Origin of the sequence: Peribacillus aracenensis (genome assembly GCF_025175645.1) — a bacterium.
GTDB lineage: Bacteria > Bacillota > Bacilli > Bacillales > DSM-1321 > Peribacillus > Peribacillus aracenensis.
This window is the reverse complement of sequence record NZ_JANZMJ010000004.1, coordinates 1-57,671: the sequence shown is the minus strand read 5'-3', so window position 1 is coordinate 57,671 and position 57,671 is coordinate 1. Positions and strand designations below refer to the sequence as shown.

General features: G+C 38.7%; 50 protein-coding genes, 1 other RNA gene and 3 pseudogenes (1 of these 54 running past the window's edge). 8 read left to right on the top strand and 46 right to left on the bottom strand.

Annotated features, from left to right (window positions below):
* The 16 genes from N0M92_RS05990 to N0M92_RS05915 all read right to left on the bottom strand — a co-directional run.
* Window positions 1–609 carry the beginning of a biotin-independent malonate decarboxylase subunit beta gene (locus N0M92_RS05990; protein WP_260285058.1) on the bottom strand. The gene continues 1,026 nt to the left of window position 1, outside the view, so only the first 609 of its 1,635 coding nucleotides appear in the window; it begins with the start codon at window positions 607–609; its stop codon lies beyond the left edge, outside the window.
* Between the two features lie 31 nt (window positions 610–640).
* A complete protein-coding gene (locus N0M92_RS05985) occupies window positions 641–949 on the bottom strand; it encodes a malonate decarboxylase subunit delta (protein ID WP_260284883.1) in 309 nt (102 codons plus the stop codon).
* 12 nt (window positions 950–961) lie between these two features.
* Entirely contained in the window at window positions 962–1,819 is an 858-nt protein-coding gene (locus N0M92_RS05980) for a triphosphoribosyl-dephospho-CoA synthase (protein ID WP_260284882.1), read from the bottom strand.
* 14 nt (window positions 1,820–1,833) lie between these two features.
* Window positions 1,834–3,495 (bottom strand): malonate decarboxylase subunit alpha, encoded by a 1,662-nt coding sequence (gene mdcA, locus N0M92_RS05975; RefSeq protein ID WP_260285057.1) that lies wholly within the window; start codon window positions 3,493–3,495, stop codon window positions 1,834–1,836.
* A gap of 15 nt (window positions 3,496–3,510) precedes the next feature.
* Window positions 3,511–4,446, bottom strand: a complete 936-nt coding sequence (locus N0M92_RS05970; RefSeq protein ID WP_311202518.1) for an ACP S-malonyltransferase — start codon at window positions 4,444–4,446, stop codon at window positions 3,511–3,513.
* Between the two features lie 28 nt (window positions 4,447–4,474).
* Complete coding sequence (locus N0M92_RS05965; RefSeq protein WP_260284881.1) at window positions 4,475–5,122, bottom strand: GntR family transcriptional regulator; 648 nt, start codon at window positions 5,120–5,122, stop codon at window positions 4,475–4,477.
* Window positions 5,123–5,918: 796 nt separating this feature from the next.
* Window positions 5,919–6,749, bottom strand: coding sequence for a class I SAM-dependent methyltransferase (locus N0M92_RS05960; protein ID WP_260284880.1), 831 nt, complete (start codon window positions 6,747–6,749; stop codon window positions 5,919–5,921).
* A 338-nt stretch (window positions 6,750–7,087) separates the two neighbouring features.
* Window positions 7,088–7,909, bottom strand: a complete 822-nt coding sequence (locus N0M92_RS05955; protein WP_260284879.1) for an alpha/beta fold hydrolase — start codon at window positions 7,907–7,909, stop codon at window positions 7,088–7,090.
* Between the two features lie 807 nt (window positions 7,910–8,716).
* Window positions 8,717–9,172, bottom strand: a complete 456-nt coding sequence (locus N0M92_RS05950) for a hypothetical protein (RefSeq protein ID WP_311202517.1) — start codon at window positions 9,170–9,172, stop codon at window positions 8,717–8,719.
* A 42-nt stretch (window positions 9,173–9,214) separates the two neighbouring features.
* Window positions 9,215–9,712 carry a (2Fe-2S)-binding protein gene (locus N0M92_RS05945; protein ID WP_260284878.1) on the bottom strand — a complete coding sequence of 166 codons (498 nt, stop codon included), beginning with the start codon at window positions 9,710–9,712 and terminating at the stop codon, window positions 9,215–9,217.
* On the bottom strand, window positions 9,705–10,547 hold the full coding sequence (locus N0M92_RS05940) for an FAD binding domain-containing protein (RefSeq protein ID WP_260284877.1): 843 nt from the start codon (window positions 10,545–10,547) through the stop codon (window positions 9,705–9,707). Before N0M92_RS05940 ends, N0M92_RS05945 begins: the two co-directional genes overlap by 8 nt.
* Entirely contained in the window at window positions 10,547–12,868 is a 2,322-nt protein-coding gene (locus N0M92_RS05935) for a xanthine dehydrogenase family protein molybdopterin-binding subunit (RefSeq protein ID WP_260284876.1), read from the bottom strand. Before N0M92_RS05935 ends, N0M92_RS05940 begins: the two co-directional genes overlap by 1 nt.
* Window positions 12,869–12,899: 31 nt before the next feature.
* Window positions 12,900–13,502, bottom strand: coding sequence for a nucleotidyltransferase family protein (locus N0M92_RS05930; RefSeq protein WP_260284875.1), 603 nt, complete (start codon window positions 13,500–13,502; stop codon window positions 12,900–12,902).
* Complete coding sequence (locus N0M92_RS05925) at window positions 13,499–14,440, bottom strand: XdhC family protein (protein WP_260285054.1); 942 nt, start codon at window positions 14,438–14,440, stop codon at window positions 13,499–13,501. The genes N0M92_RS05930 and N0M92_RS05925 overlap by 4 nt, the downstream gene beginning before the upstream one ends.
* A gap of 318 nt (window positions 14,441–14,758) precedes the next feature.
* On the bottom strand, window positions 14,759–15,205 hold the full coding sequence (locus tag N0M92_RS05920) for a HEAT repeat domain-containing protein (protein ID WP_260284874.1): 447 nt from the start codon (window positions 15,203–15,205) through the stop codon (window positions 14,759–14,761).
* A 323-nt stretch (window positions 15,206–15,528) separates the two neighbouring features.
* The gene (locus tag N0M92_RS05915) at window positions 15,529–16,356 is read right to left on the bottom strand and encodes a TrmB family transcriptional regulator (RefSeq protein WP_260284873.1); all 828 of its coding nucleotides are present in this window, start codon (window positions 16,354–16,356) and stop codon (window positions 15,529–15,531) included.
* Between the two features lie 138 nt (window positions 16,357–16,494).
* On the opposite strand from N0M92_RS05915, the gene N0M92_RS05910 reads away from it, so the two are divergent.
* Complete coding sequence (locus N0M92_RS05910; protein WP_192204829.1) at window positions 16,495–17,124, top strand: homoserine/threonine efflux transporter; 630 nt, start codon at window positions 16,495–16,497, stop codon at window positions 17,122–17,124.
* A 500-nt stretch (window positions 17,125–17,624) separates the two neighbouring features.
* Here N0M92_RS05910 and N0M92_RS05905 read toward each other — a convergent pair whose 3' ends face one another.
* Both N0M92_RS05905 and N0M92_RS05900 read right to left on the bottom strand, forming a co-directional pair.
* The gene (locus N0M92_RS05905) at window positions 17,625–18,956 is read right to left on the bottom strand and encodes a (Fe-S)-binding protein (protein ID WP_260284872.1); all 1,332 of its coding nucleotides are present in this window, start codon (window positions 18,954–18,956) and stop codon (window positions 17,625–17,627) included.
* Window positions 18,953–20,359, bottom strand: coding sequence for an FAD-binding oxidoreductase (locus tag N0M92_RS05900; protein ID WP_260284871.1), 1,407 nt, complete (start codon window positions 20,357–20,359; stop codon window positions 18,953–18,955). The genes N0M92_RS05905 and N0M92_RS05900 overlap by 4 nt, the downstream gene beginning before the upstream one ends.
* 112 nt (window positions 20,360–20,471) lie before the next feature.
* Here N0M92_RS05900 and N0M92_RS05895 point away from each other — a divergent pair, with 112 nt between their 5' ends.
* Entirely contained in the window at window positions 20,472–21,113 is a 642-nt protein-coding gene (locus tag N0M92_RS05895; RefSeq protein ID WP_192204832.1) for a hypothetical protein, read from the top strand.
* A 62-nt stretch (window positions 21,114–21,175) separates the two neighbouring features.
* Here the strand turns inward: N0M92_RS05895 and N0M92_RS05890 are convergent, their stop codons facing one another.
* The 16 genes and pseudogenes from N0M92_RS05890 to nirB (N0M92_RS05815) all read right to left on the bottom strand — a co-directional run bounded on the left by N0M92_RS05890 (window position 21,176) and on the right by nirB (N0M92_RS05815) (window position 39,811).
* On the bottom strand, window positions 21,176–21,982 hold the full coding sequence (locus tag N0M92_RS05890; protein WP_094246734.1) for an ABC transporter permease: 807 nt from the start codon (window positions 21,980–21,982) through the stop codon (window positions 21,176–21,178).
* Complete coding sequence (locus N0M92_RS05885) at window positions 21,982–22,926, bottom strand: ABC transporter permease (protein WP_260284870.1); 945 nt, start codon at window positions 22,924–22,926, stop codon at window positions 21,982–21,984. Before N0M92_RS05885 ends, N0M92_RS05890 begins: the two co-directional genes overlap by 1 nt.
* Window positions 22,890–24,023 (bottom strand): ABC transporter ATP-binding protein, encoded by a 1,134-nt coding sequence (locus N0M92_RS05880; protein WP_260285053.1) that lies wholly within the window; start codon window positions 24,021–24,023, stop codon window positions 22,890–22,892. Before N0M92_RS05880 ends, N0M92_RS05885 begins: the two co-directional genes overlap by 37 nt.
* 45 nt (window positions 24,024–24,068) lie before the next feature.
* Entirely contained in the window at window positions 24,069–25,169 is a 1,101-nt protein-coding gene (locus tag N0M92_RS05875; RefSeq protein ID WP_260284869.1) for an ABC transporter substrate-binding protein, read from the bottom strand.
* Between the two features lie 19 nt (window positions 25,170–25,188).
* The gene (locus tag N0M92_RS05870) at window positions 25,189–26,196 is read right to left on the bottom strand and encodes a TAXI family TRAP transporter solute-binding subunit (RefSeq protein WP_260284868.1); all 1,008 of its coding nucleotides are present in this window, start codon (window positions 26,194–26,196) and stop codon (window positions 25,189–25,191) included.
* A 162-nt stretch (window positions 26,197–26,358) separates the two neighbouring features.
* A complete protein-coding gene (locus N0M92_RS05865; protein WP_260284867.1) occupies window positions 26,359–27,735 on the bottom strand; it encodes a sigma-54-dependent transcriptional regulator in 1,377 nt (458 codons plus the stop codon).
* Between the two features lie 24 nt (window positions 27,736–27,759).
* Complete coding sequence (locus N0M92_RS05860) at window positions 27,760–29,700, bottom strand: transporter substrate-binding domain-containing protein (RefSeq protein ID WP_260285052.1); 1,941 nt, start codon at window positions 29,698–29,700, stop codon at window positions 27,760–27,762.
* Window positions 29,701–30,322: 622 nt separating this feature from the next.
* On the bottom strand, window positions 30,323–30,916 hold the full coding sequence (locus N0M92_RS05855; RefSeq protein ID WP_260284866.1) for a YdeI/OmpD-associated family protein: 594 nt from the start codon (window positions 30,914–30,916) through the stop codon (window positions 30,323–30,325).
* Between the two features lie 81 nt (window positions 30,917–30,997).
* Window positions 30,998–31,390, bottom strand: coding sequence for an SRPBCC family protein (locus N0M92_RS05850; RefSeq protein ID WP_260285051.1), 393 nt, complete (start codon window positions 31,388–31,390; stop codon window positions 30,998–31,000).
* A 93-nt stretch (window positions 31,391–31,483) separates the two neighbouring features.
* Window positions 31,484–31,723 (bottom strand): annotated as a pseudogene (locus N0M92_RS05845) (ArsR/SmtB family transcription factor); the annotation flags it as partial.
* A gap of 916 nt (window positions 31,724–32,639) precedes the next feature.
* Complete coding sequence (locus N0M92_RS05840) at window positions 32,640–33,101, bottom strand: hypothetical protein (protein WP_260284864.1); 462 nt, start codon at window positions 33,099–33,101, stop codon at window positions 32,640–32,642.
* Between the two features lie 313 nt (window positions 33,102–33,414).
* On the bottom strand, window positions 33,415–33,735 hold the full coding sequence (locus N0M92_RS05835; RefSeq protein ID WP_260284863.1) for a hypothetical protein: 321 nt from the start codon (window positions 33,733–33,735) through the stop codon (window positions 33,415–33,417).
* Between the two features lie 329 nt (window positions 33,736–34,064).
* Window positions 34,065–34,490, bottom strand: a complete 426-nt coding sequence (locus N0M92_RS05830) for an OsmC family protein (RefSeq protein WP_260284862.1) — start codon at window positions 34,488–34,490, stop codon at window positions 34,065–34,067.
* 506 nt (window positions 34,491–34,996) lie between these two features.
* Complete coding sequence (locus N0M92_RS05825) at window positions 34,997–36,616, bottom strand: family 14 glycosylhydrolase (protein ID WP_260284861.1); 1,620 nt, start codon at window positions 36,614–36,616, stop codon at window positions 34,997–34,999.
* Window positions 36,617–37,058: 442 nt separating this feature from the next.
* Window positions 37,059–37,376, bottom strand: coding sequence for a nitrite reductase small subunit NirD (gene nirD, locus N0M92_RS05820; RefSeq protein ID WP_260284860.1), 318 nt, complete (start codon window positions 37,374–37,376; stop codon window positions 37,059–37,061).
* A 17-nt stretch (window positions 37,377–37,393) separates the two neighbouring features.
* Window positions 37,394–39,811, bottom strand: a complete 2,418-nt coding sequence (gene nirB / locus N0M92_RS05815) for a nitrite reductase large subunit NirB (RefSeq protein ID WP_260284859.1) — start codon at window positions 39,809–39,811, stop codon at window positions 37,394–37,396.
* 255 nt (window positions 39,812–40,066) lie between these two features.
* Between nirB (N0M92_RS05815) and N0M92_RS05810 the strand changes: the two genes are divergently transcribed.
* A complete protein-coding gene (locus N0M92_RS05810) occupies window positions 40,067–40,342 on the top strand; it encodes a MerR family transcriptional regulator (RefSeq protein ID WP_311202516.1) in 276 nt (91 codons plus the stop codon).
* Window positions 40,343–40,704: 362 nt separating this feature from the next.
* On the opposite strand, the pseudogene N0M92_RS29415 reads toward N0M92_RS05810, so the two are convergent.
* The 4 genes and pseudogenes from N0M92_RS29415 to N0M92_RS05790 all read right to left on the bottom strand — a co-directional run.
* Window positions 40,705–40,958: pseudogene (locus N0M92_RS29415) on the bottom strand (SAM-dependent methyltransferase); the annotation flags it as partial.
* 116 nt (window positions 40,959–41,074) lie between these two features.
* Complete coding sequence (gene nasC / locus N0M92_RS05800; protein ID WP_260284858.1) at window positions 41,075–43,225, bottom strand: assimilatory nitrate reductase catalytic subunit NasC; 2,151 nt, start codon at window positions 43,223–43,225, stop codon at window positions 41,075–41,077.
* A gap of 111 nt (window positions 43,226–43,336) precedes the next feature.
* A complete protein-coding gene (gene nirB / locus N0M92_RS05795) occupies window positions 43,337–45,646 on the bottom strand; it encodes a nitrite reductase large subunit NirB (RefSeq protein ID WP_260284857.1) in 2,310 nt (769 codons plus the stop codon).
* Between the two features lie 54 nt (window positions 45,647–45,700).
* Entirely contained in the window at window positions 45,701–46,906 is a 1,206-nt protein-coding gene (locus N0M92_RS05790) for a nitrate/nitrite transporter (RefSeq protein WP_260284856.1), read from the bottom strand.
* Window positions 46,907–47,588: 682 nt separating this feature from the next.
* On the opposite strand from N0M92_RS05790, the gene N0M92_RS05785 reads away from it, so the two are divergent.
* On the top strand, window positions 47,589–48,131 hold the full coding sequence (locus N0M92_RS05785; protein WP_192204854.1) for a ribonuclease H-like YkuK family protein: 543 nt from the start codon (window positions 47,589–47,591) through the stop codon (window positions 48,129–48,131).
* A 142-nt stretch (window positions 48,132–48,273) separates the two neighbouring features.
* Here the strand turns inward: N0M92_RS05785 and ssrS are convergent.
* Both ssrS and N0M92_RS05775 read right to left on the bottom strand, forming a co-directional pair.
* Window positions 48,274–48,459, bottom strand: a non-coding RNA gene (gene ssrS, locus N0M92_RS05780) — 6S RNA.
* Window positions 48,460–48,811: 352 nt separating this feature from the next.
* Entirely contained in the window at window positions 48,812–49,012 is a 201-nt protein-coding gene (locus N0M92_RS05775; protein ID WP_397443809.1) for a hypothetical protein, read from the bottom strand.
* A 320-nt stretch (window positions 49,013–49,332) separates the two neighbouring features.
* On the opposite strand from N0M92_RS05775, the gene N0M92_RS29410 reads away from it, so the two are divergent.
* From N0M92_RS29410 to N0M92_RS05765, 3 genes and pseudogenes are all read left to right on the top strand, one after another.
* Complete coding sequence (locus tag N0M92_RS29410; RefSeq protein ID WP_397443808.1) at window positions 49,333–49,422, top strand: IS3 family transposase; 90 nt, start codon at window positions 49,333–49,335, stop codon at window positions 49,420–49,422.
* Window positions 49,423–49,597: 175 nt separating this feature from the next.
* On the top strand, window positions 49,598–49,864 hold the full coding sequence (locus N0M92_RS05770) for a DUF3923 family protein (RefSeq protein WP_260284854.1): 267 nt from the start codon (window positions 49,598–49,600) through the stop codon (window positions 49,862–49,864).
* A 115-nt stretch (window positions 49,865–49,979) separates the two neighbouring features.
* Window positions 49,980–50,057 (top strand): annotated as a pseudogene (locus N0M92_RS05765) (IS3 family transposase); the annotation flags it as partial.
* 163 nt (window positions 50,058–50,220) lie between these two features.
* Here the strand turns inward: N0M92_RS05765 and N0M92_RS05760 are convergent.
* The 3 genes from N0M92_RS05760 to N0M92_RS05750 form a co-directional block, all read right to left on the bottom strand.
* Window positions 50,221–51,474, bottom strand: a complete 1,254-nt coding sequence (locus N0M92_RS05760; protein WP_260284853.1) for an MFS transporter — start codon at window positions 51,472–51,474, stop codon at window positions 50,221–50,223.
* Window positions 51,475–52,105: 631 nt separating this feature from the next.
* Complete coding sequence (locus N0M92_RS05755; protein ID WP_260284852.1) at window positions 52,106–52,987, bottom strand: mechanosensitive ion channel family protein; 882 nt, start codon at window positions 52,985–52,987, stop codon at window positions 52,106–52,108.
* A gap of 21 nt (window positions 52,988–53,008) precedes the next feature.
* Window positions 53,009–53,401 carry a sporulation protein gene (locus tag N0M92_RS05750; RefSeq protein ID WP_228467415.1) on the bottom strand — a complete coding sequence of 131 codons (393 nt, stop codon included), beginning with the start codon at window positions 53,399–53,401 and terminating at the stop codon, window positions 53,009–53,011.
* Window positions 53,402–54,048: 647 nt separating this feature from the next.
* Between N0M92_RS05750 and N0M92_RS05745 the strand changes: the two genes are divergently transcribed.
* Window positions 54,049–54,582, top strand: a complete 534-nt coding sequence (locus N0M92_RS05745) for an IseA DL-endopeptidase inhibitor family protein (RefSeq protein ID WP_260284850.1) — start codon at window positions 54,049–54,051, stop codon at window positions 54,580–54,582.
* 169 nt (window positions 54,583–54,751) lie between these two features.
* Here N0M92_RS05745 and N0M92_RS05740 read toward each other — a convergent pair whose 3' ends face one another.
* From N0M92_RS05740 to N0M92_RS05730, 3 genes are all read right to left on the bottom strand, one after another.
* Window positions 54,752–55,741: an HAAS signaling domain-containing protein gene (locus tag N0M92_RS05740; protein WP_260284849.1), complete on the bottom strand. Its 990-nt coding sequence runs from the start codon at window positions 55,739–55,741 to the stop codon at window positions 54,752–54,754.
* Window positions 55,728–56,075 carry a PadR family transcriptional regulator gene (locus N0M92_RS05735; protein WP_134781698.1) on the bottom strand — a complete coding sequence of 116 codons (348 nt, stop codon included), beginning with the start codon at window positions 56,073–56,075 and terminating at the stop codon, window positions 55,728–55,730. Before N0M92_RS05735 ends, N0M92_RS05740 begins: the two co-directional genes overlap by 14 nt.
* A 353-nt stretch (window positions 56,076–56,428) precedes the next feature.
* The gene (locus N0M92_RS05730) at window positions 56,429–57,412 is read right to left on the bottom strand and encodes an asparaginase (RefSeq protein ID WP_260284848.1); all 984 of its coding nucleotides are present in this window, start codon (window positions 57,410–57,412) and stop codon (window positions 56,429–56,431) included.
* Between the last annotated feature and the right edge of the window lie 259 nt (window positions 57,413–57,671).

Below are 57,671 nucleotides of genomic sequence, written 5' to 3'. Positions count from 1 at the left end.
AATTAATATATCCGCAAAACCGGCCAACCTCCGCTGTTCTCCGCCAAATGTACCCCAAATCAGAGGGCGGTCTTGTGAATCAAACTCGCGAATACCGGCTTCCTGCTCAATAACTTCAGGCCCGTTTAATCCCAATCGGCCTTCTCTCGTCATAATGATGGCACTGCAAAGACCTGCTGTAATCGACATACCGCCAAATGCACCGATTTTCCCTGGAATAACAGCAATGACAGGAACATGGGGGCGAAGCGCCACAATGGCTGATCCAATTTCGGCAATGGACAGTAAACCATAATTGGCTTCCTGCAGCCTCACTCCCCCGGTATCAAACAGTATGATCGGAATCGTCTTTATTCCGGCTTCACTATCCTTTAAGGCCATTTCGAGTGAACCGGCGATTTTTGCACCAGATACTTCGCCGATACCTCCGCCTTGAAAATTCCCCTCTATGGAAATCACGACTGCTCGTTCCCCATTAATCGTACCCTTAGCCACAATGACCCCATCATCACTTTGCGGAACGATTCCTTGAGGCTCCAAGTGAGGCGATTCCAGTCCATCAAATGGACCGAGAAGCTCTTTATATGTTCCGTTATCCAGTAGTTTCATCGCTCTTTCCCGTCCACTGCATTCTACAAAACTACTTTTTGCTTGAATCAAGCAAACTCACCTCCAGCGCTTGTGCGAGTCGGATCGTCACTACACCAGGTGTTGCGCCGAAATCATTGATTTTAACTTTTGCAGCGACATCATGTTGTGTGAAAAATCGTTGAATTATCGCTTCCCATGTATCTTTAAAACCCGTGATTCCCGTCCGAATAGTAACCTCAGTCCGTGATTCTTCGCTCGGCTCTATCAATACTTCCAAATCACCCGATCCAACAACGCCAACATGTGCACGATTGACAATTTTTCTTGTAGCAGGAAATGTGTATTTAAAACTTTCCAAATGAAGACCCCCTTAATGGATAGACTCAACTTCTTTTTGAACTTCATCACCGATTAAATGTCCTTGGATTTTATCTATAAAAAGCGTAGCAGCGAGCATGTCCGCACTGCCTCCTGGAGATATATTAAGTCTCGTAAACTCATCATTAAGTGTTTTTAGCATTTCTAGACTTCCACTCGATAACACCGAGGCTGCTTGCTTTTTAGCAAATATAAGTGCTTCAGGACCCCCTCGATGTAAAATGCATGTATCATCCAAAGAAGCAATTAAGGCTAACAGTGAATTTAGTCGAGCCTCGTTTTCCGACAATCCGTACGCTCTTGATCGTTTAAGCATCGGCATGGAAACCTGCACAATATGAGGAAAACCTTGTTCCGCCTCTGCTCTTGCTCCATTTACACCGTATTTTGCAGAAACAAGCATGCCATTTGTATCGGTAATAGGACAATGCCGATCTGGATAACGGGCCGTTTCACCAGCCAGTGAAACAATTTCTTTTATTGCATAACAGCCTTTTCCCATCGCTGCAGCTGAAACGAGCAGACCAATCGCCCAAATGGCACCTTTATGCGTGTTCACGCCACCAGTAGTTTCGAACATTCTATTTTCTCCATTACGGCCGATTGCCGCAATTTCTTCTCTTAAAGAAAGTGAGGGTCTGTTGCCGTAGCTAATAAATGCGATTTGTTCAAATGTTTCCTTTAATGATAGTGCGGATTTTCGCATGAGTTCGAGCGTCAAATCTTGGTGGGCACCGTTATTGGCCCTATCGACAAGGCCCGGTTTCGGTGTCAGTTCGACTTCTTCTATTAAAGAATGAACTGCTAAATCAGCTGCATAGCGGCTGAATGCCTCTTTTGCATTTCTCATTTTTGACCTCCCGGTTACCAGCTTATAAATTTTTCCGGCGGTTCGTATAGCCCATCCGACCACTGAACGATTTCCTCTATACTTTTAGCTGCCAGCAAAGACCGTTTTGCATCTGACCGGCGAATGTTCAAATCTTCTGGAAGTGCGATCAAACCTTCACGCCGCAGGCTATCTGTTTTCTTCAGATCATGTGTTAGTCCAACAGGCGTAACCCCTGCAACCGCTGCAATCGCTTCCCTGCGTTTTTCCATGCTGTCCGCTTTGTATAAGTAAGCGATGCCTTCTTCGGTCACGACGTGTGTGACATCATCTCCATAAATCATGACGGGTGCTATAGCTAGGCCTGTATCTTCTTTAACGCTTATAGCATCCAATGATTCTACGAAAATAGGTTTATTCCCAGCTTGGAAGGTCTCTACAACTTGGACAACCAACTTCTTTCCACGAGCTAGCGGATCATCGGCCGTCATCATATTTAACCACGCTGGAGTTGAATGTCGCCGTCCCCCAGGGTCATGCCCCATATTTGGCGCACCGCCGTACCCGGCCAACCTTCCTCGGGTTACAGTAGAAGAATTTCCTTCCTTGTCCATTTGCAGGGTCGACCCGATAAATAAATCGACCGCATATTGCCCTGCCATCTGCGATAATGTTCGGTTCGAACGCAAAGTGCCATCGCGTCCGGTAAAAAAAACATCACGACGTGACGCGACATACTTTTCCATTCCGACTTCCCCGCCAAAACAATGAACGCTGTCAATCCATCCACTTTCAATCGCAGGAATGAGTGTCGGGTGCGGATTCAATGCCCAGTGTTTGCATATCTTTCCTCTTAATCCAAGTGATTCTCCATAAGTGGGAAGAAGTAGTTCAATCGCTGCCGTGTTATACCCAATACCATGATTCAACGATATGACTTCATGTTTTTCATAAATACCACGGATCACCATCATCGCCTGTAAAATCTGTATATCGGTAATATGCCGGGGATCACGTGTAAATAAAGGTTCAAGCTCGTATGGTTCATCTGCCACAACGATATAATCGATCCAAGAAGCGGGAATATCGACACGTGGCAGTTCATCAATCAGTTCATTTACCTGAACGATTACAATCCCATCGCGAAATGCAGCTGCTTCAATAATCGTTGGTGTCTCTTCTGTATTGGGTCCTGTGTAAAGATTCCCGTGTCGGTCTGCCTTATCCGCAGCAACAAGTGCAATCGAAGGAATCAGGTCTATGAAAAGGCGTCCATAAAGTTCGATATATGTGTGTATTTCCCCCATGGTTAGTTTGCCATCTTCAAGCATTTGAGCCATGCGAAGACTTTGCGGACCAGCATATGCAAAATCTATTTTCTTTGCAATGCCACTTTCAAATAGATCCAAGTGCTCCGGTCTTGAAATACTGGACATTATCATGTGCAAATCAAACAATTTTTTTGGATTCGTCTGTGCGAGCGCTTTTGAAAGAAAGGAGGCCTGCTTTTGATTATTTCCTTCAAGTACTACGCGATCATAAGGCCTAATAACCTTTTCCATCACGTCCACGATTCGATCTGTAGGGATTATGATCCCGTTTACCAAACCCTTCACACTGTCCATACGCTTTATCTTTTCTTCAAGGCGTTTCGTCCATGTTCGCTTTTGATTCACTACCTGTCCCGTGGATTCCATCATGGCAGTCCTCCTTTATTTTTTTGATTTTTCTCTCTTTACTATAAACAGGCAATCATCATAGCCATTCTCTGTTATTGACATGGCCCTGGCTTCCGGAAACCCTTTTTCTGCTAATCGCGACAATACATTTCCCGGCGGCATTTCAATGAATAATCTCGTACCTTTTTCGTATAAAATGGTAGAAGCATCATGCCACTGGACAGGGGATGAGAGACTTTCAGCTAAATCCAGCCGGATATCATCCGGTTTAAACAGGAGCCGTCCCCCACGATTGCTTACATACGGAATCAAAGGACGATGAAATGGAATATCGTCAAGCGCTACACCTAGCTCTTGTGAAACAGATGAGAGAAGTGGGCAGTGGGAGGGCGTGTTGACATTAAGCAAAGAAGCGCTGCGAGCCCCGTTAACCTTCGCTTCAGTTAATATTATTTTTATACCGGACAAAGCTCCTGAAAGCGTTATTTGATCTGTAGCATTTTTGTTCGACAAAAATACTGGAAATTTTTCATCAAAATATTGGCTTACAAGTGATTGGAGTATATCTGCTGTCATGCCTATTACAACCCCCATGCCATACCCTTGAGGATATGCCCGTTCCATGAGTTCGGCCCGAAGCCTAACGATTTTTAAAGCATCTTTAAATTCAATGACGCCGGCAGCAACTGCAGCACTAAATCCGCCTACTGAATGTCCGGCGACAAAATCCGGCATGATTCCATCTGCTTCAAGTGCTTTAAATCCTGCGATACCAGCAGTCAAAAGGGAAATCTGGACTGACTTGGTCGAGCAAAGTGCTTCTTTTGAGTGATGGTCATATACGTTTTCATTAAGTGTTTCACTTGCTTCTTTCAGTACTTCTTTGACTGCGTTGCCGTCCGGCAATTCATTTAAAAGGCCTGGCTTTTGGGAACCTTGTCCGGGAAACAAAAAAGCAACCTTCAACACTGTACACCTCCGTTCAAAGTATGGACGACTAATTAAGCATTTTTTGAATGCTGGAAATTACATCAAGATTGTGCTTTTGCAAGACTGCAGTTAATTCATTCATGTTTTGGTCAACTAACAACTGGAGAATGATTTCATGCTCAGAAATAGATTTTTCAATGTTGTTCCCGTTTGAAAAAGAGAGGCTTTGAATTCTCAACAAAGGCCAGCCTAGTTGGGAATACATGTTTTTGATGGTTTCACTTTTGCTCATCTTAATAAGACATGTATGAAATAAATGGTTCAATTGGGTATAGGAATGAATATTTTCTATTTCCTTCATTTCTGTAAGTTGCTGTTTCATTTCTCTAAGAAGTATTTGGTCTATTCCATGCTTTTTAATTCGTTCCATGGCCATATTCTCCAACATATTCCGAATTTCAAGCAAATCGTATATTTCATTTTCCGTATATTCCTTTACAATGGCGCCCTTACGTGGAATTCTTTCTACTAATCCCTCTTTAGCAAGCAAATAAATTGCCTCGCGGACGGGTGCTCTGCTCGTTCCGTATTCTTCTGCATAGATAAGTTCCACCAATTTTTCTCCTGGCTTAAGTACACCAGTTATGATTTGTTCTGTGATATGTTCCGCTATTGATTTAGATAATGCGTTATCCATGAAATTAAGTGATCCCATGAAGCTCCCTCACTTTCTGAATACTGTCGACTGTCGGCTTAATTATACAAACAAATTAAAGACAATTCAATATTTTCTGAAAATTTAAAATGAGGTTTATACTTTTTTATATGCTAGGATAATATTTCCTGAAATACAGTCGACTGTATTTTTGTATCCGTTTGATTATCTATTGGATGGGTGAAATTATGGGTTTTTGTTGCAGCGTGAACAATCTTATGGTTGGCTGTCGACTATATGGTGAAAGAAGGCGAATGTCGGTGAAGGGGCTTTTTAAAACGTAGTTCATTTAAAGACATGGTACAAATCCAATAGACCTGTTCAGGAAAGACACATGGGTGTTTTTTGTATTTCACTCAGCAAGCTAAGGGGAAAAGCAAAAAAATATCGGAGAATTCGAGGGGAATCTTTCCATTGGGGGAGGTCATGTCGAAATACCAAAGAAACATGACTTTAGTCAAGCTTCTTCGGTTGCAGCAAAAGTCCGGTAGCGAATTCCATTAGAATGTTTTCTAAAAAAATGTCTTGAAAATGTCTTGGTGCTGACCGCACTCATTACAGGAATATTCTATTTCTAATGCATCTTCAGTTACTGTATGTACGGTCTCTTTTTTACAAGTTTCACAAAATCTCTTTTCGGATATTTCTTTCATGTATCATTCACACTCCGTTTTCCCATCGATGTTTTGTAGCCTTCTTACTATTATTTTGCGAATATCCTTCAGAAAAAATACCTTTTTCCTGAACGACCTTAAAAAAGAAGATAATGAATTCAGGGAAAATGGGACTGGAATAGTTAATTTCTCTGCGGATTCCAATACATCAAAGCTGCATGAAACGGATATTCGTATTCAAAAAATCCTTCTTTTTCCACCACATATTTATTTAGAATCGATTTTACTTCATCATAGGAAAAATGTTCGTCGAGAATTTTAGTCGTATTATCACGAATCATTTCTTCATAAGTGGAATAGATTTTTTTACTTTTCAATTTAACGATCTTACAATCCGCCAGTATTTCAAGTTGATACAAAACATTCAAGATGTGTATGTAATCCCGCTTTCTTAAATTGATCGTATATCCTCTTTGCTTCAATTCCATATAATGAGGTTTTTCTGGTCCGGTTGTCATGCCTACTATCACTAATCGGCCTGCAGTCTCATTCATTTTTAATAAGGTTTGACCGATTTCTGTCATACGGTAATAACAATTAAAACCAAATACTACATCATATCTGTCTCTTTTGGTATCACTTTCCCACTTATCATGAATCAATTCCATATTTTCGAAACCTTTTTCATTCGCTTGGGATGCTAAAAAACTGATAATGCTTTTAGAACTATCTATACAAGTTAGCTTCCTGACTTCTTTTGCAATTTCGAATGTATAATTGCCCCATCCAGGGCCGATTTCCAATACATGATCATCCTGTTTTAATAATGTCAATAACTCTCGCTGCACATGTTTTGCATAAGGATCCGCTTTATGTTGTTTTTTTCCTGCCACTTTGGAGGACCAAAAAGCTTCTTCTGCTGCATCATCTTTTAGTCGATTCGGCATTTTACCATAAGGATTTAGCATGGATTCTCTCCAAAGTTCAATATAATCAAAATTATCAGTCTTCATCTTCGCTCTCCTCAAATTATATAATTTATGTATAATGATTTTTTCTTACACTATTCTTACCCCATAGTTGCAAAAGAAAAAGAGCTGTAAATCAGCTCCCGATAATGAACAAAGCCTTTTTTATATTATAATCTCTTAACAAATTAGCATTGGTCATACTCAACTACTTGCAGCGTTTTGTCCAAAGACTCACTGCTTTAGGGCATTCTATTTCTCTATTTTATAGGTACCCCTTTTAATAATACAATAAGATTATCCATAAAGTATGGTTAACATTATGTTCGAAAAGGGGAATGCTGACGTTTCATCCGCTTCTCCCCTTCTATATATCTAAAGGTTTACACGTTTTTAAAATGCTGTTGGATATAAGAATTCACTTTATCAGGCACTTCGATTTGGATAAAATGCCCGGCATTTTGAATAATGTGAACCCGTGCATGTGGGAAACCTTCTTTCTGGAGCTTATAGGCAAATTCAAAAGGTATATAAGGATCCATCTCTCCCCAAATTATTGTGACAGGTATTTTGATCTGATTTAGTTTTTGATTGTACGATTTTACCTTTTCTATATTTCCTGAACGGTATAGATCTAAGATGACTTTACCAGATTCGGGTGTTCTAAAGACACGAAAGAAGTCTTCCAGAATTTCGTCACCTATGTTCGGAATCGTTTTCTTCATTTCAGTTTGAGCTTGGGGATCATCTGACATGCGCTTCATTATTTTCTCTCCGGCATTTGGTGTTCTCCAAATCTGAGCAAGTGAGTGCCACTTATAATCTACTGATATGGTTGTATTTGAAACAAAGAGACTTAGTATTCTCTCTGGATGATCACATGCCCATTTCAGTCCAATAAGTCCGCCCCAGTCATGTACAATAAGGTGGAATTTATCTAGTTTTAGTTCCGTTGTAAAATCCGATACAAACTGTTCATATCTTTCCCACGTTGAGGATTCATCAAACTGTTCACTTTGGCCGAATCCAGGGAGATCCGGTGCGATGGTTCTAAATCCACAAGACACAATGCATGGAATCATTTCCTTCCACAAAAGGCTGGACTCAGGTACCCCGTGTAATAAAAGTACTGGGGGATCATTAACATTGCCTTTCTCGATATAAGACACCGTCTTTCCATTTATTATCATTTTTTTCTTTTCCACTTTTAGCTACCTCCTGAATAAAGTATTTTGAAACCTTATTAGCATAAAGACAAGTCATAGTTCCTGGCTGGAATGGGGATGTCTTGGAATAGACTATGGATAAAATAACGATATAGACAGTTTAAATGGACTTACTATCAAATCCCTCTCTCATTTCTATGTTAGTTCGTTATTTAATGCTTGTGTTTTTAGATTTTTATTTAAGGCTCTTTTCTTTAAGATTGTAGTTTTTAAAACGTGACTATTTAAGGTTGATTGGAGTGGAAGTGCGAGATTCCCGCGGAAAACGAGCATCTGGAGGGGAAAACGAGCATCTGGAGGGGAAATCAACCACACCGCACTACTTGGTAAATAGCAACAAAGTATGCGAAACAGCCTTTTCTAAAGTTTAGTCAAAAATGGATGTATTAAAGATGTGGATATGGACTCCTTCAATTCTTTGTCCGAAATTTATTCTCTTCCATCTCTCCCCCATATAACATCAAACACAAAAAAAGGTAAAGCTACAAAAAGGCCTCACCTCTGAAATGATTAAAACCTTCATTACTCTAAAGGTATCAAAGTTATTTGATCAATCCACTTAAATTATACTTCCGCTCTTTAATGCATGATCTAATCATTATGGGTGTATTTAAATCTGTAAATGATTCAAAGTTTCTAATCCAATCTTTTCTAGGTTTATTGTAATTTAGACATCTGTGGACTTTTGCTGAGTGAAGAAAAATATGAAGATGATAATGGGAATGGCTATTAGAAAGGCATTGTTTCTCGAACTTTTAATTGTAGGAATATCTGTTAATGACATTTTTACTCATTTCCTTTTAATGTAGTTAATAATTCTGGTGGTACGTTATAATGCTTCTTTACAATCGTATTGAAAAAATTATAATCTTCAATTGGCAATGCCGGAACAACTTCAGGATAACCAAATATAGGACCGGAAACATTAATTGAGAAATCACCAGACGAAATAAATGTTCCTGTCACATGTATGGCATCATTGATTAATAATATTGCAATGATGATGTCCAATATATCGATAAAAAGATTCCCCACTTGCGAGTGGTCCGTCCCTTCTAAACGATGGCCCCCAAAAAGAGGCCCGCCTAATGAGAGACTAAATCTGCCTGGTCTTACAAAAATGCCAATGATTGTGATTTGTCCAGTTAACAATAGGATGGCTGTTGTAATTTCGAGATTACGCTGAAAGGAGTGAATTACTTTTTTTTCTGAATTAACTACACAGGATTCAATCAATATCACCACTCCCCATGTAGGCATTTTATTCATATAAACGGGCAAACGTCACTGATTTGATTGATTTTTTATATTTAAAAGTTCTATTACTGAATATATGGCTTTTTCAATTTCTTTATATCCGGTACATCGACAAATATTCGAAGAAAGCCATGTTTCAATTTTTTCAGGGCTTGGGTTCCTGTCATTAAGGAGTAAAGCCTGGCAAATCATTATAAATCCTGATGTACAATACCCACATTGAAAAGCAAAATGTTCCACGAATGCTCTCTGAATCGGGGTATTCTTGAGGCCTTCAATTGTAAGGATTTCTGAATCAATGGCTTCAATGGCTAACATTAAACAGGATTTCATTGGCTGTTTATTCATTATAACCGTACAAGCGCCGCAATCTCCATTTAAACATCCAGGTTTAGCTCCTGTAAGTCCAATTTTATCCCGGAGAACATCTAGCAATATATCTGATGCCAATATATCCCTCTCATACCGTTCTTTATTTATTTCTAATTGAATGGTAATTTTTCGATCCGCCGAATGGCTATTCATGTTCCTCACCACCTATATATGACAGAATGTATGAAAGGGTATTTTCTAAAACAAATAATCTATATTCATTGGATCCTTCTATATCGTTTAAAACCTGAGCTGGTAAAAACTCAAAAGAGGTTAAAATTCGATCTTTAAAAGATAAACTCTTATCATTTAGTTTGTTTTCCATTTGAATTGACCGAAAAGGAAATGGACATACCCCACTGAATGCAAATCGAATAAATCCTTCTTTTTTTAATGAGGCAACTGTTAAAAGCGGATATCCCGTTTTCCATTGCTGCCTCTTCTTTACACTAATGTGTTTAGCTTTCAGATATTCTTTTTCTGTTACAATTTGTACGAGAAATTCCCCATCGTCAAGTCGTAGCTCTTTATGGAAAACTTCATTAATAAATTCTTTCCTCGTTCCTTTTGGTCCTGCAATAATGACAGTACTATCTGATAATAAAAATGGAAGAACTGCCTCTCGATAAAAAATTTGACCACATATGTTTCCACCTATAGTGATTTTATTTCTTGATGTATAATCAGCAACTCCTTTTGAAGTATCCGCTAATAGCGGAAATAGCCTATTTTCTTCGATTGCGCGTAAACTCAATGTGGAGCCAATGATCAGTTCCTGGTGTTGAAACCCGAATGCATTGCATTCGGGAATCCCTTTTAAATCAATAATTGCATCGGAGTATATAAAATTTAAACGTCCTAATGTTAAAACTTCAGTCCCCCCACCATAATACATAGGTTTTTTTTCTTGTAATTTTAATAGTTGATAAAGTTCAATCGCCTCTTTTATCGATTGAGGTTTATAATAATCAAAATTATAAGGTAACATTACGCTCTACTCCCTCTTTTCCCCCTCCAAATGAGTTCAGGAAGCAATGGCAACTGATTCAAAGGAATCCCAGCGGCCAAAGATAAACTGTTACCTAAGGCAGCTGGCATACCAAGAAGCCCGTGTTCTCCAAGGCCCCTTGCGCCATATGGGGCATCTAAGTGTGGTGTTTCAACAAATTCACAGATATATTCAGGGTTTTCTCCATATCTTAACGGTCTATAGGTTCTGAGTTGAGGGTTCAATACTCTGCCAAGCTGATCGAAATAGAATGTTTCACGCCCACCAAATGCTATGCCCATGCTCATTGCACCCATTATTTGTCCTTCTGCAGTTTTTTGATTCAGAACCTTTCCTGCATCAATGACAGATATTGCCCTTACTATCTTGTAAGTATATTCATTTATGTCATACTCTACTTCTACCCCTTGTGCGCCAACAGTCCATTCAGGACCTGGTCTGCCTGCACCTGTATCGGGATCTAAATTTGTTATATGTGGGATGGTATATTGCCCTCTACCGATAATTTGTCCTCCAATCGTGCTTCCGTCAGGATATGTATACCCATACACTAGCCGTTTGAAAGGAATTTCTATATTCGGTTCCCCTTTCATAAAAACCCTTTCCTGTCCAAGGACGATGTCTTCAATTGGAGCTCGTAATACACAAGAAGCAAGTTTCTTTATTTGTAAAAGAGCATCTTCCGCAGCTTGAATCGCAGCCCTTCCTGCCATTAATGTTCCACGGCTTGCTACCGTTTTCCAATGTTCTGGTGTATTTTGTGTATTTACCTTCAACTGAACGTTTACACGATCAATGGAGACCTTTAATTTATCTGATACAATCTGTGCTAATATCGTTTTCGTTCCTGTACCGATTTCTACTACTCCTGACATAAGGTTTACACTGCCATCAGGATTAAAGGTTAAAATCACACCAGATCCAGCGTTGGTATCAATCGTTGAAGTTTTCCATATACAAGCGATCCCTTTTGCCCTTATAATCTTGTCGTTTATTTTAACTAACTGGCCCTCTTCCCAATTCATCTTTTTCTTAAGCACCTGTATGCATTCAGGAAGATTACCCACCGTGCTCGAATTCAATTTAACTTGTGTCGGGGTGGAGTGCCCTGGTAGTATCGCATTCATTTCACGGAGTTCAAGTGGATCCATTCCAAGCTTTTTTGAAAGAGAATCCATAGTCCGCTCAAAAGCAAACAGAACTTCTGAATGGGCGAAACCTCGATAAGGCGAGGCATATGGATGATTTGTATACATACAGAGAGAGTCACACCAAATATTTTCTATATTGTAAGGTCCGGTGCAATCCACAGCTCCAGCACGGCTTAGATCTGTAGCTTTGTCGGCATATGCTCCCCCGTCCCATAAATACGTCAGCTCTGCGACCTTTAGCAAACCAGATTTTGTACAACCTAATTTAATGGTAGCATCTAATCCAATATGACAAGGTGATGTCAAAATATCCTCTTCACGACTATTTTCAACTTTTACAAGCCTGCCATTAACGGCCTTTGAGGCGATATAAGCTAATAGTTCAAGTTGGACCGAGGCTTTACCACCGAATGCCCCTCCAACAAGTGGAGTGTTTACAATGACATTTCCAATTTCAACATCAAAGTAATCACTTATCAAACGCTTGATCATGAAGGGAGCTTGAGAAGAAGAAGTGATAATGATCTTATCATTTGAGTGAATTTCTGCTAAAGAACATCTTGTTTCCATGGCTGCATGGTCGGAGGGGGAAAAAGAAAACTTTTCCTCAATAATGATTTCGCTCTCTTGCCACCCTGTTTTTCTGTCGCCTTTTCTGATTTTGGTTCGATTTGCTATATTTGTGCCTGGCTCGGGAAATACCGCGGATATTTTTTTATAAGTATCTAAATCTGGGTGGAGTAGAGGGGAATTGGGATTTAAGGCTTCCGTTGGCGAATTGACAACGGCTAAAGGTTCATAGATAACTTGAATATTGACAGCAGCAATCTCTGCTTGTTTCATTGTATCAGCAACAACAAGTGCTACTACTTCTCCATGATAGCGGACTTTATCTAGAGCTATGGGGTACCGATCCCTGATTTCTTCTCCCGTTAGTGGTAAATCCCCACCTGTTATGATTGCACGAACACCTGGAACTTTTTCAGCTTTAGTTAGATTAATATGTTTAATAAGGGCATGTGCATAAGGACTAATTACCTTTTTAACATGGAGAGTTCTTACTTCTTCTCGGTCTCCTGTGTAAATCGCCTGCCCTGTCACCTTTTCCCAAGCATCTTTTCGAATTACCCCTTTTCCGATAATATCCATATAGTCTCCTCATTTTCATTATTATTCTTATTTAATTGTTATCAATTTTGTTTTTCCAAAAAAGATATTCTTCCATATTATCAATATCAACAAACCATTTTTTTACATAAAAAGGAACAAGTATCCCCTGTTCTCTCTTCGCCATTAGAATCTGTTTTGCGCCTCGGTCTCCTTGTAAAAGATGAATGTCGGAAAAGAGATCTTTGTCAATAAGTATGGGAGGTCGTATACAACCATGAAAACTAGAGGCAACAAAGGAGTAATTAGGGTTTCGTTTGTATATTTCGATGAGTTTGTTTATCATATTTGTTGTTATAAAGGGCTGATCAGCAAGTAAAATTACTACGGCGTCCGAATGTATGTTGTTTGCTGATCGTATACCTGTTTGGAGTGAATGGGATTGACCTGCTTCAGGTTCTTTAATTTCGGCCGTAATTATCTTTTTAGAACTAAAACCTGATAAATCCAGGTGGTTTAAATGATTCGAAACAATGATAATATCGTTAAGTTCAGATAGAACCGCTTTTTCTAATCCCCATCTTCCCATTTCTTTATTTCCTAATGGCAATGCTAATTTATTTATACCCATTCGATTACTATTTCCAGCGGCCAGGTATACCCCAGTTATTTTCATTCGGGATGTCCCTTCATTCTTTCATGCTGAATTAATTCGGCTATAATGCTAACTGCAATCTCGAAAGGGCCCTTAGCTCCAATTGATAAACCGATAGGTGAGTGTATATTATTAGGGATTTTCGTGTCAAATAAATTGGCTGTACGTTTTTTGGAACCTAAAATGCCTATATAGGATAATGGCTGATTCATTATTAGTGAAAGTATTTCTTTATCTCTCTGAAAGTTATGAGTCATGATGATAACATAATCATCTTTTTTAAAAGATAATTGTTCCATAATTTCAGATGGGAATCCTATAATATGGCTAACTGCGTCGGGTATATTATTTTCGTTACAAAGCTCGGACCTCCAATCGCAAACAGTAACTAAAAACCCTATTGAGGTAGCCATAGTGACAACTGGATATACATCACATCCAGCTCCAAAAATGATTAAACGCGGTTTAGGTATAATCTTTTGCCTATAAATAAAGCTAACATCATTTTCTTTGGGTTCATTAGTATACTCATCCTCTAACCGGAAAGAGTACCCCAATAAGTTCCAATCATCATCTAACTCAATTTGATGGACGATTACCTTAGCTTCTTTTATGGAAGCCAAGACATATGAAAGATTTTCTTTTAATCTATGGTCCACATACTCCAGTAATATATAGAGAGTCCCGTTACAACCTGTTCCAATTCCCCATTCTAGATCTTCATCACGTTCCATGTGATATACAAAGGTCTCTGTATTTTTCCTTTCAAACACTCTGCAAGAATGAAGAATAAGATCTTCCTCGATACACCCAACACTAATAACGCCTGAAGATGTACCATCTTTTTTGATAAGCATGGAGGTACCTTCGCGCAAGTATGCTGAACCTTCCACATGAATGATGGTAGCCAATACACACTCCATGGATGTCGATTGAATTTCTTCAAGGATCGTATACATTTGATTCACTTGTCTTCCCCCTGGTCTTCTATGTGTTCATTCATTCTATTAATATCATTATGTTGATTTCTAAAAAAAATGTGTTTATATAGAAATAGAATTATTCTAGTGCGGGCTGAGCACATGGGAAATGTGGATTTTCCTGGAATTGTGATTTAAAGGCTCTCGGTCATTTAATCCTTGTATGCAAGAGAGTGTCCCATTCGATGGTTTAAAAAAGGGGATGGATATACATGTATTCCTATTTTATTGGTAAACAAAAAGGAGCAAAAATTTTGCTCCTGCATCCAATCTTATTTGTTTTCCTTTTGAATGAGTTTATCTTTTCGATAACGCAGACCAAGTATTTTCTAACCACTTATCAAAATCTGCCCCTTTTTCACCTTCATAGGTATCATATATATCCATTCTCATTTTCTGAAGTTTATCTTTGAATTCAGTATATGAGTGATTTTCTGGTAAACTCTTCTTGATCCTTACTAAGATTTTGGTTAATCCTTTAACCAATTCTCCCTTTTTCCTTGGTGGCAATTGGACATCTTCGCCTAATCTTTTCAGTTGACGGTATGCAGCCTCTTGAACTTTAAATACAGAATCACTATTCATGATATGTGTGAGAATGTCGATCACTTGTTTATTTTTTGACTGTCCTAATTCTTCGATCGCATCCAAACGTTCTCTCCAATTAGATTTGCGATTGGCAGATTTTTTTAATTCCTCATAGTTGGCAGGTAACTCGATACCTTTTGTTTCTTTATTATCCAAATGAATCATTTCTCCTTCTGTCTTTATGTAATCCGGATATCAAGATGTCAATCCGATACTATAATAGTCCCGTTACCAAGAATGGTTTATTCCATTCTTCATTATACCCGTTTCCCTATTTTAATATAGTTATATTTCTTAATCATCTGCTGTATCTTCAATCAGTCGGGTGCCGTGGGCGATGCATCTAAAAACTTACCTGCACCTATGCTCAAAAAGTGACTTCAAAGGGCATATATCCTGCCTGGATGTATGCCCCTATTGTTGACAATAATGTTCGCGTTCTTGTTATGCTGTAAAAAACAGGAATTGATAGCACAAATCTAGTCCACGTAATGTTTTTTATAATCTGGATGGATAGAAAATTTTTTACGTAAATTGGCGAGGTTTACACCAAAGCTTTCTTCTAAAAGTTCCCTATGTTTCTCCATGATTTCCATGAGATACAAATCATGAATCATGACTTCTGTAATGGGCATGACTAAACCTACATGCATGGTCCATGCTGCACGGCTATCTTTACCAAGCGAGACAATACCTGCTACCACTTCTGAATCATCTCCACTAATAACAAGCCATCGCCCACCATACTCTTCTGTAATTTCATGACCCATATAATGAAGGTAAACATTAGCAAAATCACAGACGATTTCACCATAGGCAATAATTGTGACATTGACTCCTTTATTTGCAGCCTGTCTTAGTTCAGACTCTAATACTTCGAATTCGTCTTCCCAAATCTCTAAGAGTATTCTTTTATTAGCAGATAATATACAAGCTTTTACCTTATCGAGTATTTCATTACGCCCCATGATATTCCAGATGTTTTCACGATCATTTGCAGAACGTTCAAACTCCGCTAATGATTTTTCTGCCAGTTCAAAGTTTTCTTCCGCTTTCATGCGGCGGTTTTTTATTAGCTCTCTTGCAGGAACGGGAGTATACTGTGGGGTGTTTCCAGGACTAACCAGAATATCCCCTCTTATTGCGAGACTGTCCAGTATTTCATATATTCTTGAACGTGGTACACCGGAGTTTTTTGCAACTGCATAGCCTGTTAGTGGCGATTCTTCCAATAAGGCAAGATATGCTTTCGCTTCATATTCGGTAAAATTTAGATTTTTTAATGTGTCTAATATGTTTTCTTTCATAAACCCTCCACACAACCGTAGTTGCTACCTTTGTAACTAATATTTTAGCAAAATCTGTTGACGATTTCCATTTTCATCTAATATACTTACATAAGTAGTTACTTTAGTAACCCCTATTGAAGGGAAGGGAGAAATAGTATGGATAGCTTACTTACATACATATCAATAGTTGCAATGATGGTTATTATTCCTGGAGCAGATACAATGCTCTTAGTGAAAAACACGCTTAGCTATGGTCCAAAAGCCGGACGTTATACCGTTCTCGGAATGGCAACGGGACTTTCATTTTGGACGCTTATTGCTATTCTTGGACTATCTGTTGTCATTGCAAAGTCCGTGATTCTGTTCAGTACAATCAAATATTTGGGAGCCGCCTACTTAATTTATTTAGGGATAAAAAGCTTCTTTGCTAAAAGCGCTTTTTCATTAAAAGAAATTCAGGCACAAGCAAATACACCTACGAAGTATTCAAGCCGGCATAATAAAGATTCCTTTATGCAAGCATTACTTAATAATATTCTTAATCCAAAGACCGTTTTAGTTTATATAACAATCATGCCTCAATTTATCAATTTGAACGGAAATGTAAACCAGCAATTGATTATATTAGCGTTCATCTTAACCTTTCTTGCTGTATTGTGGTTTCTTTTTCTTGTTTTTCTAATTGATTACGCAAAAAAATGGATGAACAACTCTAAATTCCAGAAAGCATTCCAAAAATCAACTGGCTTAATTTTAATTGGTTTTGGCATAAAAACAGGAATTTAAGTTCATTTACTAACACATCTAATTTGATGATCCGTTCAGAAAATTGAACGGGTTTTTTCATATGTATTTACATGCAATTAACATACTGTGTCCTAACCTGTACAGTATGTTGCATATACTCAATCTTTCATCCGTACATAGGGCACTGATTATTACATTAAGCTCCCCAACATAGTCATTAATTAATTGAAAAATAAAGGCTGTTTTCGCTTGTTTTGTTGCTATTTACCAAGTAATGCGGTGTGGTTGATTTCCCCTCCAGATGCTCGCTTTCCGCGGGGCGGGCGGTGAGCCTCCTCGGCGTAAACGCCTGTGGGGTCTCACCTGTCCCGCTGCTCCCGCAGGAGTCTCGCACTTCCGCCCCAATCAACCTTAAATCGTTTCGTTTTAAAAACAACAATCTTTACGAAAAGAGCCAAAATAAAAAACCCGTCAGTATCTTCACATATGTGCGAAAATGCTGACGAGTATTGTCTTATGAAGTTTTAATATCCTCTTTATCAATCCAAGCCGCAGGCCTTGGCAAGTATTTCAACAAGGTGCATACTTTTGATTTGGTTTGCTGCCCCCTCCCTTTGAATGCCAATGCTCATTTGCATTTGGCAGCCAGGGTTAACGGTCACTACTGTAGTGGCTTTTGTATCTTTTAGGTTCTTCATTTTATCATCTAGAATTTTCATTGATTCATCAAAGTGAAGAAGATTGTAAATGCCTCCAGATGCACAGCAACGGTCAAACCCTTCCATTTCCACATAGGAAACTCCAGGTATGGATTGCAATAGTAAACGAGGTTCCTTTTGGACCTTTTGAACATTGCGTAAATGACATGAATCTTGATAGGAAACGATGCCTTGCCATTCTTCAGTAAAGGGGAGTGGCCCCAATTGATGAAGAATTTGACTGATGTCTTTTGATTTTTCCGAGAAAGCCCTTGCCGCCCCAGCCCATTCGTGATCATCTGCCAATAAATGTCCATATTCAAGAAGCGAAGCGCCGCAGCCTCCTGCGTTATTTACAATTACATCAGCATCTGATTGCATGAAGGCTTGGATATTCCTCTTTGCCAATGCTTTCGCTTGGTTTGTTTCACCTTGATGGGAATGCAGTGCCCCGCAGCAATTCTGATTTTCAGGGAGAATGACCTCACAACCTGCTAAGGTGAGCAGCTCAATGGTGAGACGGTTTATTCGTGACATCATGGAATCCATGATACACCCAGCAAAAAATGCCACTTTTAATTTCGTTTCCCCTTTTGCCGGCATTTTGGTACCTGTCCGAATTCGTTTGGAGGACGACTCGATGGCTGGAATTGCTTGTTCTAAATGTGCAAGGGCTGGGGAAACCTTTTGCAGTACATTCGATGAACGGATAAGCTTGGATAACCCTGTTTTTTGATAGAACTGTACTGCACTACCAATCCTGTTCATCCGATTTGGATATGGAAAAAGATGAACCAAAGCCAGTTTTTTAATCTTGTTCATTTTGTTTTTTTTGTTGGCTGACGGGGAGTTTTCAATGGCTTCTTTTGCCGCTTCCAGTATATGTCCGTATGGCACACCGACAGGACATGCCGTTTCACAAGCACGGCAGCCTAAACATAGATCAATCGGTTCAGCTAAATCTTTTTGGAAATCTATTTTCCCTTCGGCTGCCATTTTCACTAGATTGATTCGACCGCGTGGAGAGGCGGATTCCACTCCCATTGATTCATATGTAGGACAAGCTGGTAAACAGTAACCGCATTTTACGCATTGGTTTGTCCAATCATAGGCATCTGAATATAAATGATGGGCTACTGCATTTGTCACGTTCGGTTTGAGGGATGGACTCATGTAACCAACACGACCCTCGTCTGGCCTTTATCAGGAAAAATCTTTCCTGGATTCAGGATATTATTGGGGTCCCATGCTTCTTTAATTTTTTTCATCATATTCACCCCTGTTATTCCTAATTCCATTTCCATATAAGGTGACTTTAAAGTACCGATACCATGTTCCCCGGAAAGTGTCCCACCTAGTTCGATTGCGGCTTCAAAAATTTCACTGACTGCAAGCTCCACTTTTTTCATTTCCGTAATATTTCGTTTATCGGTAATGATGTTCGGATGTAAATTGCCATCCCCTGCATGGCCGAATACAACCAAGTTCAACCCGTATTTCTCCCGGATATTGTTTAATCTCTCCATCATTGCGGGTATTTGACTGCGTGGAACGGTCGCGTCTTCAGAAATTTTTGTAGGACCCATTTGTGTAATGGCCGGGGAAACAGATTTACGCGCACTCCAAATAGTTTGGCGTTCTTCCTCTGTCTCCGCTATCTTGACGTAGGAAGCACCCTCCGCCTTGCAAATATCGGCGCATTTTTTGATTTCTTCCTCGATCGCCAATGGGTGACCATCTATTTCTATGATCAGAATGGCTTCTGCCTGTAGAGGCAATCCTGAAGGCCGATAGCTTTCGACAGCACGGATACACGCGTTATCCATCAGTTCCAGGGCAGATGGTAGAATCCCTGACGATAAAATGCTGGTAATGGCATGGCCAGAGTCTATCAAATGATTGAAGTGGGCGACAAATGTTTGTTTAGATTGAGGTTTTGGTATTAAGCGGATGGTTGCCTCAGTAACGATGCCAAGGGTACCTTCCGATCCTACGATCAATCGGGTCAAATCATACCCTGTTACATTTTTTACGGTCTTTCCGCCCGTACGAATGATTTCTCCCGTAGGGGTAACCACCTCCAGGCCTATCACATATTCTTTTGTCGTTCCGTATTTCAATCCCTTTGGGCCACTGGAATTTTCTAATAGATTCCCGCCTATAGTTGCAACGTTGGAACTGCTTGGATCCGGGGGATAGAACAAGCCGGCTTCTTCAGCCTTTTTATGGATATTTGCCGTAATCACACCTGGAGAAACAATGGCAAGCATATTTTCCCGATCAATGATCAATTTATCCCGTAAAAGGGTCATATCAAGAACCATTCCTCCTTTAACAGGTAATGGGCCTCCACTTAACGAAGTTCCAGATCCCCTTGGGTAAACAGGTATTCTGTGAGTATTGGCCAATTTAATCACTTCACTGATTTCCTCCGCATTTTTTGGCTGTATAACGATTTCAGGTAAATATTCCCCAAAAGAAGCGTCATAGCTATAACAATACCTTTCTGCCAAATCAAGGAACATTCTGTCATTTGGAATTACCTGCCTAAGGTCGTCCAGGGCCTCTTTCTCCATGCTTCTCACTTCCTTTCATAATAGTAAATTGGAAAAGCACCATCTGCATGTTATATAATGGAATTTTATGATTCTGCTAGATATAATGATGAAAGAAAAAGGAGGTTTTTTTGTGAAAATCGCACTGATTCACGCAACCACAACTGCACTACAACCAATTGAAGTGGCCTTTCAGACTGTTGCTCCAAACATTGAACTCCTTCATTTCATGGACACAGGTCTTCTCGCCTTGATGGAAAAGAGCGGCAAGTTGACTCCGGAAATCATCCGCCGCTTTTCTGCATTAGTGAATATAGCCCATGATTCTGATGTTTCATGCATCCAACTTACTTGCTCTGCTTTTAATGACATCACTTCAATCTTGCAACCTCTATACCCTGTTAAGTTATTTCGTTCAGATGAGGCCATGCTTGATGAAGCACTTCGCTATGCTAGCATCGGCCTGGTTTCAACCGTAAAAGAAACGCCGATCGCCCTTCAAAATTACTTATTAAATAAGAATCCTGACTGTATGATCGAATCATTGGTGGATCCCGGGATCATCCATTTATTATCACAAGGAAAAAGAAAGGAACATGACGATCGGGTTAAAAAGATGGTGGAGCAATTGGACGGAAAGACAGAAGTGATTTTGCTTTCACAATATAGTATGGAACATATCGCAAAGCAGGTTAATCCCTCTGTCCCTGTCCTAACGGCTCCACTATTGGCTGCCAAAAGGTGTTTGGCTCATTTGAATGGAACGTTTGGATGAGTTTTCTTCGTAAAATCAGAACTTAGCCACGATGTTCGGTTGTCATATCATTCATCTCGTTTTTACCCGTTAGTATGATGGGAACCACCAAAAACTTTCCCGACACCTTGAATTTTTTCAAGTATGACGATCAGAAGGACTGATATGAAAATAACCACGCTTGATACGGATGCAACAATTGGATTGTAGGCATCCTGCATTTGCGAGAATATTTCGATCGGCAGCGTTCTCATTTCCGGTGATACCATAAAGAGAGAGACCGTTACATTATCAAAAGATGTCAAAAATGCGAATAATCCGCCTGAGATGGCCGCGGATCCAATTAGCGGCAGTGTCACTTTCATGAATACTGTTAGTGGATTCGCTCCAAGTATGGCCGCTGCCCTTTCGAGATTATAATCAAATCCACTTAAACCGGTTAATACGAGCCGCATAACATAGGGTATGCAAATGACGATATGGGCAATTAAAAATCCTGTAGACGTACCGGCTAGCATCATTGGTGTAAAGTACATTAAAAGTGCAATCCCCAATACTAATTGCGGCACACTTAATGGAGAAGTTAAAAGGGCCGTAATATACGATTTTCCAGGGATATCATACTTTGCGATGCCAAGGGCACCCAAAGTTCCGAATATGACGGAAAAAAGGGCAGCCAATGCTGCGAACTTCGCACTGTTCAAAAAGGCTTCCAAAAATTCAGGACGCTCCAAGATCTTGGCATACCATTGCAGTGAGAAGCCTTCAGCCGGAAAGCTTGGATAATTGGCACTTGTAAAAGAAGCGGGAATAACGACAATGAGCGGTATCAAGATATAGATAATTGCCAACACGGCTACAGCAATCCGAAGGCCTCCAAACGTTTTCATCATCGGAATACCTCCTTGAATTTCCCTTTTTCAAACACCCTGGTAAAGACAGCCACTGATATGACAGTGGTTGCTAATAGAATATAAGATAGAGCAGATCCGAATGTCCAATGCAGCAAGTTATTTATTTGATCATAGATGACAACAGGCATCACGGGTACATTGGCTCCCCCCATTAGTGCAGGTGTAACATATGCACTCATTGATAAACTGAATACGAGAATGCAGCCAGATACGATACCAGGGATACTTAACGGTAATGTAATTGAAAAGAACCTTCTGAATGGACTTGCCCCAAGTATTGCTCCCGCCTTATCCAGAGAAGGATCAATATTATATAAACTGGCAACGATGGACAAGATCATGAAAGGAAGATATGCATTGGATAGTCCGATCACAACTCCGATTTCCGAAAACAATAGTTTCAATGGTGCATCTATTATGCCAAGGGCCATCAAGGTTTGATTTATCGTTCCATTAGGCAATAGCAATAGGTACCAGCCAAAATTACGGACAACTATACTTACCAAAAGCGGCGACACGATCAAGAGAGTGATGTACCCTCTGATCCGCGCTGAACTTTTGGCCATCGTCAAAGCTACCGGATATCCAAGAAATAAAGCAACCAAGACCGAATATAAACTGATTTTCACTGTCAGCCATAAAGAAGATAAGTAATAGCTATCGGTAAATAATTGTGTATAGTTTTTCAGGCTATAAACTGCATCCGCTCCTCCAAGATTATCTGTTGATATGAAGCTTAAATATAAAATGTATAACATCGGTATGACAAAGAAACCAAATATGAAAAGCAGAATCGGTGTTAAAAGGAGTAATCCAGGCACCCAGACTTTCCTTTTCTTGATTTTAGGTTTCTTTTGCGGTTCGATTGGATTCGTTTCCTGTTCTATTTCTTCACTAGCATAACTTCTGATGGGCTCCATCCAATTAGCACCTCACTTCCATTTTGCCATGATGAATCGAAAGCGGAAGTCAATACTTGAATACTTTTCCCATGTAATAGAACATTGATTTCCCAAGAGGTACCAAGATAGTTAATCTGGCTGATCTTAGCATGTTGAAAATCCAATGGAGAAGCAGATTTTTCTGCAAGAGAAACTATTTGCAGTTTTTCTGGTCTAATATAAAGCTTCACTTCATCACCAGTTTTTAAATCACTATCATTTCCCATGATGTTGTTTGCATCGACATGAGTGATATCAGGCCCTATCTTGACTGAAACTTTCCGTTTATCTACAGCAGACACATTGCCTTCAAAACAATTCGATTTCCCGATGAATTGAAATACGAATTCAGTCTTGGGATGATTGTAAATCTCAGTCGGAGTACTGATTTGTTCAATTTTCCCTGCATTCATGACCACGACTCGATCAGACATGGAAAGAGCTTCTTCTTGATCATGGGTCACAAAAATGGTCGTTACGCCAATTTCCTTTTGTAAGCGCTTTATCTCGGCCCTGAGTTCATGACGCAGCTTTGCATCAAGGTTTGAAAGCGGTTCGTCAAGCAAAAGGAGCTCCGGTTCAACTACAAGAGCTCTGGAAATCGCAACACGCTGACGCTGACCTCCTGATAATTCCCTTGGATAACGATTCTCCAATCCTGACATTTTCACTAATTCAAGCGCTTTACTTATCTTCTTTCTTTGCTCAGCTTTACTAACTTTGCGCAGTTTCAGGCCAAAACTGAGGTTTTCATAGACTGTCATATGAGGAAAAAGCGAATATGTTTGAAAAACCATCCCTAAATCTCGCTTATAAGGCGGAACCTTCGTCACATTATTGCCTTTAATATGGACCTCTCCCCGATCTGCATCGAGGAACCCAGCTATTAGGTTCAAGGTTGTGGACTTTCCACACCCTGAAGGCCCAAGAAGAGTAAGTAACTCTCCTTGTTTCACCTCCAGATCAATGCCATTCAGGACAACATTCGCTCCAAATTGTTTAAACGCGCCTTTTATCTCTACATCATTTTTGTTTGACCCAAACCCCTGGACTGCCTCCAGGGGTTGCCTATTCATTTCCACATCTTTTTTTAATACTTCCATGTGATAACACGCTCCTTTTTATTTGAGTTTTTTCCCTAATTCAGGAGTAACCTCTTTCGCCCATCTGTCTGACACCTCGGCGCGGATTTCAGCAAACTTGGCGAAGTCAGGTTTGAATGTTTTATCACTTGCTTTAAGGCCGATTGACTCTTCATATTTCTTTGGAATTTTCATTCCTTCTACCGTCGGATAAAATCCTTTTTCGGAAATTAATGCTTGCGCTTCTTCACTGATTACATAATTGATGAATTCAAGGGCTTCTTTGCTATTTGGCGTATTTTTCACGAGACCAGCACTAAAAGCTTGAAGCGGTACACCTTCTTTAGGTACGGCCATCTTAATGGGAATACCTGAAACGGCTAGTTCACCTATGGAGTAACTTCCCATGACGGTTACGTCAGCAGCTCCTTGTTGGACAGCTGGCATCATTTGCGTTGAGTTTTTATAAAAGGTATTGGAATAAGCTGCAAGATCCTTTGCTTTTTCAAGACCTGGTTCCATATCTTCCGTACTGCCTCCGTTTGAAATTGCCAGACCATTAAGGGTATTGAAACCCCAGTCATTCGTAATATCTGAAAATGCCGTTTTACCCTCGTAATCAGGTGATACAAGATCATTCCAAGATTCAATTGGTTTTAACCCATTCTTTTTAAAGGTTTCCGTATTATAGGCTGGTGCAATGACTAAACCGAATGCTGGCGCGGCAGCATTTTCAACCGGAATGAAACGTGGATCCACCGATTTCATATTGGGAACATTGGACTCATCAATTGGTACGATCAGTTCCTTCTCCTTAGCGCGAATTACATCAACCGGTACAAAAAGGGCAACATCTATTTGCGGAGCGTTCTTCTGTAATTCCACTTTGGATAGAATTTCACCTGATAAACCGGAAATATAATTAACAGTGATTCCTGTTTCTTCTTTGAACTTCGGTGCGATCACATCCCTGATGGCACTTTCAATGACACCGCCATTACCGGCAATCGTTATTTTTTTCTCTCCTTTTTCACCCGCACCCGTTTGGACGGATTCTCCCGGTTTTTGCGGAGTGGGATTACCACATCCCGCAAGAGCGATCAATACTATTATTGATAAAAGACTCAGCAGTTTTTTCATAGTCATTACCTCCCGTTTTTCATTGATCTCCAATAATTCCTTGTTCGTTAAAATAATTCATGGCCCCTGGATGAAAATCAAGTGGCACTTGTTTAGTTGCTTCATTTATTGAAATATCAGAAGCAGCTGGATGTGTATGCTGTAGTTCAGGCAGATGTTCATATAATGTTTTCACAAGACTGTATGCATGAGGATCAGACATTTCCTTGTAGGTCACCAGGACATTTTTAATTGAAATCGTTTGGACATTTTTTTTCATTCCCCCGTATGTATCTCTGGGAATTTCATCATGGGTATAAACTCCATATTGTTTTTGAAGACCTTCAATGATGTCTTCCGGAATTGGAATAAAAGATAGTTCGGTCTGCTTGGATATGAAAGCGATTTCATTATTCGGAATCCCCGAAGAAAAGAAAGCCACATCAATGGTACCATTACGTAATGCTTCTGCAGATTGAGAAAAAGAAAGATAGGATAAATTCAATTGATCAGTCGGTAAATTAGATTCTAACAGTATCCGCTCTGCAATAAGCCTTGTACCGCTTCCTGCGGTTCCCACACTAATGCGTTTCCCAACTAAATCTTCTAAGGAATCAATACCATTTTGTTTAGTAGTAACAATTTGTACATAATTGGAATATAGAGCCGTTAAAGCTCTTAACTTGGATTTATCCGTTTCAGGCAAATCCAGTACATCCACTGTGGTAAAACCAATTTCTGCGCGATGGCTGCTAACCAATTCAGTATTTTCGATGGAAGCATGGGTTACCTGGGTACCTGACACGGTTCCATTATACTTTTCATACATATTTGATAATCTTTGTCCTAACAAAAAATAAACACCTGTCATATCTCCAGTTCCAATGATTATCATCCTATTATTTAAATCCTGTCCTTCAGAAGTTAGTTGACTCTGAATCAAGGTAGTAGCAGGTTTAGATATTTCCTGCTGCTCATTCATAAAAGAACATCCTGTCATGAAACAAAATAACAAAGCGACTTTTATAAAGAGTGCTCCATTCTTCATCGTGGTCCTCCTTTCTTAATGTATTTAGATGCAAATATCATGCCAAGTCGATTTTCTGCTTTAAAACGCAAATCCTGCCGATTTATTGAATGATATACACGTATAAATCGGCAATTTTTGCCGGTTATCCAGAAAAAAATGCCGATTAACACAATAAGCCTTTTATTCTCCTTTTGAAATGAGCTTGATTTTATCACGAAGGCTTCTTTCTGAAATTTTTAGGATTTGAGCTGTTTTTTGCCGATGGTTTTTACAGTATTGAAGTGTGGCCGTTATGACTTTTTCTTCTATCTCTTTCATGGATATTCCGATAGGGATTTTGAAACTATGAAAATCTTCGTCATTGCCCCCCTGCTGAAGAATGAACTTCTGTTCTTGAACATATTGCGGCAAGTCGGTATCCTCCATTTTTTTCGAGTTCGATAGGGCGACAGCATATTCTATGATGTTACCAAGTTCACGGACATTGCCAGGGTAATGGTAATCCAGTAAAATCCGACGTGCGGCTGCCGAGAACGTCTTATCTTCACGATTCATATCCTTAGCGTGCTTTTTTATAAAATAATCCATAAGGATCGGTAAATCTTCTTTTCTATCCCTTAAAGGCGGCATCGAGATGGGTATGACATTAAGCCTGAAATACAAATCCTCCCTAAATTCCCCTTCCATCACCATTTGTTCCAAGTTTTTATTGGCTGCACTTATAATACGGACATCCAATGAGATTTTTGCATTGGACCCAAGAGGCGTCACTTCCCGTTCCTGCAATACTCGTAATAATTTGGCTTGAAGAGGAAGGGGCATTTCACTAATCTCATCGAGAAAAAGGATGCCCCCATTAGCAGCAACGAATTTCCCATCCTTCCTTTGTGTTGCACCGGAAAATGCTCCCTTCTCATATCCGAACAACTCCGATTCCAGCAGCATCTCAGGAATTGCTGCACAATTGACAATCTGCATTGGATTGTTTTTCCTTCTTCCTAGCGTATGGATGTTCCGGGCTACAAGCTCCTTTCCAGTACCACTTTCACCCGTGATAAGAACACTGGAATCAATATCTTTCACTCTTTCGATCATTGAGAAAATACGCTGCATCGCCTTGCTGTTACCAAGAAAGTTACCAAATCCCTTTTGAATCCCCAATTCTTCATGTAATGTCTCCAATTGATTGGACATCTGTTTGAATTCGGCTGCCCTCATCAAGAGCAAAGAAAGTTCTTCAATATTAATTGGCTTTTCAATATAGTAGTAGGCCCCCCTTTTTATGGCCTCAATGGATGTTTCAATGGATGAATAGGCAGTCATCATGATGACTGTTACGTTAGGTGCTATTTGTTTGATTTTCTGCAGGACATCAAGTCCACTTTTATTTCCTATTCTCAAATCTAGTAATACAATATCAAAAGGTTGATTGTCGATCTTCCGGAGCCCCTCATCAGGGTCAGTGGTTGTCACGACCTGATATGAATCTTCCAACGCAAAGCTAAGAGCAGTGCAAATAGCAGGTTCATCATCAATTACCAATACACGCATTTTCATATAACTCCCCCTCTTTCCAGGCTTCTATTCGATATATAAAGGTAGTGAAATGGTGAATTTCGTACCTGTATTAGGATAACTTTTTACATGGATATCTCCGTTATTTTCTTTAATTAACCTATACGATAACGTTAGTCCCAAACCGACACCCTTTTCTTTATTTGTAAAAAACGGCTCGAAAATATGGTTCAGTTCCTCCTGTTTCATCCCTTTTCCCGTATCGGATATGATAATCCGCCCAGTCTTTTCGTTCTCTTTATCAATGGAGATGTTAATGGTCTTTTCCTTTGTTTCTTCAACGGCATGAATCGAATTCAACACCAAGTTAAGAAGTACTTGTTGAATTTGTTGTAAATCTATATAAAAAATAAGGTCCTCCTCAATTATTTGCTCGAAAATTATTTGTTTTTTTTCCATAGTCACCTTATGAAAAGCAAGTAAGGATATAAGTTCATGAGCGTGGCAATTTGTAATATTAGGCGGACGCGGACGTGCATATTCAATTAAATCGGTAACAATCGCATTCAAACGGTTAACTTCAGTAGGCAAGTGCTCCATTAGAACTTGTCGGAATTGAGGATTATCATATTTACTCGGAAGTAAATCAATGAATGTTTTAATCGATGTCAAAGGATTCCTTATTTCATGTGCGACACCTGCAACTAGTTGACCAAGGGCGTGCAGCTTTTCTTGCGTGACCAATTTTTTCTCCAATGTTTTCTTTTCCGTCTCATCATTCATGGAAAGTAAGTATCCGGTTTGTATATATTCAGAGTTGAACATCTTATGCATCGAATATGAAATCACCTTCTGGTCATTTTCCTCATCAAATATCAAGATTCGAAAAGAACCCGTAAGGTTATTCCCATTTTGTTCTTGATGTAAAGCTCCCAAATTCCTCATTAATTGTGAATGATTCATAAAATTCAGAATCATTTCCTTGGAAATGTCAAGAATTTCTGATGCCTTTGCATTACAGCTGGTAATCATGAAATCGAGATCGAATGTAATGATCCCATTATTGATATTGTTTAAGACTTGATCTTTGAAAGCTTCAGCATTAGCAATGTTTTGCCGTTGTTTCTCTAAATCCTTATTTAATAAATGTAATTTTAACGTCTGGTTATGAACGGATTTTTTTAGCTTTTGATTCCATATGTAAATGATTAGAAGGATAAAGGCCACGGCAGTTAGGGTTATGATCAACCAGAATATGAATTGCTCCAGCCTGGCAATTTTTTGATTGGATTGTGGCATGACCCATTTATCGATTATCCCATTGATATTCCGGTTAGCTTTAAGTTCTGTGAGTGTATGATCCATCATGAAAAGAAGCGATTGATTCCCTTTTTTCACTGCAATCGTATAATCCGCTGGTTCAATGACTTCATCGAGAATGATGTAATTCTTTTCTTGGCGGAACTTTTTTAAATAGAAATCTGCAGTCCATTTGTTCCCGATGAATACATCTGCACGGTTGTTCAATAATGTTAAAATACCCGAGTATTGATTCGAAACGGTCGTTAAATTTGTATTCCTCATATTGAGAAATGTACTGATTACTGGTGTGTTTTGGTCAAGGACAACATGTGAATCGCGTAGATCCGTTAACGTATGAATATCCTGTTTCCTTTTACTGGGAATGATTATGGATTGGGACATTGTAAAATAGGATTGAGTGAAATCAAGTTGATTATCTTTATCGGTATTATAGGTACTTCCAACAATTGCATCAATTGTTCCGTTGCTTAAGGCTTTTTCCGCTTCTTCCATCCTCATCGGAATATATTTGAAATCTACGCCATTATATTTTGCTATTTCCTCCATTAAATCAATATTGATGCCTGTCAGCTCACCAGCTTCATTTTCAAATGAAAATGGAGGAAGAGCACTTTCCCCAGCAATTATAAAGTTTTTTTGTTCAGCAAAAATCGTGGGAGACCAAAGCGTATGAACAAAGACCATCAAGCAAAATATACTTATTAGAAACAGCTGCTTTTTAATTAAGAGCCCTCCTTCTGTGTCAAAATCTTTGCAGTCAGTATTTCTCGGCTAAAAACGCCCTGATAATATACTTCTCCAATCAGGACTTGAACCCTTTAAATTCTTAGTATAATCTGACACAATCTAACAATAACCTACAAAAAGTATGTAATTTCATCTAAAGGAATAAATAGAAACCCAGCAACCTTTGCTGGGTTTTTAGGTGCAATTGTCATCCATTTTCCTAAATCGAAATTCCAGAATAAAAAGCCAAATTTCTCTGTATTGGATTTTTTGTTACTCCATTAAAGCTTCCTATAATAAAGTGAAAATTTATTACTATAAGATGGTTTTGATGAAGAGCATTGCTTAAACCTTATTCAAAATAGTCCCTTGTTAGTTCAAGAAAAGCGTACCTTTCAGCAAACAGCCAAAGGGTACACTCTAGGTTGAATGCGTAAGCCTATTACACGTTAGTTTTCTATACTCTACGGATCACTTTTAAGTTATTGATTGAATGGTTCCTGCGATCCAAAAAAGAGTTTGATGAACGCAAATTGAGGTAAGGTCTAAAACTTGATTAATATATTTTCTCAATGAAATGCTAATCTTTTAAGCCCTTTCCATTGAGAATTTTCTGCATGCATTTTTCAACTCTTGATTCTCGAGTTTTGGATTGTTTGGGTTGAGAAAAATGAAGAATGTATGCTCTTTGCCGTCCCGGGGTCAATGCTTCAAAAGCATTTTTCAAAGCAGGGATTTCATCGAATTTACTTTGAAGTTCTTCTGGAACTATGAATTCTGTATTATTTTTAAAATTCACTTCCAAACCGGCTTTTTCAACTTCAATGGCTTCATGGATATAGGCTTTCAGAATGGTTTCCGTTGCAACTATTTCTTGAACATTGGTGAACCGAATCTGGCGCGCCCCCTGTACATTCTCTGTTTGTTGGATTAGAATCCCATGGGTATCCTGTAACAAGGCACCTTTGTGAAATAGAAGCGCACAATATTCTTTAAATCCATGGATTAAAACTATGTTTTTTTTCTCAAACGTGTAACAAGGATGCATCCATTTAAATTCTTCGGTCAAGTCACAGTCGAGAACGATATTTCTCAACGTCTCATATTCTTCCTGCCAATTTTTGGCTTTGCTCAAAAATTCATCAACCTTAGGATTCCTTTTACTATTTGTCATCATGGAACACTCCTCTTTCCGAGCAGTTTGCTTTTTCCTATACGTTAGCTAAATACCATAAACAGGTTCAAAAGTTTGGTCTTACATTTCCCCTAACACTTTTTTAAGATCTTCGCCCATTTTCGCCCAACCATATTTCGCACCATTGAACGCTTGATCTTCTTTTTCGAATCCTGCTTGATCAAGATGTAAGTAAGTTGTTCCGTCCTCGTGCTTTAATGTCCATGTGACTGTAGTGTTTATCCCACCACCTACCCAAGTGTAAGATAACTTATAAGGCTCCTCCACTTCAAGAACTTCGGAATCTATAATTAAATTCCACTGTTCATTCCGAAACTGAAATTTATGGCCAACGACAGGTTTAATATCATTAGCCATTACCCATTTTGCAAGAGTATTTGCATCTGTTAAGGCGAGCCATACCTTCTCGATCGGGCTCTTAAAATTAAAATCTTGTGATACTGTTAAAGTCATTTTTTGTTCCTCCTGTAATATTTGGTTTAAAAGCAACATTCTTTCACTCCAGAATCTCTTGTAAAACGATACCCAATCCTCAATTTCTTTCAACGGGGCAGCATTCAGCCGATAACGTGTTTCCCTGCCGACCTTTCTGCTGATTACGAGACCAGCCTCCTTAAGGATTGCCAAATGCTTTGAAACCGCAGTACGACCCATTTCAAAATGAACGGTCATCCCATTGAGAGGCAATTCTTCCGCGTCCGCCAACAAACGTAGCAATTTACGTCTTGTTGGGTCAGCGATGGCTACATAAATATCACGATCTTGATTTTTCTCGTTCAAAATCACCCCCCCTTTAATGGGACACCAATTGGTGTCTTTTATTATATGACACTAATTGGTGTCATGTCAATTTTATTATTGACATGACCTTATTTGTTTTATTCTCCTATCATCAAGTTATAGGTTCCTTTTTTAATTATTTGTTCAATAGATTTAGCTTCAAACTTATTAAATCCTTTCACAACTAAGCTGCTCCCCATTAGTTAAAGAACATTTCTTCATAAAATAATGTTTTTACATAAATGACCAATATCGTTAGCTATCATTTTAAAAATTGAAAATGCTCGTTTTTCGGCTAAAGATCAATATTCAGAATGGCAGCTTATTAACCGGCCTCCATATCAGGGGCTCTTAATCAATAGCGAAGGCGATTTGTTATTCCTTAATTCACTAGACAGATTGGCTAATATTACTATGGTATCATCCGAGCATGGAAGTACATTCTTAAGATTTGAACGCAGAAATTGTGGTACTGAAAATGAGGTACTTTTTGATGGTAGGAAATCCAGGGGTATGGGTGATAATGAAAAGTTATTGACGGAACAATTTTCAACTCTGTTTTTATATGTGGCTGAGCAAGAACGTTAAAAAATAAGCAATCGATAGGCTGAAGGAATTGAAGTGGCAAAGAATAACGGCGTGTTATTCGGTACGACGTAAGCATGAATGAATAACGACTTCATTCAGGAATATGAAACCGGAGTGTCGCAAATTTCTACAACCCAATAAGGATTACAGGAAAAAACATTAAGGACTCCTAAGCTTGTTTCAAAATCATGCTTCGGGATGGGACCATTTCATCTAATTTTTTAACAAAGTTGATTGGAACGGGTGTACGAGACTCCCGCGGGAAAGCGCGTCCAAAGGAGACCCCACAGGTGCAAATCGCTCCAATCAATTTACAAACCCTCAATATTGTAAATTATTTTTCTATTTCAAGGCTTTTTAACATTTGCCGTAACGCTCCAAGATGATAAGCCGAGTGGGCAATGGTCGCATTTACATTTGTCAGCCATTTTCCTAAATCGATTGTGTTGATTTCTTCGAGAAGTGTTACATATTCTTTATGTAATCCCTCCCTGATTTCCGCCCATTTCACCTCATCAACATGATGAATGGTCCAGCTTGCGCCCCAATCTTTTTCGAAGTTTTCACCACTGATCATTGTTCGGATCACCCATAAATAATACCGTATGTGGTCAGAATGAGCAGCAATGGTTGCTCCATTTATGGAACGCGAAGCATCTTCTGCGGTTAAACCATCAATTGTACCAAAAACCCCGGTATTCGGTTTCGATTCAGTATAATAGCTCCCTCCATTTCCCGGTCCTTCAAACGTTTCTTTCAAAAGCATTTTTAATGACCTTGCCAACGTCTCGCTCAACTCAATTCCCCCCAAGTGTTTTAATTGACTTCATTACTATATATTACACTAAGACAATTCAATATTCGTTTAAAATTGTTAAATTAATCCGAGAATATGACGAGTTTATAGAATTACTCGTTTAACTGGCAAAAGGTATGAATTTCATTTTACTTTCGGGTACAATCTTATATCGTATTGACGCTGTTCTTTACGTGATGAAAAAATAATAACACCTTAAAAAGACCGTTCCTTTAATAAACAGGAACGGTCTTGATTTATTTAACTGAAAATATGATTCAACTCTAAAAAGTATATAATGCTAAGTCTATAGTTAGTAGCTTTTCAAACGCTCCTCCAGGGAAACAATTCTAAACTTTAACTCCTGATTAGAGTCCAAGCACCCTATTACAATTTGGTTATCTTCCGTAATGGTGACATATCTGAAGGTTTCTTCTCCGTGGATCTTTATTTTTGTCTCCAATGTCGTTTCCATTTTTGCAAAAACTTGATCTGTGTATGTAAGCGGAAGAAGATCATCCAATCCTTCTTCAGGGCTGTTGAGCCACTTAAACATGAAATCTTTCAATGAGTATTGTTCAATCATCGATAAATGATCTTTAAAAATTAATTTGTCAATGGTTATCTCTTTCAACTTATCCACTCCTCAATAGTATCTAAAGTTTATATTGATAAACTCCTAACATCAAGGGCATTCCAATGACAAACCATTACATTTTGATTACTTGCTGACTAAATAAACCCTTTCCTTCCGAAAAATGGAGTAATGTTACCTGGAAAATAAATTTTGGGATGAGTTTTTTAAGAATACGTCTAGGATTAACCTGTAGAGGGATCATCTTCTGAGGTTTGAACGTTTTGGTATAGATGATTTGCCATGAACAAGGATGTCCATTCCAGACGAAAACAGCCTCCATTTGCTTATAAAATGAAGGCTGTACTTTTAAATGAAAAATGTATAAATTATAATTCTTGTTTTCCTTTAACGCCATTTATCGAATAGCTGATTACAATGTTGGCATTTAATGAATGATATACTGAACAGTACGTATTTTTGGATAATTGAATTGCACGGACCACTTTATCTTCAGGCAGATCACCCTCCAATAAATAGTGGATATGAAAATCGGTAAATCGCTTAGGATGATTTTCTGATCGTGCCCCTTCTATTTCTATTTGAAAGGACTTTGTTTCAAATCGCATTTTTTTTAAAATCATTACAATATCAATGCCTGTGCACCCGGCAAGAGAATGCAAAAGTAACTCAGTGGGTCTTGCTCCGCTATTTTTTCCTCCTACATCTTCGGATGCATCCATCTTTATTTCATGTCCCGACGGAGTTGTGCCAGAAAAGGCCATTTCCCCTGTCCATGTAATCATTGTCTTCATTTATTTCAATTCCTCCCTTTCTTGTTGTTTGGTTCAAAAATTGTCCGCTTGTTTTATTTAATGTAAGTACAGATCATTTAAGACTTAAAATAATATTCCCTCAAATATTGCGGTCAGTGCTAATGATCCTAACTTGCGATGACTTTCCATTAATTATATTCTTCCCACAAGTCTTACTTAGTTAGTCATTCTGTTAAATTCAGGCACTTGCTTTCCGAGTGCGGTCTTTCGCCTGTGGAGGCTTCCTAGGAGTAAACGATATTCCCGCAGGAGTTTCGAACACCGCTCCGATCAACTTTATATTAAAAATTCAGATAGGAACCATTTTGTTGGCTAATGAAGGTTCGGAAATCTCTCACAACCATGTTCTAAAGGTAAACTTAGTTATCATTCTTGTTTTTTTACTAATTTAAATGGATGAAATCAACTGCAATGTTTTTTTGAGGGTTTTAAATATTTAGATAGAAACCGTTAGGCTTGCAAAATGAAAGACACCATATCCTCATCTACCATGAAGTTTTATAGTTTCCTCCTCCATTCAAAGGAGTTTTATACCTATTATTTTCCCCATCTTGCCAAGTAATATTGCCATTTTCATCTTTCAGGACGAACTTGAATTCATAAAACCGATCTGCGGCTAAACGAAATGTTCCTCTCCAGCTGCCTTCAGTGCTTTGAGTGAGCTTATATTCGTAATCTTCAGGATTCCACCTGCCGATTTCGCCTCTATCCCCAATTAAGTAAACTCCATGTGTGGGAGGTACATTTTCAACTGTGAATGTAACTGGAATCGACATGCCTTTCAATTTATCAGCCATCATCCTGAACTCATTTGTTGGTTTTCCTTCATCGTCGAATAAATAGGACATCCTTAGCAAGGTAAATCCATCAAAATCATGGTTAAAAACCATTTCTGCTATATTGTCAAAGCCCCCTTCATTGTCGATAAGCGGAAGTGCGTTTTCCCCATTTAAAGAAATTCCTTTTTCATTGGCCAATGAAGCGATTTGGGTAACCAACGTTTTAGGTGCGCTATAGGATGGTGCAGTATGTGCATCTTGATCTCCCATTTCCAAACAGGTGAACGTGAGGGCCATATTCGATTTTTTAAACTGATTCAATAATTGGGAGTAGTTATAGTACCCTGCACTATACTCTGCTGAATGCGGCAGTACTGGATCATTCATTTTCCAATGTACTCCTGAGATTTTAGCTCCAATTGGCACGCCAAAGACTTCATCAAAATGTTTATGGGCGAATTTAGAGATTTTTGCAAGATGCTTTTCGAGTGCTCCTTGATACCACTGCATAAAGTCGTATCCAAATTGTGTATCGATTGCTCCGCCCCTGGTAAAAAATTCATCCCCGCTTCCTGGCGGCTGTATCTCATTCCAGTTTTTATACGTTTTGCCCCACGCAGCATTTAATTTTTTTATCGTTGAATATTTTTCTCTCATGGTAAGCCTGAAGTCCCGTTTCGCACCTTCTGTATAAACTTGAAGCTGTCCCCTTTCAGGATAATCCCAGCCATCAGCATTTTGATAGGAGGGATATCGTAGTTCCCCAGCTGGTCCTGCACTTAAATATATTTTAGCTATTAAACCCTTCTTATCAGCAAAGTTCTCTGCAAAGGATTTATACAATTCGTTGTACTGATCGGCTGTACCTTCCCACCATGGAGCAAGTACCTCCTTATTCCAGAAACCACTTTCACTCTTGAATGCCATGTTTTCTAGAGTGTCTTTATTCCAAAGCCAACTCGGGATGGAATAGTTACAATCATCCCCCACATTACCGCCGCATTGATGTGTAGACAAAATGGGCACCCATTTTAAACCGGAAGCTTTCACAGTTTCCGCATATTTTTTATAATAGGACCAATCAAACTGATTATCTTTTTTACTCTCGACTAATCCCCACCAAATATCTGTCGTTATTGCATAAACTCCATTTTCCTTCAACTGAGTTAACTGTGCCTCAAATGCCTCCCAATCTGTTATTTCGCCCAATGGGGCCATTACATAAAGCTTGTAATCTGGTTTTACTTCCGCTGATCCAGGTGAAGAACTTGATAAAGGAACAAAATACAGCATAAAGGTAAAAACGCCAACAGATAATTTGTTCATAAAAATGCCAACCCTTCCCCAATAACTTTATTCATTTGTGCACCATTGAAATCGTTTACATTCACTTCGTTTAATAAGGCTGTTTTCGAATACTTTGTTGCTATTTACCAGGTAAAGCGGTGTGGTTGATTTCCCCTCCAGATGCTCGCTTTCCGCGGGGCGGGCGGTGAGCCTCCTCGGCGTAAACGCCTGTGGGGTCTCACCTGTCCCGTTACTCCCGCAGGAGTCTCGCACTTGCGCTCCAATCAACCTTAAATCGTTTAGTTTTTAAAAACAACAATCTTTACGAAAGAGCCTTTAATAAAGGTATTCCTTTACTGAAAATTATATTTGTTTTGGAAATATTTATCAATTATTCCGTCAGGGGAATTTAGTTCAAAGCTCCGGAAAGAAAAAGTGGATAGTCTAAGAGACTATCCAGAGCAGCGGGCCATCTATATTTTTATAAAACAATATAAACACTATCATCTTCTATTTCAACCTTGAATGTCTTAATGCAACCATTATCAGGTTTTTGGACTTCTCCATTCTTGATACTGATTTTCCAGTCATGCATCGGGCAAAAGACGTGATCACCACTCACAATGCCTTCCACCAGAACTCCGCCTTTATGTGGGCAACGATTTTCAATAGCACGGAATTCACCATTTGCTAAATGAAAAAGAGCAATTTCTTGAGAGCCTATGGTTACTGTTTTCCCCAGGTTTTTTGGCATCTCATTTACTGTTGAGACCTTTATCTTTTGAAGCGTTTTCCCCATTTAGGCTTCCCCCATATTCATTTATTTGATATTGCTGGAATTTTCACTTTTTGAAATAAACCGGTTTGGATCGCATTGCTCTCAATGATTTCTTTCCACGGTTCTTGCAACACTGATAGGGCCTCATTTAAACGTTGATTAAGCTCAATTCTTTTTTGCTTATCGCCAATAAGCGCCTTAATGGTATTGAACCCTACACGCTCAACCCAGAAGGACGTTCTTTCTAAATAATTGGCAGTCTCCCGATAATGTTGGAGGTATGCACCTGCAATTTCAATTACCTCATCACCTGTTTTCACTTTGCATAATAATTCAGCAGCTCTTAAATGGGTTCCGCCGTTGCCGCCAATATAAATTTCCCATGCACCGTCAACACCCACAACACCAAGATCTTTGATGCCGGATTCAGCACAATTACGAGGACATGCCGACACGGCCATCTTAACCTTGTGCGGTGTGCCTACACGTTCAAATTTCTTCTCCAGGGCAATGCCAAGCCCAATTGAATCTTGGGTGCCAAACCGGCAAAAGTTTTCACCAACACATGTTTTCACAGTTCGCAGGGTTTTTCCATAAGCATATCCGGAAGGCATATCCAGGTCGGCCCATACACTTGGAAGGTCATCTTTTTCGACGCCGAACATATCTATTCTTTGTCCGCCTGTAACCTTGATTAACCTAACATTATACTTATCGGCAACATTTGCTATTTTCCGTAATTGGGCTGGATTAGTAACGCCGCCATACATTCTTGGCACAACAGAAAATGTACCGTCCTTTTGAATATTTGCATGTAGCCTTTCGTTGACATAGCGGGATTCTTTTTCATCCTCATATTCATTCGGATGGATCATGCCCAGGTAATAGTTCAATGCAGGTTTACACTTCGAGCACCCATCACTTGTATTCCAGCCGAGAACATTCATGACTTCCCTAGTATGGGTCAGATTTTTTTCGCGTATTTCAGCAACAACTTCATCTCTTGATAAAGTGGTGCATGTGCATATGGATTCCTTCTGGTTTGACTTATTGAAATCAGTGCCTAATGTCAGCTCGAGAATATCACCGACTAATGGCTTGCACCCCCCGCATGATCTCGAAGCACTTGTGCATCCTTTTACTTCCTCAATACTTGATAACCCTTCAGATTCGATAGCTTTCACAATATCCCCCTTCGTTACACCATTACAACCACAGACGATTTCATCATGTGACATCGAAGTGACAAGACTGACACTGGGTTCTCCAGTCGTTCCAACTTTTAGATAGTCGGAAACGTCGGCATTTTTATTGATCATGCCCAATAGGTTATTGCTTTCCTTTGTATCCCCGAATAATACCGCACCAGAAATTTTCCCATTTCGGATCATTACTTTTTTGTAAGTACCATTCCATTCATTAAATTCCTTGATTGATTTAGCTTGTTCATCCTCGAAAATTTCCCCAGCCGAAAATACATCAACACCAGATACTTTTAACTTAGTAGACAGCACTGAACCCTCGTAAGCTTTACCTTCCAGCCCGCAAATCCTTTTGGCTAATACTTTGCCCTGTTCATAAAGGGGGGCGACCAAACCATAAACCATCTCTCGGTGCTCCACACATTCACCAACCGAATAAATATTCGGAATTCTTGTCTCCATATAATCGTCCACGATAATTCCACGATTTACTGGGATGCCGCAATTTTTGGCCAATTGAACATTAGGCTTAATCCCAACTGCCATGACCACTAAATCGGCGCTGATTTCCTCGCCATCACTAAAGCGTAATCCTTTAACATCAATTTCACCTAATACCTCCTGAGTCTGTTTCCCAAGATAAAAATTCATTCCCTGGCCTTCAAGTTCCCTTTGCAGCATTTTTCCTGCTGTTGGATCTAACTGCCTATCCATTAAAAATTCCGAAAGGTGAATAACATCTACTTGCATACCTAGATTTAAAAGCCCCCTGGCCGCTTCAAGACCCAGTAATCCTCCGCCAATGACTGCAGCTTTTTTATTGTTTTTTGAATATTCAATCATTTTTTCACAATCTTCAATATTTCGAAAGGCTGTCACTCCCTTTTTATCAGCACCCTTTATCGGTAGAATGAAAGGGATTGACCCGGTAGCTAAAATTAATCGATCATATTCGACTTCACGATTTTTGTCTGAGTATATGATTTGCTTTGCAGTGTCGATGTTTGTGACCGTTTCACCTGAAAAAAGTGTAATATTATTCTCTTTGTACCAGTTCCAATCATTTATTGTAATATCATCTATCGTCGTAGCCCCTTGCAATACATTCGATAGTTGGATTCGATCATAATTCGGATGTGGCTCACTTCCGAAGACAGTCACCTCAAACCTTTCCGGTTGAATTTTAAAAATTTCTTCTATACATCTTACTCCAGCCATGCCATTTCCAATGAGCGCCAATTTCTGCTTTGCCATGTTTTGTCCTCCAATAAGATTTTTTTGAAAGGATTATGTGTTTGATTATAGGTTAGGTCATTATTTATAACAACAAGTGTGTTATATAATCTTACATGATTTTTGAGAATCAATAATTAATGTTAGTTTTTATTACAAATATTCAGAAAATTAGGATATAATATCCTTATTGATCTTGCATAAATCAAAAATGAGGTGATTTTCATCGTCCAGCAAAAAGAATCCTATATAGACAGAAAAGTAATTTCCATAGGAGTGGTCAGAGAATTAACCGGACTATCCGATAGACAAATCCGGTATTATGAAGAAAGAAAACTCGTTTTTCCCGAAAGGTCTAAGGGAGGTAACCGAAAATACTCTTTTTCCGATGTCAAGACATTGGTGGAAATCGCCGATAAAATAGAGGATGGAGTGCAAACGAATGAAATCAGGCAGGAAAAATTAAAAGAGAACAGAAAAATTGAAAAGGAAAAAATGCGAAAAAAAATGTTGCAGGGCCAATTAAATGCTCACTTTGGCTTACGTAATTGATTTTCGCCAAACAACCGGAAGTATTAACCGATTCAACAAGTACTTTGATGTCCATATTTCAGGCTTCAATTAAACAGGTCACAATTTCACCTTGCACTTTTAAAAATAACTATAAACTGGACATGATGACCTTCATGTCCAGTTTTCCATTTTCATTACTGGAAAAGCTTTTAACTAATCATTCTTCTTCTAAGCGACCTCCTTATCTTTTGTTTTCTCTGAAAACCATGATAAATTCTCAGATAAATTCACCACTTCTCCTATTACAATCATGTCGGGATTGGCAACCTGCTCTCTTGTAACAATCACCACTATTGAATCGATTGTTCCTGTAAAAGTTCGTTGAAAACCCGACGGAACTCCCCTTTTAGACGAACGATCGTTTTTCCTTCTATTGATTTACTAATAAACAATTGATGAATCTCCTCTTGAGAGACACAATGTTTACCAGGCGCTTTACCGCAATAAATGTATTCAGCTTCAGGTTTACCGCATAAAACAATTCACGATTATACAATCGATCATACAAGATGACATCCGCTTCCGCGTGGCATTTGGTTGCCATGACAGTAATTAAGTCGGGATCACCTGGTCCAGCACCAACACCTTTTTTCATCCTTTTTCCCCCTTTTGTTTTTAGTCATGTAAAATCCATTTGATTTGGAATGCTGTGCGGTTAGGCTTATCCTTATTGACCTAAAAAGTCATGATGAAAGGGAAGAAAAACCTCGTTTAATTGGACGTTAACTCTACAATAGGATGTACTTTTACAGCACTGACTTTAAAGCCAGGCATTTTGCATACGGGATCTAAATCCTGTGAAACGAGGTGATTGACATTTTGTGAGTCTGCCCAATGAAAAGGAACGAATATAGTATCGTTGCGAATGGTTGCTGACCATTTGCTTCTTACAACAATACTTCCGCGCCTTGATTCAATTTTCACCAAAGTATTGTCTGGAATATGAAATTTCTTGGCTGTTTCCGGATGGATTTCCATATATGATTCAAAATTCCTTGCGGATAATGATGAACTTTTTCTCGTTTGTACTCCTGTTAAATAATGTGACATGATTCTTCCTGTTGTTAAATAAAGTGGAAAATCCGTACAGGGCTGTTCTTTTGGAACAAGAGGCACATTATTAACCATAACCATGGCCGCCTTTCCATCCGGGTGGGCAAAAGACGTTTCGAATAACCTTTTTGTCCCTTTATGGTCAATGGTTGGGCATGGCCACAATATGCCTCCTTCTTTTCTTAATCGATCATACGTTATACCATAATAATCAGCGGTTCCCCCACGGCTTGCCTCTCTTAATTCATCGAAAATCTCATTTGCAGATTGAAAGGGAAAATACTCCCCTTTTCCCAGAGCTTTTGCTATATCACAAATGATTTGCCAATCATGCTTCACTTCCCCAGGTGACGAAAAACTTGCTTCCCGCAATGTTACTCGTCCTTCTAAATTTGTCATCGTTCCTTCATCCTCTAAATAAGACGAAGTAGGTAAAATCAAATCAGCCAATCTAGCAGTTTCAGTAACGAACATATCCACTGCGACAAGAAACTTTAATTTTTCCAATGCCTTTTTGACAAAGTTAGCATTGGGATTTGAAACAATTGGATTGGAACACATTAAAAACATGCCGGTAATTTCGCCTTCATTTATCTTCTCTATCATTTCGTATGCTGATACGCCTTTACTTGGCAATTCAGCCTCATCGATTCCCCATATTCTTGCAATATGTAATCTATGTTCCTCATTTTCAATCATGCGATACCCCGGCAGCTGGTCTGTCTTTTGGCCATGCTCTCTTGCTCCCTGTCCATTTCCCTGTCCAGTAATAGCTCCATAGCCTGAATTCACTTTTCCGATTTTCCCTGTAACAATAAGAATATTAAGAAAATTACGAACAGCGGCTGAACCATCAGTTTGTTGTTCAACGCCCCTTGCTGTAAAAATCATTCCTGATTCTTCTTTCCCGAACATGACAGCCGCTTTTTGAATTTGGTCACTAGGAACCCCTGTCATTTCGGCAATTCCCTCTAACTGTAAAGATGTAACATACTCTTTAACTTCGTTATAGCCATTTGCACGTTCCCGGATAAATGCTTCATCAATAAAATCCCCTTCAATGATCACTTTCAATAACCCGTTTGCCAAGGCGGCATCCATTCCTGGTTTTACTTTTAGATGTAAGTCTGCCATTTTCGTTGTTGTTGTTTCTCGTGGATCTATAGCTATAATATATGCACCATTTTGTTTCGCTTTCTCGAAGTACGGCATGATTGTCGGCTGACATTCCGCAATATTCGTGCCTGCCAAGATAATGCACTTTGTGAACGGAACCTCTGATAAGCTGTTGGTCAGGCCTCTGTCCATACCAAACGTTTGGCTTGCTGCCGAAGCAGCTGCGGACATGCACAAACGGCCATTATAATCTATATACTTTGTTTTTAATGCCACTCTTGCAAATTTCCCAAGCAAATATGCTTCTTCATTTGTAATGGATGCACTCCCATAAACAGATAATGCATTTACACCATCTTCTACTTGAATCTTAGTGAAATTCTCCTTAATGTGGTTTAATGCTTCCTCCCATGTTATTCGAACAAATTCACCATTTTTTTTTAATAATGGGTATTTAATTCGATCTTTATGTAAAGCATGTTGGTGTGCATTCATTCCTTTAATGCATAAACGTCCCTCTGAGGTTGGATTTTCTTTTCCAATCGTCATATACTTTTTTCTTGCAATAATCGTTTGTTCCAACAGCTGCATTTTACATTGCATGCTGCAAAAAGGACATTGTGTATCGTACCGTTTCTCTGATTGGACCTCTTGTTGCTTCGTGCGAAAATACTTTAATAATAATTCGGTCAAGGCTCCTCACCCTTTTCTCATGGATTTCTTTAAATAACATTTACCCGTAAGTTTAAGACGTGCATCAAAAGGTACTTTCCACTTCGGTCATTCTCTGACCTATGCCATTTCCTATCGTTGAGATAGTTGCTGACTAAGTTCATTATCAAACAATACTTCTCTAACATGAATTAAACCCACTCGTTCAATCCATTGCCAAGTCCGTTCTAAGTAATTGGCTGTTTCACGATAATACTGAATAAAGCCGGTGATGATTTCAATTGCTTCTTCATTGGTCCCAGCTACACATAACAGTTCACCGGTACGTACATTACGCCCGCTGCTTCCGCCCACATATATTTCCCAGCCCCTGTCAATACCCATAACACCTATATCTTTCGTTGTTGATCCTGCACCGTTATGCATACAAGCAGATATGCCCATCTTAAAACGGTAAGGTGTTGATACATGCTCCAATCTTTTTTCCAAATCTACAGCAAATATAAGTGATGGCTTTTTATCACAAGAACAAACATGTTCACCGATACATGTTTTGACGTTTTGAACGATGTTACCATATTTTGAACTTAACGGCATGTCTAAATCAGCCCACACACCTGGGAGATCTTCTTTTTTCACACCCATTAAATGAATCCTTTGTTCACTTGTTACCGCCACCTGGGATATATCATATTTATCTGCAACATTTGCAATTTTTCGCAAGTCTTTCGCATTCGTCATCCCGCCGTACATTTGCGGGATAACAGAGTATCGGTCATCACTTTGAACTGTTGCATTCTTTTTTTCGTTTATGAAAAGAGTTTGCTGTCTGATTTCGTACTCTGGATGAATCATCCCTAAATAATAGATTAGGGCTGGCATGCATGTTGAACAACCTTCTGTATTTTCCCATCCAAGAACATCCATCGCTTCTATGACGGATGTTAAATCTTGTAGCTGCATTTTATACACGACTTCATCTTCCGTTAATGTGGTACATGAACACAAAGCAGTTTGTTCATTAGCCTGATCGGAAAGATTACCTTGAATATATGCCAAAAGCTCGGTCACTGCAGGCTTACATCCACCGCAAGAGCCTGAAGCCTTTGTACATTGTTTAACTTGTTCCACGGTTGTTAATCCCTTATTTCGAACCGCTTCAATGATTGCCCCCTTTGAAACAGCATTACAATTGCAAATGATTTCATGATTTGCCATAGAAGCGATTAATCCCTCATTCGTACATGGTGATTGGAACAGTACATGCTTTTCCTCTGACGATACTTCTTTCCGCTTTAAAATCATATCAAGTAAACGCGAACTGACCTTTGTATCTCCATAAAGAACAGCGCCTATGATTTTTCTTCCTCGAAAAACCACCTTTTTATAAACGCCATCTAAATCATCAAAAGTTGTGATTGATTTCGTTGTTTCATCACCAAGGAAATCTCCAACAGAGAATAACTCAACTCCTGATATTTTCAGCTGGGTCGAAACGACCGAACCTTGGTATCCATTGCATTTCATCTCACAAATATGCTTTGCCAGCACTTCACCTTGTTCATATAGGGGTTTCACCAGTCCATAAACAATTCCTTGATGTTCAACACATTCACCAACCGCATAGATATTTGGGATGCTGGTTTCTAAATAGTCGTTTACAATAATGGCACGATTTGTATCAATTCCGCTTTCTTTGGCCAACTGAATATTCGGTCTGACTCCGGCAGCCATAACGACTAAATCTGCTTCCAGCTCCGTTCCATCTTTAAAACGGACGCGCTCTACACGATCGTTCCCGATTATCTCCTTAGTTTCCTTATTTAAAAGAAAGTTCATTCCCTGGTTTTCCAACTCTATTTGCAGCAAAAGTGATGCCGTTGAATCAAGCTGCCTTTCCATTAAATGGTCAGCGATATGAACGACATTCACTTCCATACCAAGGTTTAACAGCCCTCTCGCTGCTTCTAAACCTAATAAACCGCCTCCAATGACGACTGCTTTTTTATGCTTGCGCGAAGTATCAATCATCTTTTGGCAATCTTCAATCGTCCGAAATGCAATGACCCCTTCTTTATCAACACCGGTAACAGGAAGAATAAATGGGATGGAACCTGTGGCAATTATCAGTTTATCGAAGTGAACTTCCCGTCCTTTGTCTGTTTTTATCTTCCGAGTCTCTTTATCGATTTTCACAACCGTTTCCCCTGTGAACAATTGGATATTATTCTTCGTATACCAGTCCCTGTCATTTATCGCAATATCTTCAAACGAAATGTTGCCTTGAAGTACAGTCGACAATAAGATCCGGTTATAGTTAACGTGTGGTTCACTACCGAAAATAGTAATCTCAAATGCAGTCGGGTCCTTACTTATAATTGACTCAACGCAGCGTAATCCCGCCATTCCGTTCCCTATTAAAACCAGTTTTTGTTTATACATTTTCTCCCCCCAAACAAGTACTGTAACAGGCCAATATAACCAGTAATCAAAGATCTAGATCTTAACTGAATTTTTTCCGAATACCCACGTTTTTTTCCATGAAAGCTGAGCAAGGCCCAGGATAAGCAACGCCACGATTCCTACTGCGGAAAATACTAAAAATCCTGTAGCATATGTCCCAGTAATCTGTTTCAACGTACCTAGTATGTTTGGAACCAAGAATCCGCCAACACCTCCGGCAGCTCCCACAATTCCTGTGATAAAACCAATTTCTTTAGAAAATCGCTGTGGAACTAATTGAAAGACAGCTCCGTTGCCCATACCGAGAAATAGCATTCCGATGAACAGTAGGATCGTAACGGCAGTAAGGGAATAAAGAAAACTAATCCCAAACATACATATTGTGAGTCCAACGAATAAAAACATAAGCAGTTTAACTCCGCCTATTTTATCGGCAATAAATCCCCCGACAGGACGAAAGAAACTTCCGGCGATGACACATAATGTAACAAATTCCCCTGCCTTAATTCGTGTTAACCCATACTCATCAACAAAAAAGATGCTTAAAAAGCTAGTAAACCCGACAAAGCCCCCAAAAGTCACACTGTAAAGAATACAGAAATACCAAGTGTCCGTTATTTTAAATACGTTGAAATATTCCTTGAGCGGTTTTGCAGGCGGTTGGGATGGTGCGTCTTTTGCGATTAAAATATAAATGACGAACACGATGGTTAAAGGAATCAAAGCTAATCCCATAACATTATGCCAGCCCAGTGATTCTGCAATACGCGGTCCAAACAATGTCGCAAAAAGAGTTCCGCTGTTTCCTGCTCCAGCAATGCCCATCGCAAGACCCTGCAAATGCGGGGGATACCAGCGACTAGCCATAGGAAGTGCTGCAGCAAAACTTGCACCAGCCACTCCGAGCAAAATCCCAATTAAATAGAGCTCGGCTAGACTTCCTCCGAATAACCATCCCCAAAAAAGCGGAATCATCGTAACAAGCATCCCGCCGATCGCTGTTTTCCTCGGACCGATGCGATCAGTCAAATAGCCAAGGACGATTCGAAAAAACGAGCCTCCTAAAATCGGAATCGCTACAATCAAGCCTTTTTCGGCTGAGGAAAGTCCGAAATCCTTTGTAATATAGACACCGAGTGCACCCAATAATACCCAAATCATAAAACTGATATCAAAATAAAGGAATGAAGCTAATAATGACGGAGCATGACCGCTTTTTTTCAATTCAGATATTTTCATTTTTCATCTCTCCAATACTTATTAATTGAATATTTGTTTATTTTACTCTTGTAAAAGCAAGATTTCTTTGTTTATGTAAGAAAACATTACACGCTTTTTTTGTAAGTTATTAAATTTGTATACTTTAAAGGCGTTATTGGTCAAAATTTAATAATTTCATTCCCTATTTCTTATATAAATTGAATGATATTGTGGTTTACTTAGGTGATGTAATGTTTAACTTTTCAGTTATGGAAGGGCATATGCCAAAACCGATAAGATTTTTTGTAATATTTTCCATACAAAAAAAGAGAAACCTAATGCTTTAGCTTCTCTTCCAGATTATAGATAAACCCAACTATGATTGAGTGTGTTTACAGTTTAATTTGTCCGTTAATTTTCGCTTTCTGCAGGCGGTCCGCCCTCGGAGCCGTTATGCCTGCGGGGTGTCTCCATTGTACGCGCTTTTCTAAGCAGGAGTCTCGTACACCCGCTCCAATCAACTTTGTTTTAATATTAGGGTAGAACACCTTTTGCCTAGAGTCTTTTTTGTTTAAAATAGAACAATTAAAACTTGAAGTGATGGCTATTCGCGGGTACTTCCCACCGCACGAAACAAGGACCCCCTTCATATGATGTGTTATGAGCGGCATGAGATAATTAATAATTTGATTATATCCGGGGAAAGGTTGGGTGCAATAATATGACGCAATATCCATTTCATAACATTCCATTTCAAAACCTTCAGAAAAAAGACATGTCATTTGAAGATGTATTTGTTCATATTGTTGAGTTCATGAAATTAAATCCTTCCGGTGATTATCGATTAATGGTCGGTACAGATTCGCAAGTACATAAAAAGCATACGGTTTTCATTACAGGCATCGTGATACGGCAGGTCGGAAATGGTGTTTGGGGTTGTATAAGAAAAGTGATGATTCCTAGAAGGATGCTGCATTTGCATGAACGAATTTCCCAAGAATTGTCGTTAACAGAGGAGATCGTATCACTGTTTACGGAAGAAAGAAAAAATCAATTAATCGATATTGTACTGCCTGCCGTATATCAAGGGGCAACGTTCACAATGGAAGGGCACATTGATATCGGGATTGGGAAGCGGAACAAAACCAGTGAATTTGTAAAAGAAATGGTAGCCAGGATGGAGTCCATGGGCGTGGAACCGAAAATCAAACCCAATGCTTTCGTTGCTTCAAGTTATGCCAACCGGTATACGAAGCAAGAGTAAACATTTAATAAGCAAGAGTTATCAACATTGGTTTTTTTAGGCTGATCAAAATGAAAATTTCGAAAAAAATGGATAATCGTTACAAATCGAAAAACAGCAAAAAACCGGCCTCAGAACGAGTCCGGTTTGAACATTTAAAGAGATATAAGCCGCCATTGCCGTATTCAGTAAGAAAGTTTTAAACCACCACTCCTCAAAGTGGGTGTTTGCAGAAAAAATCCTGTTGTCCAAGTCAGTGACGAGGCATAACATTCCTGATTCAATATAAACTCCCTATTACAGCTTAAAGGTTAAAACTTTATTATCAATACGAACAGTGCAGCTTGTATTGATATAATACCTGAATTCCTAGTAAGTTACAATGTTAATATTCACCATATGAATCGCCTATGGCTGTAGAAGGAAAAGACGTCCTAAAAGCATTCGTTAGACTCAAACTATTGATCAAAATAACCGATAAAATCTCCTGTGTCTTTATTTTGCTTATTTAGTACTGTTTCTTTGTCAAGGCAGTCCGAAATTTTTCTCATACTTCTCAATTCCTTTTCCTGTAATGATAATTAACGCCTCCTGTATAGCGAGTGTCCGAAACCTTCACATTTCCAGCAAAGTAATCGCTTTGGAGTTTATTTAGGGACGATTCCATCTCCTCTATTCCCTCTAATTCAGATCATCCATCGTCAAAATCGAAACATCACTATGTTCCGATGATACTTTAACCATTTCAGCCCTTTTGGTTGTATCTCGTCCACCTTGGAAACCAAAGATATGATAAATCTTTTGACCCCGCATTCTTTGGCGATTTGAAGCATATGTTGAATGGCTTCCGCAGTGTGTGCATAATCGATAACTATTGTCGGTCCAAATTCTTTCATATACATTTCAAATCTTCCTGGCACACCGGAAAATCGTTTCAGTGAAGTAAGGGTTTCCTCTTTTGAAATTGGAAACATCTTCGCTACGGAATATGCAGCTGTTGCGTTATATAAATTATGAAGTCCAGGTAAAGGTAACTTTATTCAAAACGGTACAGTAGCAGAAAAAAGAAATGTGTACAGAACCATTCTCCATTCTGATCCAGGGTTTCAGTTCACATCTCACGTCTATTAGCACAACCAGGCGTTATTGGTAACCACTCCCGAAAGGAAAAATGTCCTGATTATGCTTGTATTGAGTCATTCTTTTCGCATTTTAAATCACTTTGAATGAAGAAGAACTACAAGCAACCATTGAAGATTATATTTATTTTTATAACTATCAACGTTTCTGCCATCTCGCCCCGCTTGAATAACGATGCCAGATGGCAGCATAGCCTATTTTAGTTGTCTACTTGAATGGGCTAAGTCCATTCTTATCCAAAAGCAAGGGATTACACTTTTTTGAATAAAATGGTAGAAAAACCCTTGATTTTGATATAATAAATTAACAAAATTTATAAGAGTTGAGGAAATGGAAGGAATGATAATGTGAAAAAAAGATGGGGTCTTTGGTGGACTGGTAACATATTTTGGATTATCGTTTTTGTGATAGGGGCAGCTATTACTTGGCTAAGAAAGGTTGATGGCGCTGGTGTTACACAAACCCCTGAGCTTAAATCAGTGGCATTCATAGTTTTATTGATTGCGTTTATAATTCCAATAATTATTCAAGTTGTATGGCTAATTGTTAATTTGAGAATTTCCAGTAACAAAGATCAAACATATCTTAAAGGTGAAGACATAGTTAAGAGATAGTTGTTTGGAGTATGTCAACGGTACCGGACTGAACTGTAGCTGCTAGTCCTATAACGAGATGTATTAAAATGGATAATTATTTATTTTTATAGGAGTGAGTACATTGTTTTCCAATAATCACAAACGGATCAAGGTAAAATTAAAAGGATTAAGTCCGGTGCAATACCGAACTCAATCCTTAGAAGCAGCGTAAGTAAATAAAGTGTCTTACTTTTTGGGTTCACTTCAATTGGCTGCCTTTCTTTAATACTAATATAGATATAATGGGATAGCGTCAAGTGAAATTTAGATTTTTCCCTCGTTTTCCCCAATCAAGTCAATTACTAAGTTTACTACTCTTTTTCCATTACCCACAATTACGATTGTATTTCCAGGGGTTTTGTTTCGGCCTTTTGATTGTACAATGGCAAAATGAAAAACATCCCCAGAATAAAAAAGAAAGCGGCTGTTTCAAATATGGCGACGAGTGAAAATTGCTCTTTCAGGACGCCTGCTGCACTCATGGTCAACACCATCGACCCAGTGAATAACGGGCTTAAGATTCCATTGACCCTTCCGATGAACTCGCCATCGGTCCTCTGTAATATCAATGTATTGATCCCGATTTGAATACAAGGCAGCATTAGCCCATTAAAGAACTCGGCTGTAAGTGTAACCCAAAGATTTGTTGAAAGCCCCATTACCGCTAATCCAATGGCATTCACAAGCATTCCTAAAGCTAATAATCTTTGAGGTGCCACCTTTTTGGCGAAAATCATCACACCGGCTCCACCTAAAATCATGCCAAACCCATTCACCATAAATAACCATTGCAGATTTTCCTTAGGCAGTTCCAGTTGTTCTGTAACAAGAAATATAGAGAGCGGCTGAATGAAACCAAGTCCGAGCCCGGCTGCCAAAAAACATAAACCAAGCAAACTTAGTTCCTTTTTTCGCAACACATACCTCACTCCGCTTTTCATTTCCTGCCATATCGTTGTTTTTGCGGTCTCTTCATTCAGTTTAAAATCTTTAGGAAGAAAGGCGAGTGCACCAGCTGAAAGTAAAAACGCGAGGCCAGTAATCGCAATCGAAATGTTTATCCCGAATGATTGGAAGGCGAATGTACCGAGAATCGGACCTAAAACCATAAATACTGCAAAGACGGTCTGATAAACAGACATTCCTGTCTGAATTTGACTTTCTGGCAAATGCATCTTAAATAGCTTCATACCTGATGGCTGAGAAAACTGAGAAAGTATCGCCGAAATCAAAGTTGCGAAGAATACCATTTTCCAACTGCCGAAGATAAGTGAGATAAGCACCGCAAATACGGATATTGCACTTAATATATCACACCAAACCATCGTTTTTTTCGGACTCCAGCGGTCAGCAAACGTCCCTCCAATAAATGAAAAAATAAAAATGGGCGCGAATTCCGCTACTGATATCATGGAGATGGCAAAGGCATTCCCGTTTGTCTTTTCCATGACGAATAACAAAACTGCAAAATTCCGTACCCATATCCCTATTTGTAAAAACAAGCCTGATAAGATAATGGCCCGGAATACACGATTTTTAAATATGTTAGGCTCTTTATTACTCAATGTTACGGATGTATGTTTCCCCAATATAAAAACCTCCTGTGAGATATCTGGACAGGAGGCAGTACAATACAAAATTAACAGAGCAAAATATCCCTAATGGACGGAACACAATGATCTTTGTTTGTATTTTAATGTACAGACTAATCCTATCCAGAAAAAAGTTCGTATTTAGCACGTATTTTTTTCTTGAAGAATAGGATTAAATGATCATTGTTTAAAGGTCACCCTTCCATTTTATGTTAATTTAATAATAATCTATTTAATCTGATAAATCAAGGTGAAATCCATAAATATAACCCATTTTTTGGGCGGGGTTTTTCGAGGTATTGTATAAAAAATGGACTTCCTTTAAAAGAAAGCCCAGACTGTAGACAAACTTCAAGATAGGCGAGTTTGTCTGCGTTTTTTTAAAACAAAAAAAGTTCATTTGTTTTCAGAAATCAGCTCCCTTTCCGCCGACTGTCTGCCAAGCCCCCTAGCCGTTAACGCTCCGAGGGCGAATCGCCCACGGAAAGCAAGTTCTCTACGTTCCAATCAACTTTCAAAAAACTTCCTTTAAAAGAAAGCACTTTTATATCCATAAGTTACAAATGAATACTGCTAGTCATGCTTCTTCCCTCTGTTATTCTTTTTCATGACCTATCCCTTCTACTTTTCAGTTCTCCAAAATACGTTCATGATTAGGATTGCCATGAACAAGCAAATGGGCAGATGGCATTTTAATTTGATGCTCATGTAAAGCTGTCATCATTTCAAACCTCACACTTCTCGCTGTTTCAAAGTAATGTTCAGGATTAACAAGTCCCACTAAACATAGTTCATAACCAACATATTTAAGATTCGGATTTAAATCCGTAATGCCAATATATCTAAAGTCCTCTTCGGGTGTACCATCCTCTAGCCTTAGAAGTGTTTCACCATACTTCTCATTACAGATATGGCATATATCTTCTAACAGCCGTTTTACCTTTTCAGGATTTTCTTGGTAACTTACTGTAACGCGTTCAATGATTCGCATTCTCCCTTTATTGAAATTTTGAATCGTCCTGATTTCACTATGTGGGATTGTCAGTAGTTTTCCTGACCATTCCCTGATCTGCATGAACCGGATACCGATTTCCTCAATCGTCCCAGAACTTGTCCCATTGAATGTCACAAAGTTCCCCACTCGGAATTCATTATCTGAAAGCCTTACGAATCCCAATAAGATATCCTTAAGCATTTGCTGAGCGGCAAATCCGATAACGACCCCTAATATCCCAGCTCCAGCTAAAATTCCTTTAAGGTCTATAAATTGTCCAATCAAATATATAAGGAAAAGCGCGGAAATGCCGTACCTAAGAGAAGAACGAGTAACCCCCTGTATCGTTTTTTCGACTTCCTCCTCAAAAAAATGGGACCTTTTAAAGAACCATTCAACCATTTTATTCAAAATATAATAAACCGCCAATAACAGTAAAGCTAATATAAAAAGCCTCAATAAAAGAAATTCTTCCAAATAATCCATGGCAAGCTCAGTAAATTTCAAGATATTCATGTTCCCACCTCCATTTCCACTTTATTCAGAATCGATGAAAATCCAGTCATCATCCTTGCCTATTATCCCTTTATCAAGTATCAGTCTCGTTTTAAGACGATAAGAAACCCCTTGCTTATATGGGTCCTTCAATATAGGCAGACAAAAGTTAAAAGGAATTTCATTGCTTTCCCCTGAATTTATCTCTCTTGAAGACAAAATGGTGCTCGTTTTAAGGATTTCGTCAATTCCGGTAGAATGAGTATCCATAATTAAATCACATTCGATCCTCCTTATTCTTTGCGCAAGGGTACCACCCTTAATCAAGAAATAACCATTTATGCATTCACCAGATTTATACGTGTTTTTCGGAAGGATTAAATCTATTTGTGCTGAACCTATCCCTAAAAGTAATAAAGATTTTCTAAGTATCAAAGAATACACTCCATTTATATATTTATTTGTAATTCTACATCCCCAATATATTTGTACATTTCCTTAAAGGCTACATGATCCTGCACAAAAAAACCTTTACCATTTTGGTAAAGGTTTACTAAAAATAAATAGACCTTTACCAATAGGTAAGGTCTGGCTAACAACAATATGCTGCCAACAACACCGAGAGCAAAGAGCTCCGTAATGACGACATTGTTGTAAAAGCTACTCCCCTTTGGAGAATGTATTCAAGTATATAATTTATAATACGGTAGGACTAGAAAGTTTGTCAAACCTTTATATTTTATTATTTTCGGGCTCTGCCCAGGAAATTCGGATTCTTTGTACATATATTGATATTAATGAAAATATAATGGGATTAACTTGTCCCGCTATTGGAAAAAAGTTCACTGCTGGGTTTTAAATAGGCTAGTTGGTGGAATAAGTATGTAACAGCCAAGTCCTTACAAATGAGATTTCAAAAAGAATAAAGTGAACAAACTATGTATATATAAAAATTTTATTTAAAAATTAACAAGATTTCTCTTTTACTTATGCTGATCATGTTGTAATATAAATGTAACAATTGTAATATTAATTACACTTTCGTTACATAAGTATCCTATTAGGGATTGGGGAGATAAAATATGAAAAAATTTTCAGGTGTGCTATTATCCATTATCATTTTACTTTTCACATTAAGTGGTCAGGTTACCGCTAAAACGACATCACAGAATTTGTCTGACGCAAATGCATTAAAAATAGCCGATAATGCCAGCAAACATTTTTGGAATGCTTTACATGGTTACAAAACGCGTTCATGTTCACAAAAAACTTTCAATTATAAAGGGACAGAGTATTCATACCTTTGCCAAGAGTTTAATACAAAAGATAAATTGACTACCTACTTAGCAGAGACATTTACTAATAATGCAGTTGAAAAAGGGCTGAACAAATATAGTTATATTACACATAAAGGGAAATTAGCCCGTCCAATCGGGGACGGCGACAGCATGTTAGAGTGGAGAAAAGCAAAAATTAAATTGGTCTATCAAAAAACTAATGTTAGATCCTACAATTTAACTGTACCTACAGTCGACGGTGACTCAGTAAAAAGAACAGTTACCTTTTATAAGTCCGGCTCCACTTGGAAAGTTAATCAGTTCGATGCAGTTCAATAAAATAAATGTAACGCCTCATATGCTGTATAGTTAGTTAAAAACTATATTTCATATGAGGTGTTTTTCTGTTTTCAGTTGTAAATTGAGAAATAATCTTACAGACTTGTTATAAGCCTACTTTTCACTTCAAGAAACTTTCAAACAAAAAAACACAGCTGGATGCTGTGCCTTAACGGATTTTTGCCTTACGGAAGCCTTGATAGGAATCGTAGACGGCAAAACAGATGGAGATGAGTATGAGACCCCAATAAATCGAGGTTTTCCATTCATCGATTGAAAATAGTGTTCTTTGGTACTCAATGAATTCCGGGTTCAATAAATCAGGATTATTGATGATGATGATGAAAGTCAGAGTGGATAACAGCTGGTATATGGCATGAGATAAAGCTAGTTTCAGGGTCCATCGCCTTAAAAATAATTTATAAATCGCCAAGAGCACCCCAATGATTACGACGCATGATACCAGCAGCCAATAGGAATTCAATACTTCTTGATTGAAAGAAGGTGTCACGAAAATGAGACTGCCATTTCTTTTTTCATAGACTCCTAAGAGGTTTGCTGCATTGAAATAAAGGGCCGCGAAGACAGAAAGACCTAACAAACTCGCAAAAATCTCGATCATAGGAACCGCTTTTTTCTTTGAAATGTTCGGAATATCTTTTAGGTTTTCCGGTGTCCATGGTTTCAAGTCTTTTGTTAAAGGCGACTGGTCTTTTGACGTATCCACGCGTTCTAAAATGGCAAATGAAATCGTTAACCAGAAAAACACTTGGATACCTGTACTGATGATACCCGCAATCCCTTTCCCGATTATTATTAAAATTGCGTCCACAACCGTATTCCCCATATCCCGAAAAGGGTTATCCCCTATTAATCCGATCAATGAAATGACTGCAGCGATTGGTAAAATCATTTTCAACAGACAGATATAAACATCAAAATAACGCGGTCCAATCAGATGCATCGGTCGATCGCGATAACGACTTGCCAGTGTAACCGGATCTCCTAATTTTAAAAGAACGGCCTTCACGTCTTGCTCCGTATAATCCACCGGAAGCATATCTTCGATTGTAGATTGAAGTTCAAGCGCAATATCCTCCCTGCTTTTTTCTGGAAGCCTGCGGGTCACTTCCTGAATATAAAGATCAATCAGCTCCATCTTCTCCCTCTCCTTTTAATAATATATAAAGCTCTTGAGAAGTTTTTTCCCATTCTTCCTTTAGCTGAGTGAATATTTCTCCCCCATACTCGCTTAAAGAATAGTACTTGCGCGGTCTACTTTCAGAAGTATCCCAGCTGCTGGTGACCAATTCTTGTTTTTCCAGGCGGCGAAGCAAAGGATATAAAGTACTTTGATCAATGGTAATTCCCGACTTCTCTAAACGCTGGACAAGCGAGTACCCATACTGAGGGGTTTTGAGCTGACTTAGAACAGCTAACGTCAAAGTGCCTCTGCGCAACTCAGTGGTTAATGAATTCAGTAAAGTGCTCATCCAATCACCTCTTCTCTATACTATGTGACGTACACCATACCTTATACTATGCATCATACACTATTTTAGTTCTAACAACACCATAAAAATGAAAATATATTTTATTTAAAGCATAAAAAAGAGAAGCGTTTCACGCCTCTCCGTTTTTCCTTTATTAATATGACACAAGAATGACCCTTATTATCAAGGAACTAGCATATCAAGCAATTGCTGCAGTTCCCTACTGGTACTTGTTTTTTTTACTGTAAAAAAAGATCAACTTCATCAACTGATGAAGTCTTTCCAAAGTCAGGAGTCTATAGCCCCCAAATATTTGAGTTGATAGACTAATTAGCAGGATTTCAAAAATATAATCAAATATCTGCTGCAATCGTTGTTTCCATCATTTCTTTTACCTTTTTGGGATCTGTTGTTTTTCCTAGCACCCACATTAATTTCGGTACGATTGCTTCTGTGTTCATATTTTTAGAGCGTACTACACGATTATGGTCAATTTTCCGACCAACTTCATATATACCCATGTCTTCTCCTTCTTCTAGACATTGAGTCGTAATGACAACCGATATACCGTGCTCTGTTAATTCAATTAATTTCGCTAAAATGTTGCGCACTTGAAAAGGAACACCACCACTTCCATAGCTCTCCACAACCACTCCTTTATACAAACCTTTTAGGCAGTCAAAAAATTCTGGTTTTATCCCAGGATGTAATTTCACGACCGCCACATCTGTACAAAGTGACGTATCTAATTGAATGTGTTTCTTTTTAGGGACTTGAATGGATTTATTATATTCAATATGGTCATCATGTATTGATGCTACATACGGATAATTAATACTTTCAAAGGCATCATAGCTTTTCGTTCTAAGTTTAATCGCTCTTGTCCCTTGAATGACTTTGCCGTCAAATACAATATATACCCCACCTATTTCTTCACAAGCAAAACGAATGGCATCTGAAATGTTTCGTTTTGCATCTGTTTTACTATACGAAATAGGGATTTGCGAACCTGTAATCACAATCGGTTTTGATGCATTTTGTAACATATAAGAAAGTGCAGCTGAGGTGTAAGCCATTGTATCGGTGCCATGCGTAATAATGAAGCCATCGTACTGACTGTAGTGTTCGTAAATAGCATTCGCCAAGTCTATCCAAAACTCTGGTTGCATGTTGGTGCTATCAATGTTCATTAACTCCCTCGTATCAATACGGCAACGTACATTTAATTCAGGTATGTAACTTAATAAATCATCAGCATGCAGTTCAGGCGCAAGTCCGTTTTCTCCTTCAAGTGAAGCTACTGTTCCACCAGTTGTAATCAACATTAATTTTTTCAATGATAATGACTCCCCTATCAATATGTTTTTCAAAGAAATTATTCATTTCGCATTCGTTATTCAATTCGCGTACTTTCCATGTTATTATAGTAACAAAAATATAATAATTCAAGATGAAAATATTCTACTTTTGTACACTCCATCCAATTTTTGGAACAAGAGAATGTTTTTTTCCTGAATCTTAGCTGAGTTATTTTACAAATAATGAATTTTTTTCATTTAGATCTTCATTACAACTTTGATGTTTAAGCCTCATATC

Excerpts from the sequence above, each read along its gene's own strand:
- N0M92_RS05980 (WP_260284882.1), bottom strand. The coding sequence starts at position 1,819 with ATGAGAAATGCAAAAGAGGCATTCAGCCGCTATGCAGCTGATTTAGCA.
- mdcA (WP_260285057.1), bottom strand. The coding sequence starts at position 3,495 with ATGGAATCCACGGGACAGGTAGTGAATCAAAAGCGAACATGGACGAAA.
- N0M92_RS05965 (WP_260284881.1), bottom strand. The coding sequence starts at position 5,122 with ATGGGATCACTTAATTTCATGGATAACGCATTATCTAAATCAATAGCG.
- N0M92_RS05960 (WP_260284880.1), bottom strand. The coding sequence starts at position 6,749 with ATGAAGACTGATAATTTTGATTATATTGAACTTTGGAGAGAATCCATG.
- N0M92_RS05945 (WP_260284878.1), bottom strand. The coding sequence starts at position 9,712 with ATGAATAGCCATTCGGCGGATCGAAAAATTACCATTCAATTAGAAATA.
- N0M92_RS05940 (WP_260284877.1), bottom strand. The coding sequence starts at position 10,547 with ATGTTACCTTATAATTTTGATTATTATAAACCTCAATCGATAAAAGAG.
- N0M92_RS05935 (WP_260284876.1), bottom strand. The coding sequence starts at position 12,868 with ATGGATATTATCGGAAAAGGGGTAATTCGAAAAGATGCTTGGGAAAAG.
- N0M92_RS05930 (WP_260284875.1), bottom strand. The coding sequence starts at position 13,502 with ATGAAAATAACTGGGGTATACCTGGCCGCTGGAAATAGTAATCGAATG.
- N0M92_RS05925 (WP_260285054.1), bottom strand. The coding sequence starts at position 14,440 with ATGTATACGATCCTTGAAGAAATTCAATCGACATCCATGGAGTGTGTA.
- N0M92_RS05915 (WP_260284873.1), bottom strand. The coding sequence starts at position 16,356 with ATGAAAGAAAACATATTAGACACATTAAAAAATCTAAATTTTACCGAA.
- N0M92_RS05910 (WP_192204829.1), top strand. The coding sequence starts at position 16,495 with ATGGATAGCTTACTTACATACATATCAATAGTTGCAATGATGGTTATT.
- N0M92_RS05905 (WP_260284872.1), bottom strand. The coding sequence starts at position 18,956 with ATGAGTCCATCCCTCAAACCGAACGTGACAAATGCAGTAGCCCATCAT.
- N0M92_RS05900 (WP_260284871.1), bottom strand. The coding sequence starts at position 20,359 with ATGGAGAAAGAGGCCCTGGACGACCTTAGGCAGGTAATTCCAAATGAC.
- N0M92_RS05890 (WP_094246734.1), bottom strand. The coding sequence starts at position 21,982 with ATGAAAACGTTTGGAGGCCTTCGGATTGCTGTAGCCGTGTTGGCAATT.
- N0M92_RS05885 (WP_260284870.1), bottom strand. The coding sequence starts at position 22,926 with ATGGAGCCCATCAGAAGTTATGCTAGTGAAGAAATAGAACAGGAAACG.
- N0M92_RS05880 (WP_260285053.1), bottom strand. The coding sequence starts at position 24,023 with ATGAATAGGCAACCCCTGGAGGCAGTCCAGGGGTTTGGGTCAAACAAA.
- N0M92_RS05875 (WP_260284869.1), bottom strand. The coding sequence starts at position 25,169 with ATGAAAAAACTGCTGAGTCTTTTATCAATAATAGTATTGATCGCTCTT.
- N0M92_RS05870 (WP_260284868.1), bottom strand. The coding sequence starts at position 26,196 with ATGAAGAATGGAGCACTCTTTATAAAAGTCGCTTTGTTATTTTGTTTC.
- N0M92_RS05865 (WP_260284867.1), bottom strand. The coding sequence starts at position 27,735 with ATGAAAATGCGTGTATTGGTAATTGATGATGAACCTGCTATTTGCACT.
- N0M92_RS05860 (WP_260285052.1), bottom strand. The coding sequence starts at position 29,700 with ATGGTCTTTGTTCATACGCTTTGGTCTCCCACGATTTTTGCTGAACAA.
- N0M92_RS05855 (WP_260284866.1), bottom strand. The coding sequence starts at position 30,916 with ATGACAAATAGTAAAAGGAATCCTAAGGTTGATGAATTTTTGAGCAAA.
- N0M92_RS05850 (WP_260285051.1), bottom strand. The coding sequence starts at position 31,390 with ATGACTTTAACAGTATCACAAGATTTTAATTTTAAGAGCCCGATCGAG.
- N0M92_RS05830 (WP_260284862.1), bottom strand. The coding sequence starts at position 34,490 with ATGAAGACAATGATTACATGGACAGGGGAAATGGCCTTTTCTGGCACA.
- N0M92_RS05825 (WP_260284861.1), bottom strand. The coding sequence starts at position 36,616 with ATGAACAAATTATCTGTTGGCGTTTTTACCTTTATGCTGTATTTTGTT.
- nirD (WP_260284860.1), bottom strand. The coding sequence starts at position 37,376 with ATGGGGAAAACGCTTCAAAAGATAAAGGTCTCAACAGTAAATGAGATG.
- nirB (WP_260284859.1), bottom strand. The coding sequence starts at position 39,811 with ATGGCAAAGCAGAAATTGGCGCTCATTGGAAATGGCATGGCTGGAGTA.
- nirB (WP_260284857.1), bottom strand. The coding sequence starts at position 45,646 with ATGTATAAACAAAAACTGGTTTTAATAGGGAACGGAATGGCGGGATTA.
- N0M92_RS05790 (WP_260284856.1), bottom strand. The coding sequence starts at position 46,906 with ATGAAAATATCTGAATTGAAAAAAAGCGGTCATGCTCCGTCATTATTA.
- N0M92_RS05785 (WP_192204854.1), top strand. The coding sequence starts at position 47,589 with ATGACGCAATATCCATTTCATAACATTCCATTTCAAAACCTTCAGAAA.
- N0M92_RS05775 (WP_397443809.1), bottom strand. The coding sequence starts at position 49,012 with ATGTATATGAAAGAATTTGGACCGACAATAGTTATCGATTATGCACAC.
- N0M92_RS05755 (WP_260284852.1), bottom strand. The coding sequence starts at position 52,987 with ATGAATATCTTGAAATTTACTGAGCTTGCCATGGATTATTTGGAAGAA.
- N0M92_RS05745 (WP_260284850.1), top strand. The coding sequence starts at position 54,049 with ATGAAAAAATTTTCAGGTGTGCTATTATCCATTATCATTTTACTTTTC.
- N0M92_RS05740 (WP_260284849.1), bottom strand. The coding sequence starts at position 55,741 with ATGGAGCTGATTGATCTTTATATTCAGGAAGTGACCCGCAGGCTTCCA.
- N0M92_RS05735 (WP_134781698.1), bottom strand. The coding sequence starts at position 56,075 with ATGAGCACTTTACTGAATTCATTAACCACTGAGTTGCGCAGAGGCACT.